General features: G+C 53.2%; 54 protein-coding genes and 3 tRNA genes (2 of these 57 only partly in view). 26 read left to right on the forward strand and 31 right to left on the reverse strand.

Annotated features, from left to right (window positions below; genetic code table 11):
• Together C8D90_RS12290 and C8D90_RS12295 are read left to right on the forward strand one after the other, a co-directional pair.
• Positions 1-448 carry the 3' end of a YjjI family glycine radical enzyme gene (locus tag C8D90_RS12290; RefSeq protein ID WP_115458742.1) on the forward strand. The gene continues 1,100 nt to the left of window position 1, outside the view, so the window shows 448 of its 1,548 coding nt (coding positions 1,101-1,548); the start codon falls outside the window, past its left edge; the stop codon is at positions 446-448.
• A complete protein-coding gene (locus tag C8D90_RS12295) occupies positions 423-1,292 on the forward strand; it encodes a YjjW family glycine radical enzyme activase (protein ID WP_115458743.1) in 870 nt (289 codons plus the stop codon). The genes C8D90_RS12290 and C8D90_RS12295 overlap by 26 nt, the downstream gene beginning before the upstream one ends.
• Before the next feature lie 17 nt (positions 1,293-1,309).
• Here the strand turns inward: C8D90_RS12295 and C8D90_RS12300 are convergent, their stop codons facing one another.
• From C8D90_RS12300 to C8D90_RS12350, 11 genes are all read right to left on the reverse strand, one after another.
• On the reverse strand, positions 1,310-2,587 hold the full coding sequence (locus C8D90_RS12300; RefSeq protein ID WP_115458744.1) for a NupC/NupG family nucleoside CNT transporter: 1,278 nt from the start codon (positions 2,585-2,587) through the stop codon (positions 1,310-1,312).
• A gap of 214 nt (positions 2,588-2,801) precedes the next feature.
• Positions 2,802-3,584, reverse strand: a complete 783-nt coding sequence (locus tag C8D90_RS12305) for a TatD family hydrolase (RefSeq protein ID WP_115458745.1) — start codon at positions 3,582-3,584, stop codon at positions 2,802-2,804.
• Entirely contained in the window at positions 3,581-4,747 is a 1,167-nt protein-coding gene (locus tag C8D90_RS12310; protein ID WP_115458746.1) for a patatin-like phospholipase family protein, read from the reverse strand. Before C8D90_RS12310 ends, C8D90_RS12305 begins: the two co-directional genes overlap by 4 nt.
• Positions 4,748-4,922: 175 nt before the next feature.
• Positions 4,923-5,537, reverse strand: coding sequence for a molecular chaperone OsmY (gene osmY / locus C8D90_RS12315; protein ID WP_115458747.1), 615 nt, complete (start codon positions 5,535-5,537; stop codon positions 4,923-4,925).
• A 333-nt stretch (positions 5,538-5,870) separates the two neighbouring features.
• Positions 5,871-7,460: a peptide chain release factor 3 gene (gene prfC / locus C8D90_RS12320; protein ID WP_115458748.1), complete on the reverse strand. Its 1,590-nt coding sequence runs from the start codon at positions 7,458-7,460 to the stop codon at positions 5,871-5,873.
• Positions 7,461-7,692: 232 nt separating this feature from the next.
• Entirely contained in the window at positions 7,693-8,166 is a 474-nt protein-coding gene (locus tag C8D90_RS12325) for a lysis protein (RefSeq protein WP_115458749.1), read from the reverse strand.
• A complete protein-coding gene (locus tag C8D90_RS12330; protein ID WP_115458750.1) occupies positions 8,163-8,603 on the reverse strand; it encodes a lysozyme in 441 nt (146 codons plus the stop codon). The genes C8D90_RS12325 and C8D90_RS12330 overlap by 4 nt, the downstream gene beginning before the upstream one ends.
• A complete protein-coding gene (locus tag C8D90_RS12335) occupies positions 8,590-8,925 on the reverse strand; it encodes a phage holin, lambda family (RefSeq protein ID WP_115458916.1) in 336 nt (111 codons plus the stop codon). Before C8D90_RS12335 ends, C8D90_RS12330 begins: the two co-directional genes overlap by 14 nt.
• Before the next feature lie 369 nt (positions 8,926-9,294).
• Positions 9,295-10,014 (reverse strand): LexA family transcriptional regulator, encoded by a 720-nt coding sequence (locus tag C8D90_RS12340; RefSeq protein ID WP_221810471.1) that lies wholly within the window; start codon positions 10,012-10,014, stop codon positions 9,295-9,297.
• A 131-nt stretch (positions 10,015-10,145) separates the two neighbouring features.
• On the reverse strand, positions 10,146-10,592 hold the full coding sequence (gene rimI / locus C8D90_RS12345) for a ribosomal protein S18-alanine N-acetyltransferase (protein ID WP_115458751.1): 447 nt from the start codon (positions 10,590-10,592) through the stop codon (positions 10,146-10,148).
• Positions 10,558-10,971 carry a DNA polymerase III subunit psi gene (locus C8D90_RS12350; RefSeq protein WP_115458752.1) on the reverse strand — a complete coding sequence of 138 codons (414 nt, stop codon included), beginning with the start codon at positions 10,969-10,971 and terminating at the stop codon, positions 10,558-10,560. Before C8D90_RS12350 ends, rimI begins: the two co-directional genes overlap by 35 nt.
• Positions 10,972-11,123: 152 nt before the next feature.
• Here C8D90_RS12350 and rsmC point away from each other — a divergent pair, with 152 nt between their 5' ends.
• The 4 genes from rsmC to C8D90_RS12370 all read left to right on the forward strand — a co-directional run bounded on the left by rsmC (position 11,124) and on the right by C8D90_RS12370 (position 12,718).
• Positions 11,124-12,164 carry a 16S rRNA (guanine(1207)-N(2))-methyltransferase RsmC gene (gene rsmC, locus C8D90_RS12355; RefSeq protein WP_115458753.1) on the forward strand — a complete coding sequence of 347 codons (1,041 nt, stop codon included), beginning with the start codon at positions 11,124-11,126 and terminating at the stop codon, positions 12,162-12,164.
• Positions 12,165-12,358: 194 nt separating this feature from the next.
• Positions 12,359-12,444 (forward strand) — tRNA-Leu (locus C8D90_RS12360).
• Positions 12,445-12,477: 33 nt separating this feature from the next.
• Positions 12,478-12,563, forward strand: a tRNA-Leu gene (locus tag C8D90_RS12365).
• A gap of 69 nt (positions 12,564-12,632) precedes the next feature.
• Positions 12,633-12,718: transfer RNA gene (locus C8D90_RS12370), tRNA-Leu, on the forward strand.
• Positions 12,719-12,768: 50 nt separating this feature from the next.
• Here C8D90_RS12370 and C8D90_RS12375 read toward each other — a convergent pair.
• On the reverse strand, positions 12,769-13,050 hold the full coding sequence (locus C8D90_RS12375; RefSeq protein ID WP_230473011.1) for a DUF1435 family protein: 282 nt from the start codon (positions 13,048-13,050) through the stop codon (positions 12,769-12,771).
• A gap of 223 nt (positions 13,051-13,273) precedes the next feature.
• On the opposite strand from C8D90_RS12375, the gene C8D90_RS12380 reads away from it, so the two are divergent.
• The 7 genes from C8D90_RS12380 (at position 13,274) to C8D90_RS12410 (ending at position 22,829) form a co-directional block, all read left to right on the forward strand.
• Positions 13,274-14,320 (forward strand): diguanylate cyclase, encoded by a 1,047-nt coding sequence (locus tag C8D90_RS12380; RefSeq protein WP_115458755.1) that lies wholly within the window; start codon positions 13,274-13,276, stop codon positions 14,318-14,320.
• Positions 14,321-14,392: 72 nt separating this feature from the next.
• Entirely contained in the window at positions 14,393-15,175 is a 783-nt protein-coding gene (gene fhuF / locus C8D90_RS12385; RefSeq protein ID WP_115458756.1) for a siderophore-iron reductase FhuF, read from the forward strand.
• 302 nt (positions 15,176-15,477) lie between these two features.
• Positions 15,478-17,676, forward strand: coding sequence for a TonB-dependent siderophore receptor (locus C8D90_RS12390; protein ID WP_115458757.1), 2,199 nt, complete (start codon positions 15,478-15,480; stop codon positions 17,674-17,676).
• Between the two features lie 147 nt (positions 17,677-17,823).
• Positions 17,824-19,125 carry a lysine N(6)-hydroxylase/L-ornithine N(5)-oxygenase family protein gene (locus C8D90_RS12395; RefSeq protein WP_196238510.1) on the forward strand — a complete coding sequence of 434 codons (1,302 nt, stop codon included), beginning with the start codon at positions 17,824-17,826 and terminating at the stop codon, positions 19,123-19,125.
• Positions 19,122-19,718 (forward strand): GNAT family N-acetyltransferase, encoded by a 597-nt coding sequence (locus C8D90_RS12400; protein WP_115458759.1) that lies wholly within the window; start codon positions 19,122-19,124, stop codon positions 19,716-19,718. Before C8D90_RS12395 ends, C8D90_RS12400 begins: the two co-directional genes overlap by 4 nt.
• Positions 19,715-21,553, forward strand: a complete 1,839-nt coding sequence (locus C8D90_RS12405; protein ID WP_115458760.1) for an IucA/IucC family protein — start codon at positions 19,715-19,717, stop codon at positions 21,551-21,553. Before C8D90_RS12400 ends, C8D90_RS12405 begins: the two co-directional genes overlap by 4 nt.
• Positions 21,554-21,611: 58 nt before the next feature.
• On the forward strand, positions 21,612-22,829 hold the full coding sequence (locus tag C8D90_RS12410) for an MFS transporter (protein ID WP_115458761.1): 1,218 nt from the start codon (positions 21,612-21,614) through the stop codon (positions 22,827-22,829).
• Positions 22,830-22,841: 12 nt separating this feature from the next.
• Here the strand turns inward: C8D90_RS12410 and fos are convergent, their stop codons facing one another.
• The 16 genes from fos to C8D90_RS12490 all read right to left on the reverse strand — a co-directional run bounded on the left by fos (position 22,842) and on the right by C8D90_RS12490 (position 39,132).
• Positions 22,842-23,249: a fosfomycin resistance glutathione transferase gene (fos, locus tag C8D90_RS12415; RefSeq protein ID WP_115458762.1), complete on the reverse strand. Its 408-nt coding sequence runs from the start codon at positions 23,247-23,249 to the stop codon at positions 22,842-22,844.
• A gap of 67 nt (positions 23,250-23,316) precedes the next feature.
• Positions 23,317-24,810: an aldehyde dehydrogenase family protein gene (locus tag C8D90_RS12420; protein ID WP_115458763.1), complete on the reverse strand. Its 1,494-nt coding sequence runs from the start codon at positions 24,808-24,810 to the stop codon at positions 23,317-23,319.
• A gap of 309 nt (positions 24,811-25,119) precedes the next feature.
• Positions 25,120-25,392 carry a DUF4282 domain-containing protein gene (locus tag C8D90_RS12425; protein ID WP_115458764.1) on the reverse strand — a complete coding sequence of 91 codons (273 nt, stop codon included), beginning with the start codon at positions 25,390-25,392 and terminating at the stop codon, positions 25,120-25,122.
• 337 nt (positions 25,393-25,729) lie between these two features.
• A complete protein-coding gene (hpaC, locus tag C8D90_RS12430) occupies positions 25,730-26,242 on the reverse strand; it encodes a 4-hydroxyphenylacetate 3-monooxygenase, reductase component (RefSeq protein ID WP_115458765.1) in 513 nt (170 codons plus the stop codon).
• Positions 26,243-26,261: 19 nt separating this feature from the next.
• Entirely contained in the window at positions 26,262-27,824 is a 1,563-nt protein-coding gene (gene hpaB, locus C8D90_RS12435) for a 4-hydroxyphenylacetate 3-monooxygenase, oxygenase component (protein WP_115458766.1), read from the reverse strand.
• 235 nt (positions 27,825-28,059) lie between these two features.
• Entirely contained in the window at positions 28,060-28,950 is an 891-nt protein-coding gene (gene hpaA, locus C8D90_RS12440; RefSeq protein WP_115458767.1) for a 4-hydroxyphenylacetate catabolism regulatory protein HpaA, read from the reverse strand.
• 104 nt (positions 28,951-29,054) lie between these two features.
• A complete protein-coding gene (hpaX, locus tag C8D90_RS12445) occupies positions 29,055-30,431 on the reverse strand; it encodes a 4-hydroxyphenylacetate permease (protein ID WP_115458768.1) in 1,377 nt (458 codons plus the stop codon).
• Positions 30,432-30,473: 42 nt separating this feature from the next.
• The gene (hpaI, locus tag C8D90_RS12450) at positions 30,474-31,283 is read right to left on the reverse strand and encodes a 4-hydroxy-2-oxoheptanedioate aldolase (RefSeq protein ID WP_170143778.1); all 810 of its coding nucleotides are present in this window, start codon (positions 31,281-31,283) and stop codon (positions 30,474-30,476) included.
• 24 nt (positions 31,284-31,307) lie between these two features.
• Positions 31,308-32,111 carry a 2-oxo-hept-4-ene-1,7-dioate hydratase gene (gene hpaH / locus C8D90_RS12455; RefSeq protein ID WP_115458770.1) on the reverse strand — a complete coding sequence of 268 codons (804 nt, stop codon included), beginning with the start codon at positions 32,109-32,111 and terminating at the stop codon, positions 31,308-31,310.
• Entirely contained in the window at positions 32,111-33,583 is a 1,473-nt protein-coding gene (locus C8D90_RS12460; RefSeq protein WP_196238508.1) for an NAD-dependent succinate-semialdehyde dehydrogenase, read from the reverse strand. The genes hpaH and C8D90_RS12460 overlap by 1 nt, the downstream gene beginning before the upstream one ends.
• Positions 33,576-34,814, reverse strand: coding sequence for a Bcr/CflA family multidrug efflux MFS transporter (locus C8D90_RS12465; RefSeq protein ID WP_115458772.1), 1,239 nt, complete (start codon positions 34,812-34,814; stop codon positions 33,576-33,578). The genes C8D90_RS12460 and C8D90_RS12465 overlap by 8 nt, the downstream gene beginning before the upstream one ends.
• Positions 34,815-34,836: 22 nt before the next feature.
• Positions 34,837-35,223, reverse strand: a complete 387-nt coding sequence (locus C8D90_RS12470) for a 5-carboxymethyl-2-hydroxymuconate Delta-isomerase (protein ID WP_115458773.1) — start codon at positions 35,221-35,223, stop codon at positions 34,837-34,839.
• A gap of 16 nt (positions 35,224-35,239) precedes the next feature.
• Positions 35,240-36,103 carry a 3,4-dihydroxyphenylacetate 2,3-dioxygenase gene (hpaD, locus tag C8D90_RS12475; RefSeq protein ID WP_115458774.1) on the reverse strand — a complete coding sequence of 288 codons (864 nt, stop codon included), beginning with the start codon at positions 36,101-36,103 and terminating at the stop codon, positions 35,240-35,242.
• A 169-nt stretch (positions 36,104-36,272) separates the two neighbouring features.
• Positions 36,273-37,739 carry a 5-carboxymethyl-2-hydroxymuconate semialdehyde dehydrogenase gene (gene hpaE / locus C8D90_RS12480; RefSeq protein WP_115458775.1) on the reverse strand — a complete coding sequence of 489 codons (1,467 nt, stop codon included), beginning with the start codon at positions 37,737-37,739 and terminating at the stop codon, positions 36,273-36,275.
• Positions 37,736-38,503 (reverse strand): fumarylacetoacetate hydrolase family protein, encoded by a 768-nt coding sequence (locus C8D90_RS12485; RefSeq protein ID WP_115458776.1) that lies wholly within the window; start codon positions 38,501-38,503, stop codon positions 37,736-37,738. Before C8D90_RS12485 ends, hpaE begins: the two co-directional genes overlap by 4 nt.
• Positions 38,500-39,132, reverse strand: a complete 633-nt coding sequence (locus C8D90_RS12490; RefSeq protein WP_115458777.1) for a fumarylacetoacetate hydrolase family protein — start codon at positions 39,130-39,132, stop codon at positions 38,500-38,502. The genes C8D90_RS12485 and C8D90_RS12490 overlap by 4 nt, the downstream gene beginning before the upstream one ends.
• A 382-nt stretch (positions 39,133-39,514) precedes the next feature.
• Between C8D90_RS12490 and hpaR the strand changes: the two genes are divergently transcribed.
• The 4 genes from hpaR (at position 39,515) to C8D90_RS12510 (ending at position 43,608) form a co-directional block, all read left to right on the forward strand.
• Positions 39,515-39,970, forward strand: a complete 456-nt coding sequence (gene hpaR, locus C8D90_RS12495; protein ID WP_115458778.1) for a homoprotocatechuate degradation operon regulator HpaR — start codon at positions 39,515-39,517, stop codon at positions 39,968-39,970.
• Between the two features lie 473 nt (positions 39,971-40,443).
• A complete protein-coding gene (locus C8D90_RS12500; protein ID WP_115458779.1) occupies positions 40,444-40,911 on the forward strand; it encodes a GNAT family N-acetyltransferase in 468 nt (155 codons plus the stop codon).
• A gap of 515 nt (positions 40,912-41,426) precedes the next feature.
• The gene (locus C8D90_RS12505; protein ID WP_147291358.1) at positions 41,427-41,615 is read left to right on the forward strand and encodes a DUF4762 family protein; all 189 of its coding nucleotides are present in this window, start codon (positions 41,427-41,429) and stop codon (positions 41,613-41,615) included.
• 508 nt (positions 41,616-42,123) lie between these two features.
• A complete protein-coding gene (locus tag C8D90_RS12510) occupies positions 42,124-43,608 on the forward strand; it encodes an EAL domain-containing protein (protein WP_115458781.1) in 1,485 nt (494 codons plus the stop codon).
• Positions 43,609-43,739: 131 nt separating this feature from the next.
• Here C8D90_RS12510 and C8D90_RS12515 read toward each other — a convergent pair whose 3' ends face one another.
• Positions 43,740-44,294, reverse strand: a complete 555-nt coding sequence (locus tag C8D90_RS12515) for a LuxR C-terminal-related transcriptional regulator (RefSeq protein ID WP_115458782.1) — start codon at positions 44,292-44,294, stop codon at positions 43,740-43,742.
• Positions 44,295-44,845: 551 nt separating this feature from the next.
• On the opposite strand from C8D90_RS12515, the gene C8D90_RS12520 reads away from it, so the two are divergent.
• The 4 genes from C8D90_RS12520 (at position 44,846) to C8D90_RS12540 (ending at position 49,656) form a co-directional block, all read left to right on the forward strand.
• On the forward strand, positions 44,846-45,676 hold the full coding sequence (locus C8D90_RS12520; protein WP_115458783.1) for a winged helix-turn-helix domain-containing protein: 831 nt from the start codon (positions 44,846-44,848) through the stop codon (positions 45,674-45,676).
• Positions 45,673-46,155 carry a hypothetical protein gene (locus tag C8D90_RS12525; protein ID WP_115458784.1) on the forward strand — a complete coding sequence of 161 codons (483 nt, stop codon included), beginning with the start codon at positions 45,673-45,675 and terminating at the stop codon, positions 46,153-46,155. The genes C8D90_RS12520 and C8D90_RS12525 overlap by 4 nt, the downstream gene beginning before the upstream one ends.
• Before the next feature lie 786 nt (positions 46,156-46,941).
• Entirely contained in the window at positions 46,942-47,445 is a 504-nt protein-coding gene (locus tag C8D90_RS12530) for a helix-turn-helix transcriptional regulator (RefSeq protein WP_115458785.1), read from the forward strand.
• A gap of 1,230 nt (positions 47,446-48,675) precedes the next feature.
• A complete protein-coding gene (locus tag C8D90_RS12540) occupies positions 48,676-49,656 on the forward strand; it encodes a FaeA/PapI family transcriptional regulator (RefSeq protein ID WP_115458787.1) in 981 nt (326 codons plus the stop codon).
• 156 nt (positions 49,657-49,812) lie between these two features.
• Here C8D90_RS12540 and C8D90_RS12545 read toward each other — a convergent pair whose 3' ends face one another.
• Positions 49,813-50,472 (reverse strand): helix-turn-helix transcriptional regulator, encoded by a 660-nt coding sequence (locus C8D90_RS12545; protein WP_115458788.1) that lies wholly within the window; start codon positions 50,470-50,472, stop codon positions 49,813-49,815.
• A 15-nt stretch (positions 50,473-50,487) separates the two neighbouring features.
• The gene (locus C8D90_RS12550; protein ID WP_162844396.1) at positions 50,488-51,135 is read right to left on the reverse strand and encodes a helix-turn-helix domain-containing protein; all 648 of its coding nucleotides are present in this window, start codon (positions 51,133-51,135) and stop codon (positions 50,488-50,490) included.
• An 815-nt stretch (positions 51,136-51,950) separates the two neighbouring features.
• Here C8D90_RS12550 and C8D90_RS12555 point away from each other — a divergent pair.
• The 5 genes from C8D90_RS12555 to C8D90_RS12575 form a co-directional block, all read left to right on the forward strand.
• Positions 51,951-52,493, forward strand: a complete 543-nt coding sequence (locus tag C8D90_RS12555; protein WP_115458790.1) for a fimbrial protein — start codon at positions 51,951-51,953, stop codon at positions 52,491-52,493.
• A gap of 67 nt (positions 52,494-52,560) precedes the next feature.
• On the forward strand, positions 52,561-53,094 hold the full coding sequence (locus C8D90_RS12560) for a fimbrial protein (RefSeq protein ID WP_115458791.1): 534 nt from the start codon (positions 52,561-52,563) through the stop codon (positions 53,092-53,094).
• 116 nt (positions 53,095-53,210) lie between these two features.
• The gene (locus tag C8D90_RS12565; RefSeq protein ID WP_115458792.1) at positions 53,211-55,715 is read left to right on the forward strand and encodes a fimbria/pilus outer membrane usher protein; all 2,505 of its coding nucleotides are present in this window, start codon (positions 53,211-53,213) and stop codon (positions 55,713-55,715) included.
• Positions 55,716-55,734: 19 nt separating this feature from the next.
• Complete coding sequence (locus C8D90_RS12570; RefSeq protein ID WP_115458793.1) at positions 55,735-56,469, forward strand: fimbrial biogenesis chaperone; 735 nt, start codon at positions 55,735-55,737, stop codon at positions 56,467-56,469.
• Between the two features lie 30 nt (positions 56,470-56,499).
• Positions 56,500-57,069, forward strand: partial view of a fimbrial protein gene (locus tag C8D90_RS12575; protein WP_115458794.1) — the 5' portion only. The gene runs 27 nt beyond the window's last position; 570 of the gene's 597 nt are visible here — the first part of the coding sequence; its start codon is at positions 56,500-56,502; its stop codon lies beyond the right edge, outside the window.

The raw sequence follows: 57,069 nt of genomic DNA on the forward strand, positions 1-57,069 counted from the left end.
TGCCTGGCGTCAGCGGGCCGTATTGCACTCCCAGGCCGGATGCAGCAGCGACATCGGCGCTACGCCGGGCGCCCGCATCCCTCACGGCGAAGAACCGGACCCGGTCACGCACCTGATTGCCGTAGCGCCGCACCACCAGTATTACAACGGCGGCATCAGCGATATTCTGACGCTTGACGCCACGGTGAAACACAACCCGCAGGCGCTGCAACAGCTGTGCCTCGGCGCCTTCGCCAGCGGCATGCGTGAATTCACCGCCAACGTCAGCGGCAACGACTTGGTGCGCGTCGCCGGCTATATGGTCAGGCTGTCGGATCTGGAGAAATTCCGCCGGGAGGGCTCGCGCCTGAACACCACCGCACCGGGCGTCGAAGCGACCCGTAATACCAAGTTTATGCAACGCAGACCCCGAGTCGCCTGTAATGAGCAGTCAAAGCGCGCTTATTAACACCATCTTCCCTTTTTCCTGCGTTGATGGGCCAGGCAATCGCCTGGCCTTGTTTCTTCAGGGATGCAACATGCAATGCAAGGGATGCCACAACCCCTACACCATCGGGTTGTGCAATCAATGCGGCGACTGTCTCGACGTCTGCCCCAACCGGGCGCTCAGCATCGAGGAAGGCACGGTCATCTGGAATGAGCAACGTTGTCAGCGCTGTGATACCTGCCTGAACATCTGCCCACGCCACGCCAGCCCGCAGGTACGCCGCTACAGCATTGAGCAAATTCTGGATATGGCCCGGCGCTACGCGCCGTTTATCAACGGCCTGACGGTCAGCGGCGGCGAAGCCACGCTCCAACTGCCCTTCCTGACGGAATTATTCAGGGCGATCAAGCAGGAAGATGCGTTACGCCACCTCACCTGCATGGTCGACAGTAACGGCACGCTGGCGGAAAACGGCTGGCAGCAACTGCTGCCGTGGATGGACGGCGCCATGATTGACCTGAAGGCCTGGGATGAGCAGTGCCACATCTACCTCACCGGCCGCGGCAACGCACGTATCCGGCAAACCACTCTTTGGCTGGCCGAGCAGGGAAAACTCAACGAATTGCGTCTGCTGCTGATCCCGGAACAAACGGATTACCTGCAGCATATTGATGCGCTGAGCGAGTTTATCCTCACGCTCGGCAGTGACGTAAACGTCCGGCTGAACGCCTTCCACCATCACGGCGTCCGCGGAGAAGCACGCGCCTGGCCAAACGCTACCCAGGAACACGTCGAAACACTCGCCGCCGAGCTGGAAGCCCGGGGCGTGGAGCGGATTATCCGCCCGGCGCTCTACTTGCCCTGAGCGCCGGGCGTCATCACTTACAATGCCAGGAAGAAACCGGCGATGCTCGCACTCATCAGGTTCGACAAAGTGCCCGCGGCTACGGCTTTCAGCCCCAGCCGCGCAATATCCGAACGACGTTTGGGCGCCATACTGCCCAGACCGCCCAGCAAAATCGCAACCGACGACAGGTTGGCGAAGCCGCACAGGGCAAACGAAATGATGGCTTTGGTATGCCCGGAAAGCACCTGCAATCCGGCGGCGGTCACTTCCGCATCCGCCTTCAGGTATTCGCCGAAATTCATGAAGGCCACGAATTCGTTCACAATCAGTTTCTGACCGATGAAAGACCCCGCCACCTGCGCTTCATGCCAGGGCACACCGATCAGGAAAGCGATAGGCGAGAAAACCCATCCCAACAGCAGTTCCAGCGACAGTTGCGGGTAATCGAACCAACCGCCGATACCGCCCAGCATGCCGTTGATCAACGCGATCAGGGCAATAAAGGCCAACAGCATCGCACCGACATTGAGCGCCAGTTGCATGCCTGAAGCGGCGCCGGAAGCCGCGGCATCGATCACGTTAGCCGGGCGATCTTCCTCCGCCGTCATCGCATCGGCATCTTCTTTATCGTGCGTTTTTTCCGTTTCCGGCACGATCAGCTTGGCAAACAGCAGCCCGCCGGGCGCCGCCATGAATGACGCAGCGATCAGGTACTCCAGCGGCACGCCCATCTGGGCATAGCCCGCCAGCACCGATCCGGCAACCGACGCCAACCCGCCGCACATCACGGCAAACAGCTCAGAGCGGGTCATCGTGGCGATATACGGACGCACCACCAGCGGCGCTTCCGTTTGCCCGACGAAAATATTCGCCGTAGCGGAAAGTGATTCGGTACGCGAAGTACCCAGTATTTTTTGCAGGCCGCCGCCCAGCACACGGATCACGATCTGCATGATGCCCAGGTAGTAGAGCACCGCGATCAGGGAAGAGAAGAAAACAATGACCGGCAACACACGCAGAGCGAACACAAACCCGCCGCCGCCGAACACTTCAAACATTTTATCCGACACCAGCCCGCCGAAAATGAATGAAATCCCCTGGTTGCCGTAAGCAATAACGTTGGCAACGCCGTTGGACATCGCGCCAAGAATATCGCGTCCGGCAGGAACATAGAGTACAAAGGCGCCGATGATCACCTGAATGGCGAATGCGCCGCCCACGGTGCGCAGGCGTATCGCCCGGCGGTTGTCGGACAGCAGTATGGCGATAAGCACCAACACGGCCATCCCTATCACACTCATGATTATCTGCATGCAGTAGACCCCTGAAAAATTGAAAAAAGGAAGAAGAAACCGGGAGACCGGCCTAAGAAACCCTAGGGAATGATGGGGGGATTATACCGGCAGGGGCGTGACGAAAGTTCGGCACTGTCACAATTTTATACAACTTGAAGCAAACTTTTCTCTCATTAAGTGATTTATATCACATTAATTTATCTGCCTGGCGGCGTGCCAAAAACTGTCCAGATCAAAGCGGCAGCGAAAACAGCCTCTTACTGTTGGCGAAGATGACGCCGGCAATCTCATCCGCCGGTTCCGGGCGCAGTTCACACAATGTCCGGAAAACCTGCGCGACACGTTCCGGCCGGTTGGGCTGCCCCTGATAACCGGCCAGCGGCATATCCGGCGCATCCGTTTCCAGCAGCAAACTGGAAAGCGGCAACTGCGCCATCACGTTGCGGGTTTTCTGCGCCCGTTCATAAGTGATGGTACCCCCCACGCCGATGAAATACCCCAGGCGCACAAACGCCTGCGCCTGCGCCAGGCTGCCGGAAAAACCGTGCACGACGCCACGCCGCGGCAAATCCGCGCGGCGCAGTTCCCTGGCTAACGGGTCATGGCTGCGGCGGGAATGCAGAATAACCGGTAAGTCATGCTGCTTAGCCAGGTGCAGCTGAGACTGAAGGAGCGCAATCTGCTGCGGCAGACGCGGTTCCTCCATAAACAGATCCAGCCCAATCTCCCCGACCGCCGTCACTTCCTGCGCCTGGTCATTCAGAATATCCGCCAGTCGTTCAACGTCTTCCGGCTGATGCCTGGCGATATACAGCGGGTGCAGGCCCAGCGCAGCCGACAACATGTCGTAGCGCCGCGCCAGATCAAGCACGACGTCAAAACGCTCCGCCCAGACGGCGGGCACGATGATATGGCGCACGCCCTGCTCCGCGGCGCGGGCCAGGCTCGCGCTTTCTTCGCCGCTGAAGGGAGGGAAATCAAAATGGCAGTGGGTATCGATGAACCCGTACGTCATGACGCCTCTTCTCCCGGCGTCTCCCCGGCGACATCCCCCAGGGGCAGCTGAATGTCGTCCGGTAAAATGAGGGGAGTATCCATCCCGGTACTAACCGCCGCCTCCGGCAAAATAATATCCGGCGGGTTCACCGCATCGATGGGCGATGCCGGCATCTCCGGCGGTAAATGGACGGAGGGTTGCAGCAGGCGGCGGGAAACGCGCCGGTGCCCGCGGCCGGCCAGCGGCTCCAGCTTCTCGCGCGGCAACAGCCAGTGCCCGACCGTCGCCAGAAAATAGCGGCCACAGCGACGCCCGAGGTGATAGTCGGCGTTCAGCGTCTTAATCCGGCTGCCCAGCGCATGGCTCAGCAACGGTTTGGGCGGATAAATCTCAAATACCCGTACTTTTCCCGGCGGCTTTTCGATAAAACGCTGGATCCGGCGATAGCTTTTCTCATGCTGTTGCATCATCTTCACCATCTGCTGCAGGCTGCTCTCTCCCAGCAGCGCCTCCATCCGATGGATCCACTTCGGGGTATAAAACATCTGCGAAGGCACGGTACGGATCACCACAATGGTATCGGCGCCGCGCCGGTGAGCCTCCTGCACCGGAATGGCGTCGCTGATGCCGCCGTCCTGATAGCTGATGCCATCCAGATCCACGCCCCAGCGATAAAACCCCGGAATGGCGCTGCTGGCCTTAATAACATCCAGCCAGTTATGGCGTTCGGCGGTGAAATAGGTCGGGCTGAAATCATCGCTGCGGCAGGCGCACATCAGAAATTCGCGGCCTTCGGTCAGATGCTTTTCGGCATATTCGATCGCCAGCGGCTGGTTGCGGGAGGTGGTGTCAATCAGCCAGTCGAGATCGATAAGATGCCCGCCGCGCACGAAGCGCAGCGGGTTGAAGAACTCTGCGGAGGTGGTATAGCTGGTAATGACCCGCCGGGCATAGCCTAATTGCCCGCAAACGAACGCCGACAGGTTTTGCGCCCCGGCGGACGTCCCCAGGTAGAGATCAAACGGATTAAACCGCGCGCGCAGGAATTCATCCAGCACGCCGGCGGTAAAAATCCCGCGCTGGCCGCCGCCTTCACACACCAGCGCCATTTTTCCCGGCTGGTAGGGCTTATACGCCAACGGTTCAATATTGCCCAGGGTTATGGGTATCCGGTAGCCCACCGTGACTCCTCAGTCTGATGCTAACTTCATTGAGAATACCCTCTCTCGTTCCCTTTCGTCACCCCCCGGAGTAAACACGACGAAAACCAAACACGATCGTTCCCGCAGACGCAAAAAAAGCAGCCCCGCCGGGAAAACCCCGGCGGGGCTGCTCATCAAAAGAGATCAGAGGGGGTTACGGCTTGACGCTCAGATCGTTTTTAACGCTTTTCACTCCCTTCACCGCGCCGGCAATACTTTGAGCGCGTTCGGACTGAGCCTGATTTTCTACCGTACCGGACAACTGAACGATACCGTTACTGGTTTCGACCTTAACATGACGCGACGGAACGATGTCATCAGCCAGCAGCTTGGTTTTTACTTCACCAGTGATTTTGCTGTCATCGACATATCCACCGACACTCTGCTTCGTGCCGTCTTTCACATGCAGCTTATCGTTCACAGACTTCACGCCGTCCACGCCTTTCGTCAGCGTCACGGCCTGCTCAGCCTGTTCCTGGGAAGAAACAAACCCGTTCAGCGTTACCGCGCCTTTTTCCGTCACGACGGAAATATCATTACTCTGGATTGCTTTGGCGTCGACCAATGCGCTTTTCACCCTTGCGGTAATGGCGCTGTCGCTCATGTAACCATCAACCTTCTTCATGGAACTATCGATTTTGGCACCCGCATCGTTAGCAACGTTTTTTGCTTTATCCATCAGGGACTCCTCCGCAAAAACGCTGGTGCTTACCAGTACGGAACCCAGAACAATCGCCATCATCGAACGTGCAAACTTGGAATTTTTCATCGATTTTTTCCTTTATGTCGTTTTTTAAGGCTGTAAAACAGTGATAACTCAGCAAATCGCATGCCAATTATAAAAATAGCTGTAGAATCAACAAAAAACAAACAAGTGAGCAATAAAAACGCAAAATCATGTCACCTTTTGGCGACAAATCATCAATGAGTTAAAACACGACAAACTAATTAATTGATTATTAAGTGCTTTTTATGTCTCTAAATAGCAACAGTCGGGAATAATTTGCCATAGAGATCACATAATTGAGCGTGAGACAGGCAAGCTGAAAGACGGGAAAGGAGAGAGAAGGAAGGCCGCCACGGCGGGCGGCCAACAGAATAATTAATGTTCGCGGGTTTTACGGAAAACGACGTCCGGATAACGCTCCTGAGTCAGGTTCAGGTTAACCATCGTCGGGGCGATATAGGACAGGTTATCACCGCCGTCCAACGCCAGGTTAAGCTCGTTTTTACGCTTAAACTCTTCGAATTTCTTAACGTCGTTGCACTCTACCCAGCGGGCGGTAGAAACGTTGACGGACTCGTAAATCGCTTCCACGTTGTACTCGGTTTTCAGGCGTGCGACCACCACGTCAAACTGCAGCACCCCGACCGCGCCCACGATCAAATCGTTATTAGCCAGCGGGCGGAACACCTGTACCGCGCCCTCTTCCGACAACTGCACCAGCCCTTTCAGCAGCTGTTTCTGCTTCAGCGGGTCGCGCAGGCGGATACGGCGGAACAGTTCCGGCGCAAAGTTCGGGATACCGGTGAACTTTAACTCTTCACCCTGCGTGAAGGTATCGCCGATCTGGATCGTACCGTGGTTGTGCAACCCGATAATATCGCCGGCAAAAGCCTCTTCCACATGGGAACGGTCGCCCGCCATAAAGGTCAGCGCATCGGAGATCACCACATCCTTGCCGGTACGGACCTGACGCAGCTTCATTCCTTTTTCATAGGTACCGGACACCACGCGCATGAACGCCACGCGGTCACGGTGTTTCGGGTCCATATTGGCCTGAATTTTAAACACAAAGCCGCTGAACTTCTCTTCCGTCGCGCTGACTTCACGCGCGTCGGCCTTACGCGGCATCGGCGCCGGCGCCCACTCCACCAGCCCGTCCAGCATGTGATCCACCCCGAAGTTGCCCAGCGCGGTGCCGAAAAACACCGGCGTCAGTTCGCCATTGAGGAAGAACTCTTTATCAAACTCATTGGAAGCGCCCTTCACCAGCTCCAGTTCTTCACGCAGTTGGGCAGCCAGATCTTCGCCTACCGCCGCGTCGAGCTCCGGGTTATTCAGCCCCTTAACGATACGGACTTCCTGGATGGTATGGCCCTTGCCACTCTGATACAGGTACGTTTCATCTTTATAGAGATGGTACACGCCCTTGAACAGCTTACCGCAGCCGATCGGCCAGGTGATGGGCGCACAGGCGATCTTCAGCTCGTTCTCCACCTCGTCCAGCAGCTCCATCGGATCACGGATATCGCGGTCCAGCTTGTTCATAAAGGTCAGGATCGGCGTATCACGCAGGCGGGTGACTTCCATCAGCTTACGGGTACGATCCTCAACGCCTTTCGCGGCGTCGATCACCATCAGGCAGCAGTCCACCGCAGTCAGGGTGCGGTAAGTATCTTCGGAGAAGTCTTCGTGACCGGGGGTATCCAGCAGATTCACCAGACAGTCGTGATACGGAAACTGCATCACCGACGTGGTAATCGAGATGCCGCGCTGCTTCTCCATTTCCATCCAGTCTGACTTCGCGTGCTGGCTGGAGCCGCGGCCTTTTACCGTACCGGCGGTCTGAATGGCCTGTCCGAACAACAGCACCTTTTCAGTAATCGTGGTCTTACCGGCGTCGGGGTGCGAAATGATGGCGAAGGTGCGACGCTTCTTCACCTGCTCAAGATACGGATTCGGAGTCATTCAGTTACCTTGCTGTGTACGGCTGCGGCATTAAACAAAAAAAACGTGGCGCGGATTATACACGATGAGGGGAGCGGGCAGTAGGAATATTAGGCGGGAGAAGCCGTAACGGACCGGCGTTCTGCGTCGGGGGAAAGGGGGGAGCAAAAAAACGGCAGGCCGGGGAAACTTGCGGATCCGGGCTGCCGTCACGTAAAAGGGTTTACCGCCGTGCGCTCTCCTGCGCGTTACTTCAGCGACATTGTGTCCTGATGTATTCCTGCAATCCTTTTATCTGGATAGTTGCGGCATCTATTCGCTCTCTGAGAGTAAAATAATCCCGTTGAGCGGCGTCATTAAGTCGGGGGCTGCCGTCATCAGCCACGCCGGCGGCGGCGGCGCCTGCGGGCATGGGCCGCTGAACGCAGGCGGCGTTGAGCTGCAGCCTGCGCTTGCCAGCAAGCACGTCACGCTCAAGGCTTTCGATAGTCGTTTTCGCATCCGCGAGTTCTCCCGTGTAGCGGGCATCCAGTTCCCGCAGTTTGTTCTGCAGCGCCTGTTGGGTCTGCAACGCCGCATAGGCGTTGTCCAGCTCTGACTTCAGCGTCGTAATTTCCCGTTGCGCCGCGTCGTTCAGTTTCCGGTAATGGTTCAGGGAACTCCCCAGCACCACCAGCCCAAGCATCAGCGTTGCCCCCGCAGCCATCTTCCAGGTCAGGCCGCTCATGACAGAAACAGCGCACGTTCCGCCGTCCTGCGCATAAAAAGGCCGGCAAGCTGCATACCGCCAACCTTGGTCCACTTCATAAATTCTTCGGCAGCGCCCTGGGTATCGCCATCGTTGAGTTTCTTCAGCAACGTCGAAGTTCCCAACGCCCGCACGCCGAGGTTATAGGCGAAGCTGACCAGCGCGTCGTACTGTCCCTGCGTAACGCCGACTTTCAGCAACTTATTCACGCCCTGCTCGTACTGCACTACACCGCAACGCAACAGCCGCTCCGCCGTCCGCTGGGTAATCGTCATGTCTTCCCTGATTTTTTTGCCATCAACCAGTTGCGTCCAGCCGTACCCGATGGTCCATACCCCCGCGGCGTCCTGATAGGCTTTCAGTTCGCATCCTTCAAACTGTTTTATGAGGGCAATTCCTGCATCACTTATCTGCATCTGAAGATCCCGTATTCGTTTTATTGCCAATCAGACGACGCAACAATGTGCCGAAATAATCCGTTCCCAGATAACCAACCATAATGCTGCCGATATAGGCCAGGTTGGTTTTCAGCCCGATCAGGTCGAGCAAGTCCCGGATAAACCAGGCCAACATGGCGCACATCAATGCATCAATCAGCACACGCCAAAATTTACCGCCGTTATAACGTCCTCTGAGGTACGCCATCGTTGCCGCTAACATCGCGCCTACCCCCTGCTCTTTTACCGATACCAGCCATGCCAACACGGCAGACCAGACTTCCGGTGTTTTATCCGTCATGCCAAATACCACCTCCGCTGCCATCATTACTGGACAATTGTTCGGATATGCCGCCGTTGCCGGCCGCACGCTCAATATTCATTTGCATCCCAAAGAACTCATTACCAGTCGATCCCTTCCGGGGCTGGGGGATCTCATTGCGCGATCCCAAACGCGGTTTCTTGTGTGCATCCCTGCTAATACATGTTGACTTAATACACCAATATTTTAGCAAACAGCTAAATCATGGCAAGCGTTAGGGCGGATTATATTTAGCATAAATGCAAATATTTTGAGCAACAAGGCGATATGTTTGCGCTAAAAATTAGCGTAAGGACATAAAAAAACCCGCAACCGCGGGTTTTAGCAGGGAAATAAAAAAGTGGGAAATCAGTAAGTAACGGATGACCAGAACACCCGGCCGACAATACGGATCTCAGACAGATCGCGCACCTCTTCCTGGTGCTCTTCGCTGTTGTAACTGCGGATTTTAACTCTGCCGCCGGGAATGGCGTACAGCACTTTGACGCGCAACAGATCGCCGTAATCAATGGCGTACATTTTGCCGTCCTTGATCTCCCGGCTTCCGGTGTCGACTCCCACCGTCGCGCCATCGGGCAGCACCGGCTCCATGCTGTTGCCGATCACCTCAACGCACACGGCGTTGCTGAACTGAACGCCCAGGCGTCTTAACGTCGATTTAGCAAAGCGCAATTTAAATCCATTGTGATCTTCTCTGAACACACTCCCGCTTCCCGCGGCCAACTGCACCTCTTTCAGGAACGGGACCTCCACTTCATCATCGTCCAGCGGCGTGCTGGCGTCCCACGGCTCGATGTCGCCGATAATCTTTGCCTGCTCCGCCGCCGCAACCGGATGCGTTTCGGGGTGTACTATATCAAGCCAACCGTGAGGAAGCCCAAGATTCAGCTCAACTTTGCGGGCAAGATCGTCCCCCAGGTTGCGGACAGCCTTCCCCCCCAGAATCTGGCTGAGCGTAGAAGGCGAAGTGCCGCACTTCTCGGCGAATTCCGCTTTGCTGATGCCCTCTCTCAGGGCTTGTGCTTGTTGATAGCGCAGGTTTTCGCGCCGGATATCTTTTATGTCCATAGCGGAGTGCTCTCATTATTTAGCGAGAACGCAAACTGGTGTTGCTAAATTTAAAGCCAATTAGCGGAAGATCTTCATGCTAACGTCTTGTGCAAAATTTAGCAAACAGAACAAGCCGACTTTCGTGACAATTACCCCAACGGCAACGCCATAATAATGGCATCTTCCCGGCCTTCTGCCGTGGGATAGTAGTTCCGCCGCACGGAAACCTCGTTAAATCCCAACGCGTCATACAACGCAATCGCCCCCTGATTGGAGCTGCGGACTTCCAGCCACAGGGTCAGTATGTCACGCTGCATCAGATCCTCAATCAATGATTCCAGCAACGCCCGCCCGAGGCCGCGCCGTTGGCAGGCGGGAGAAACCGCGATATTGAACAGGGTCGCTTCGTCCAGCACTATCTGCGTAATGGCGAAGGCCGCCAGTACGCCGTCATGTTCGAGCTTCAGGTTGTGATAGCGTTCGCCCTGATTGCTGAGGAACGTTTTTTCCGTCCAGGGGAAAGCGTGGCTGGCGCACTCAATCTGAAATGCCTGAGGCAAATCAGCCAGCGTCAGCAAAGAAATAGTGTTCGTCATGACAAATCTGCCGCCACAGGGCGCGTTTGGCGCCCGGATTATCATACAGCGCCTGAAGCGCCGGTGTTTGCAGGATACCTTTGCCGGCGCCGGGCGTAATCTCTTCCCCCAGCAGCCAGGCATCATGCGCCGCTTCCGGCGGCAGCATGGCATATTGTTCAGGGGTCAGCAGCATCGCGGCGGCACGTTCCAGCCTCAGCGCGCTCAATACGTCGCCGACCATCACGTCATCCGCACTGACCGGCTGGGCAGACACGATCAACAAGCGTACATGCGCCGGCACGCTGATGGCGACCTCCCCCTGCAGAACCGCAGGGCGGCCGAGCACCCATTGGGTGATCCCCATTTGCTGCAATAAAATGTCACGTCGGGAAGCCATAATTCATCCGCCATTGCGCGCCTGAAATCCGCCGGAGACCGTCTCCGGAGCGGCTATGCTAACAAACCCGCCGGGAATGCGCCAACAACGCTGCATCCCCGGCGCCGAAGAGTATATAATCCCCGCTCTGTTTGTTAAGGAGCCAGGAATTCATGTCAGCACTCACCCCCGCCAGCGAAGTCATCCTGCGTCACGAAGACGAATTCGCCGACCGCCGCGTCGTGTTCGCCGGCGATTTGCAGGACACCCTGCCCGCGCAGTTGTCCGCAGCCGACGTCCGCGTACACACCAGCCAATACCATCAATGGCAGGCGCTGAGCCCGGCGTTGGGCGATCGCTGCCGTTTCGGGCTGCTGGCGGAAGAAGATCTGCTCGCCGGATGCGATACGCTGGTGTACTACTGGCCGAAAAACAAGCCGGAAGCCCAGTTCCAGCTTATGCAGCTGTTTTCCCTGCTCCCGGTGGGCTGTGAACTGTTCATCGTCGGCGAAAACCGCGCCGGCGTACGCAGCGCGGAAGCCATCGTTGAAGAATATGCATCGCTGGCGAAAATCGACAGCGCGCGCCGCTGCGGCCTGTACCACGGCCTGTTGGAAAAACGTCCTGACTTCTCACCTGAAGCATGGTGGCAACACTACACCACCGGCAGCCTGACCATCGCGGCCCTGCCCGGCGTGTTCAGCCGCGACGGGCTGGACATCGGCAGCCACCTGCTGCTCTCTTCGCTTGAACCGCATCTGAAGGGCAAAGTGCTTGACGTCGGCTGCGGCGCCGGCGTCCTGGCCGCAGCGATAGCCAAAATGTCGCCCAAAGCGAAGCTGACCCTGAGCGACGTCAGCGCCGCCGCGCTGGATTCCAGCCGCGAGACGCTGCGCATCAACAATATCGAGGGAGACGTCATCGCCAGCAACGTCTATTCCGACATCCAGGGGCGCTTCGATCTCATCATCTCTAACCCGCCGTTCCACGACGGCCTGCAAACCAGCCTGCAAGCGGCGGAAACGCTGATTCGCGGCGCCGTCCGCCATCTGCCGATCGGCGGGGAGCTGCGCATCGTCGCCAACGCATTTTTGCCCTACCCCAACGTGCTTGACGCCATTTTCGGCGGCCACGACGTGGTGGCGCAGACCGGTCGCTTCAAGGTCTACCGCGCCATTTTGGGCCGTTCATCTCCCGGTCTGAAAGCCCACTAATCCGGCAATGCCATCCGCGCCCGCCCTCCGGGGCGCGGGAAACCGGCAATCACGCCTCAGGCGCCTGTATTTTCAGAACAACCGCCCATTTTTGCAGCAAACACACGCTGGACGGGAAATAACTGTTGACCTTGCCGGCAAAACCTCTAGAATTCGCCTCCGTGGTTGTATTGCTGCAAGGCAATATACGGTACGCGAAGGTGGCGGAATTGGTAGACGCGCTAGCTTCAGGTGTTAGTGTCCTTCGGACGTGAGGGTTCAAGTCCCTCTCTTCGCACCAAAAACCACGCTGATTTATGCTGAATGACATCCTGCGAAGGTGGCGGAATTGGTAGACGCGCTAGCTTCAGGTGTTAGTGTCCTCCGGACGTGAGGGTTCAAGTCCCTCTCTTCGCACCAATGTTGTGAAGGCATAACTCAGGCTGCTTTGTTAAAGCAGCCGTTATCTGCAGTATTGTTATCTGGTGTGCGAAGGTGGCGGAATTGGTAGACGCGCTAGCTTCAGGTGTTAGTGTCCTTCGGACGTGAGGGTTCAAGTCCCTCTCTTCGCACCAACAGATACCCCCGGCTGTTTCTTCATCCCCCTGACACTTACCCAGCGCTATCACAGAATTCCCAGATTCAGCGTCATCGTCGCCAGTCCGCCGGCCAGCGCCAAACCGGAAGGCAACAAAACATAGTCACGCCAGCGGCGGTTAAACAGCATCAGCACCGTCACGCACATCGCCAGCGCCACCCACATCCGCAGCGAGAACATATCCGGTTTCGCCGCGTCAATCAGCGGCAGGCACAATAACGGAATCCCCATACCCCACAGGCTTCCCGGAGAGCGAATCAACATAATGACAACAATCAGCAACGCCGTGACACATAACCAGGCCATCATCACGCCCCACAAAATGATAATGATTATTATTATACATTATTTTTTACCCGCTATCATCCCCACAACCATTAGGACAATTCTTCACTTCGGTGACTTTTTCCAGCAATACTGATATTTTTAATCCAGTATTAAGAAAAATCCCTCTCTCGCTGGTTATTTCTGATTAGCGGGAACGCATTTTTACAGGCACAACATCCTTCATCTTGCGGCAGGTTATTTCGTTATGAACGCGAACAGCTATGACAATTTATTAAAAAGTAAATCGCGTTTGGTATTACTGCTTTTTCTGTTACTTAACGGCTCGCTGGCATTTTATGCCCTGCTGAATCCCTTACAGACCAACCCGCCCTATACGCTGCCCGGCATCGCCGTGCTGTGCCTGAGCGTACTTTGCGGCGGTATCTTCTTCTTTCAGAAAAACGGCTATATTTTAAAGCTCAATATCTCCGCCTTAATACTGGGGATATTATGGGCTGCGCATATTTCAATTAAATTCGCGCACGTACAAAGCAACGAACACACTTTTTTATTACTGAATTTATTCAGTATTTTTTTCATTGGCATGATCGCGCTTTCCGATCATTTTCTGGCATTTTGCCTGTATGCCCTGCCCTCGTCGCTGGCTGCTCTTTACCTGAACGATCTGCATAATATTTCACGCATCATATTTATCGTGGTGCTTCCGCTGGTCGCTTTTTCGGTGAATCTGATGATGGGCCGCCGCCTTGAGCACTTCACCCGGCGGCTGGTCACGCGTTTGGAACAGGATCGGGAACGCTACAACGATCTCAGCATGCAGGATCCCCTGACCGGCCTGCTGAACCGGCGCGGGCTGGAGGAGAAATTCAGCGAATTCAAAACAACCGATACCGATCACTCCCCTCATTTCGTCGTCATGATCGACATCGATCATTTCAAATCCTTCAATGACCGCTACGGGCACCAGCTGGGCGATCGCACGCTGGTTGTGATCTCCTCGGTTATCCGCGATGCGCTCCGCGGGCGCGATCTGGCCGTGCGCTACGGCGGGGAAGAGTTTTTGCTGGTCCTGCGCGACGCCTCGGAAACGCTGGCCGTACAGTTGTGCGAGCACATCCGCCAGCACGTTGAAAAAATGACGACCGATAACGACATTCCCTGCCGGATAACGCTTTCCGCCGGGCTGGCTCCCCTGCGCCGCCACAATCTGGAAGAAGCCATCACCCGCGCAGATGAGGCGCTTTATTTGTCGAAACAGCGCGGACGCAATATCGTTTCCCTGGCGACCTGAATCAGACTGTTGATAATAATTATCAGTTTTATTATCATCACCATTCATTGAACTATCGCCGGATCATGCATCGTGAACATTACCGCGTTGTCCGCACTAAACGCATCCCCCTCAGCGGTTTTATCTCCCCAACCGCCTGACGCTCAAACGCTGAATGCCTTGTTCACGCAGCACTCCCCGCATTTCCTGACGACGTTCCGGTTCAATGAAACCGACGGGATGCCGTATTCCCATTGGGCGCAGCCGGAAGCGTTCACCGCGCTGTTACAGCAATACCAGCAAGATCAATACGCCGGTTTTCCTGACAAAAAGCCGGAGCCGCGGGCACTGCACTCGCTGTGGGCACAATGGTATTTCGGGCTGCTGGTGCCGCCGGTCATGCTGCTGCTGCTGCTCGCTCCGTCGCCGATAGATACGCGCCCGCAAAACTTCAGGGTCTGCTTTCACGCCAGCGGCCGCCCGGAATCCTTTGTTTGCTTCCCTGCGCTTCCCGGCGCTGCGGACTATCCGCAAACGTCGCTGCAACGCCTGATCGGCTTTGTCGAACATCATTTACAGCCCGTAGTTACCCGGCTTGAGCAACTCAGCGGCCTGAGCGGTAAGCTGAACTGGAGCAACATCGGCTATGTCATGCACTGGTATCTGGGGGAATTGAAGCCGCTAATCGGCGCCTCCCTGTATCAGCAGTTGCAGCACGCCCTGTTCTTCACCCCGCATTTTCCCGACGGCGGGGTGAACCCGCTTTACCGCACCGTATTGCTGCGCAACGGCGCCGTACAACGGCGGACCTGCTGCCAGCGCTACAAGCTGCCGAAGGTTAAATCCTGTCCGGATTGCCCATTGAACTTAACCTGATAAAAAAACCGGCTTAATAAAGCCGGTTTTTTTATTCCTGCGTTCTGCCCTGGATTCTATATAAAGGAAAATAATTAAAAAAGGCGCTATTAATAACCGCAGATACAAATAACTACATGATTAGTATGTCTATTTTAACATTCCTTATATGATTTTTGTGATGTAAATCACAATATCCACTCCATGTATTATTAAGCAAAAATAATTACTGACAAGTGATAATAATAATAACTATCATTCAGACTCTCATTTTGCACCAGAACGCATAACGCAGGTCTATTTGATTTTTGCAGGGATAACCAATGAACAGCCTTTCACGCCTCACCCTATCGCTGAGGATGGCGCTTCCCGCCGGTCTTCTGCTTTTACCGCTGGTTTCCAGCGCGGATGATGCGGCTACCGCCGCCCCCGTCGACACGAATGGTAAAAAAAACGACACCATCGTCGTCACTGCGCAGGATGAAAATAACCTGCCGCCGTTGGGGCGCTACCAGAACACCGGAACCAAGTCGACGCTCACCGCACAGGAGACGCCGCAAACCATCAACACCGTAGAAGCGCAGGAGCTGGATGAACGCGGCATCAATGCCCTGAATGAAGCGCTGCGCTACGTGGCCGGCGTCACCACTGAAAACCGCGGCGGTGCCATTACCCGCTTTGACGAGTTCACGATCCGCGGCTTTAAGAACAGCGAAAACTATCTCGACGGCCTGCAACTGCCTTATAACGAATGGAATATTCAGGGGCAGGTCGACACCTACATGCTCAACCGCATCGAAATCATGAAGGGTCCGGCGTCCGTGCTGTACGGCAACGCATCGCCGGGCGGCATCGTGAACCTGATCAGCAAAAAGCCGGAGGAAAGCCAGAACACCGACCTGGAATTCAACACCGGCAACCAGAACCGCCGGGAAGGAAAAATCGACTCCACCGGCCGCATCGGCGACAGCGACGTGACATACCGTTTCGTCGGCCTGGCCAGCGCCCGCGATGGGCAGGCCAAAACCACCCACGAGGAACGTTACCTGCTGGCGCCGTCCCTGCGCTGGGACATCAACGAAAACAACTCGCTGCTGGTGCAGGCTTTCCTACAAAACGATCCGAACGCAGGCGCTTACAGTTCGCTGCCCGCTTCCGGCACCCTGTGGGGCAACCCCAACGGTCAGCTTCCCAGCAACGCTTACGTCGGCGACATCAACTGGGAATCTTACAAACGCAAGCAGGAGTCCGTCGGCTATCAGTTCGACCACCGGTTTAACGACGACTGGAGCTTCACCCAGAAAGCACGTTTCATGCACATCACCGCCTATCAGGAGAATACTTACAGCTCCAACGGCGGGCTGGACGCCGACCAGCGCACCCTGCAACGTCACCTCTACCTGACCGACGAAAGCATGGACTCGTTCACCATCGACAACCAGGTGGCCGGCAAATTCAACACCTGGATGCTGGAGCACAACGTGTTGGCCGGGATGGACTACCAGTGGCAGCACAACCGCACCATTTATCAGGACGGGCTGGCGCCGAGCATCGATATCTTCAACCCCGACAACAACCAAATCGACCGCAGCCAGGTCACCTTCCTGCCCGGATACGCCACCGATGCGCGCTATAAAATGCATCAAACCGGCTACTACCTGCAGGATCAAATCAACATCGACAGGCTGACGCTGTTGGCAGGCGGGCGCTACGATACTTACGAAAAACGCACCTATGGCCTGCAATACGGCGCCGACGTGAATGAAACCTTCTCACAGGACAAATTCACCAAGCGCTTCGGCGCGATGTACCACTTCGACAACGGCATTTCCCCCTACGTCGCGTATTCGGAAGGGTTTGAGCCGGTTGCCGGGCGCAACAAAAGCGGCGGTTCCTACAAACCGGAAACCAGCAAAATGTGGGAAGGCGGCGTGAAATTCGCTACGCCCAGCCAGGATACCCAGTTCACCGCATCGGTGTTCGACATCAAGAAGAAAAACGCCCTGACATCCAACCCGGCGGGCGCCGATCCCTACGAGAAATACCAGACCGGCGAAGTGGAATCCAAAGGCTATGAACTTGAGCTGCGTACCTCGCCGCTGGAAAACCTGCTGCTGACCATGAACTACGCCTATACCGACGTGAAGGTCACCGAAGATGCCAACGCATCGCTGATCGGCAAACGTCCGGTACAAACGGCGAAAGACAACGCCAGCGCCTGGGCCAACTACACCATCGACACCACCTTCCTGCGCGGCCTGACCGTCGGCGCCGGTATCCGCTACATCGGCCGGATGGAAGTGGATCAGCAAAACAGCGCGCAGGTTCCCGCCGTCACGCTGTACGACATGGCAGCCAGCTATGAGCTGGGCAACCTGACGCCGGTGCTGGACGACGCCACGCTGAAAGTCGCGGTAAACAACCTGACCGACAAACGCTACATCGCCAGCTGTTACGACAGCAACAACTGCTGGTTCGGCGCGGAGCGCTCCGTGGTGGTCGGCGTGAAATACAGCTTCTGAGTACCCTGTTCCGCCCCTTCTGCTGAAGGGGCGTATTTACCCGCCGGCCTTGCCGGTATCTGCTGGAACTTGCTGAGTAACCCCGTTTAATAACCGAAGGTCAGACTTATGACTCAGTACTCCCCTGCGCCGCAAAACGGCGTTTCCGTGGCGCCTTATGACTTTATCGCCATTGGCATCGGCCCTTTCAACCTCGGCCTGGCCTGCCTGACGCAGCCGCTGAAAGGCGTCAACGCCCTGTTTATCGATCAGAATACGGAATTCAACTGGCACCCCGGCATGATGCTGGAAAGCGCTCACCTGCAAACGCCGTTTATGGCCGATCTGGTAACGCTGGCCGACCCTACACACCCGTTGAGTTTTCTCAACTATATCAAGCAGCAGGGACGCATTTACTCATTCTATATCCGGGAAAATTTCTTCCTGATGCGCAAGGAGTACAACCAGTATTGCCAGTGGGCCGCGTCGCGGCTGAACAACCTGCGCTTTAACACCCGCGCGGAACGCATCGACTTTGACGCGCAGCAACAATGCTACCGCGTGACGTGCAGCGACACCCGCACCGGTCAGCCGTTGCATTTTCTGGCGCGCCGTCTGGTGCTGGGCACCGGTCCGCACCCCGCGATCCCCGACTGCTGCCTCGCGCATGCCGGCCGCATGACGCATGCCGCCGACTACCTGTCGCACAAAGAAACGCTGCAAACCCGGCGCAGCATTACCGTGGTCGGCAGCGGCCAAAGCGCAGCGGAGATTTTTTACGACCTGCTGGGCGACATTGATGAAAAGGGGTATCAGCTGAACTGGCTGACCCGCGCGCCGCGCTTCTTCCCGATGGAATACACCAAGCTGACGCTGGAAATGACGTCCCCGGAATACGTGGACTATTTCCATGCTCTGCCGGCAGCAAAACGGGACGAACTGAACCGGCTCCATCAGCCCTTGTACAAAGGCATCAACGGCAGCCTGATTAACGCCATTTTCGATCTGCTTTACATCAAACGCCTGAACGGCGAACTCAACGTCAATATGTTCACCAACACCGCGCTGGTGGGCGTGGCTCCGCAGGCGAACGGGAAAGCCCTGACGCTCTCCCTGCACCAGCACGAACAGGACAGCCGTTTCACCCTCAACAGCGAAGGCGTCGTGCTGTGTACCGGCTATCGCCATTCGATCCCCGCTTTCCTGGAAGGTATCCGCGATCGCATCGTCTGGGACGAACAGGGGCGCTACGATGTCGCCCGCAACTACAGCATCGACCACTCGCGTTCAGGCATCTTCGTGCAAAACGTCGGGCCGCATACCCACAGCTTCGTCACCCCGGACCTCGGCATGGCATGCTACCGCAACGCCTGGCTGCTGCGCGAAATGACCGGCACGGAACATTACCCGATAGAAGAACGCATCGCCTTCCAGCAATTTTCCGCCCCGCCAACAGGAGTCGTGTCATGACCCCGCTGATCTATGAAAAATACGTTCCGCCGCTGGGCAGCTTCGGCCTGCGCCTGTTGGATCCGGTACGCGATGCCTCGTTGCTGCACCGCTGGGTCACTCAGCCCTATGCGCAATACTGGGGCATGCAGTCCCAGAGCCGGCAGGAGGTCTACACCTTTTACCGCGACCTGATGGCGCAGCACCCGCAGGGCGCCTATCTGGGCCTGTTCCGCGGCCGGCCCGCATTTCTGCTGGAACGTTATCAGGCCATACACGATCCCGTGGGCCAATGCTATCCGGCACGGCAGGATGATTACGGCATGCATATTCTGGTCGCGCCGGCCCAGGAGCCGCTCTCCGGCTTTACCTGGGCCATCTTCCGCACCATCGTGGAATTTATGTTCAGCGATCAGAAAGTGGCACGCATCGTGGTAGAACCGGATATCCGCAACGAAAAAATCCACCGCCTGAATAAACGCGCCGGTTTCGCCTACCAGCATCCGATTACCCTGCCCAACAAAACCGCCTGGCTGGCGTTTTGTACCCGCGAACAGTACGCCGACGCCCTGCGCCGCGACATGCAACCCCACACTCAGGAGGCTTCCCTATGATCGCCCGTCAAACCCCGTTCGCCGCCCTGACGCCGGCGGCGCAAAACGCTGCGGCCATCAGCCACCTTCAGCCTGCAATCTGGGCGCAGGCCAACCGCTTGCTGGTACGTAAAGCCATCACCGAGTTCGCCCATGAGCGGCTGATTTCCCCGCAGTGCATCGTTGAGCCGTCGCACGCGGGAGAACCCGGCGAATACCGGCTCGACGCGCCGCAGGGCGAGCTGAGCTATACCTTCCGCGCCCGCCGGTTAGCCCTGGAACACTGGGCGATCGACGCCAGCTCGTTGCAGGCGTTTCACGCCGGAGAAGCCGTCGCGCCGGACGCCATCCGCTTCATCATCGCGTTCAGCGGGGCGCTGCATATCCCGCAGGAGATGCTGCCGGTCTACCTGGAAGAGATTACCAGCACGCTCTACAGCAGCGCCTTCAAGCTCAGCTACCGGGCAACGCCCGTGGCGGCGCTGCTCAACGCCGACTTCCAGACGCTGGAAAGCGCCATGACCGAAGGCCACCCGGCTTTCGTCGCCAACAACGGGCGCATCGGTTTCGATGCCTTCGACTATCAGGCCTATGCCCCTGAGGCGGCAGCGCCCGTGCATTTCGTCTGGCTGGCCGCCCACCGCAGCAAAGCGCACTTTGCCTGCACCGACGACCTGGATTACGAACAACTGATGCTTGACGAACTGACGCCGGAAACGGTGGCGGAATGGCGTCAGCGCCTGCGCGATCAGGATCTCAACCCGGCTGACTACCTGTTCATGCCGGTGCACCCCTGGCAGTGGCAAAACAAGCTGACCGGCATCTTCGCCCCGGACATCGCCGCCCGTCACCTGATTTACCTCGGCACCGGCAGCGACACGTACCAGGCGCAGCAGTCGATCCGTACCTTCTTCAACACCCGTCACCCGCATAAGCATTACGTCAAAACCGCGCTGTCGATCCTGAACATGGGGTTCATGCGCGGCCTGTCGCCGTATTACATGGCGACGACGCCGGGCATCAACGAATGGCTGGCGGCGCTGATCGACAACGATGCCTGCCTGCGCGATTACGGCTTCCGCATGCTGCGCGAAGTGGCGACCCTCGGCTATCACAACCGTTATTACGAAGAAGCCTTCAGCGGCGACACGCCATACAAAAAGATGATGGCGGCGCTGTGGCGCGAAAGCCCGCTGGCGCTGATCAAGCCCGGACAGCGGGTGATGACTATGGCGGCCCTGCTGCATCAGGACAGCGCCGGCAACGCGCTGCTGCCGGCGATGATCGCCGCCTCCGGCCTTGAGACCTCCGCCTGGCTGCAGCGCTACCTGCGCAGCTACCTCAGCCCGCTGCTGCACTGCCTGTACACCTATGACCTGGCGTTTATGCCGCACGGCGAGAACCTGATTCTGGTGCTGGAAAACCACACGCCGGTGCAGGTGTTCATGAAGGACATCGCTGAAGAGATCGTGGTAATGGATCCGAATGCGGAGTTGCCGGAGAAGGCCAGGCGCGTTGCGGTATCCGTGCCGGAAGAACTGAAAATCCTGTCGATCTTTACTGACGTCTTCGACGGCTTTTTCCGCTTTATGGCGGCGATCCTGCACGAACAGGGCAACTATCCGCAGGATCGTTTCTGGCAATCCGTGGCGGCCTGCATTCATGAATACCGCGCTGCGCATCCGGAACTGGCGGAGAAATTCGTTCGTTACGACCTGTTCTGCCCGGTCTTCGCCCACTCTTGCCTGAACCGTCTCCAGTTAGCCAATAACCGGCAGATGATTAACCTCAGCGATCCGGCGCAAAACCTCAAGTTTGCCGGCGAACTGGATAACCCGGTGGCGCCTTTCGCCTGAGCCGGACGGCGGCAGGGAGGCCGCGTTTACTCTGAAACCTTTTACGGATCGCCTCACCATGACAGAAAGCGTACGTTCTCCCATCAGCCGCCTCGACCGCCGCGCCGTGGTGTTTCCGCTGGCGCTGGTCCTGTTTGAATTCGCCACCTACATCGCCCACGACATGATCCAGCCTGCCATGCTGAACGTCGTGCATGACTTCCATGCCGATCCCGCCTGGGTGCCGGTTTCGCTGACGGCTTATCTGGCCGGCGGCATGACGCTGCAATGGCTGCTCGGTCCGCTTTCGGATCGCACCGGGCGCCGCCCGGTAATGCTTTGCGGCGTGCTGGTGTTCATCTTCGCCTGCGTGGCGGTGCTGTTCGCCCAAAACATCGAACAGTTCATCCTGCTGCGCTTCGTACAGGGAGTCAGCCTGTGTTTTATCGGCTCGGTCGGATACGCCGCGGTGCAGGAAGCGTTCGACGAAACGCTGAGCATACGGGTCACCGCACTGATGGCGAACGTCGCGCTGATTGCCCCGCTGCTCGGGCCGCTGGCCGGCGCGGCCTTCATTCACGTCGCGCCCTGGAAAGCAATGTTCGCGCTGTTCGCCCTCGTCGCGCTGGTGGCCTGGCTGGGGCTGTGGAAAGCCATGCCGGAAACCGCGCAGTCGCGCGGGGAGCGGCTGCGCCTGAGCGAACTGCTGCGCGACTACCGCCGGGTTTTCGCCAACCGCCGCTTCGTCTGCGGCGCGGCGGCCATCGGATTTTCCGCCCTGCCGCTGCTGGCCTGGGTGGCGATTTCCCCGCTGATCCTGATGGACGGCGCCGGCGTCACGCCCGCCGTTTACGGCTGGCTTCAGGTGCCGATTTTCGTTTCCCTGATCGCGGGCAATCTGGTGCTGGCGAAGATCGCCGGGCGTATGAGCATTGAAAAACCACTGTGGCTCGGCGCTCCGCCCATCATTGCCGGGCTGACGCTCGCCGCCGCAGGGACGCTGTTTTCCCCCCACGCCTACGGCTGGACGATTACCGGGCTGAGCCTTTACGCGTTCGGCACCGGGCTTATCAACGCCGGTCTGTATCGCCTGACCCTGTTCGCCAGCGAGATGCGCAAAGGCACGGTTGCCGCCGCGCTGGGGATGACCACGATCGCCATTTACGCCATCGGCATTGAACTGGCGCGGCGGGTATATCTGTGGGGGGATGGCGGGGTCTTTAACCTGTACGGACTGGCGAGCGGCCTGTTGTGGCTGATGCTGATGAGCCTGTTTTTGCGCAAGAAAGCGGGCTGACAGGTACGACCGTTAGTCGAAAAACACCATATCCTGATAAGGCCGCGCCCGGCAGGCCGCCAGGCGGGAATCCAGGTCGCCGCTGTGAATTTCCAGCCGGTGGCCGTCCGGATCGAGGAAGTAGAGCGAATCGCCTTCGCTGCGGTTTTCCTTCCATTCCGTGACGCCCGCGGCACGCAGTTGCCGGGCGGTCAGCGCAAATGCCTGCGGGGCAACGCTGAAAGCATAGTGGGTATAGTCCGGCGTGTCTTTTCGCCGCAGCGGATCGACGGACAGGCAAAGCCACAGCTCGCCACAGGAGAAGTAGGCACCGCCGCGCCAGCGGGCGCGGGGACGAAAGCCCGGCAATTGTGAGTAAAAGGCAAAACTGACCGCCAGATCGGTCACCGCCAGCGTTAAATGATTCAGCCCGTGCAACATATTCCCTCCTGAACGAAAACGGCCGCTCCCCCCAACGGAAAACGGCCGTTTCACCCTACCATTGCGCTCAGTAACGTACCATCACCGACTTCAGCTCCGTGTAGTGCTCGATGAAAGCACTGCCGAATTCACGCCCGATACCGGATGCCTTAATGCCGCCGAACGGCAGCGCGGGGTCCAGGAAGTTATGCATGTTGATCCACAACGTGCCGGACTCAATGCGATCGACCATTCTCAGCGCCTTGCTCAGGTCGTTGGTCCACAGGCTGGCGGCCAGCCCGTAGGGCGAGTCATTCATCATCGCGATCAGTTCTTCTTCTTCCTCATAGGCCAGGAAGGTACATACCGGGCCGAACGTTTCTTCCCGCATCAGCAGATCCTGCGCGCTTTTGGCGCGAATGATCGTCGGTTCAACAAAGAATCCCGGCCCCTGCAATGCATTACCGCCATACACGATCTCATTCCCCTCCTGACGCGCCTTATCAAACAGCGCCAGGATCTTTTCATAATGCGCCCGGTTAGCCAGCGGGCCGAACTCGGTGGATTCGTCCAGGGAAGCGCCGATGTGCAGTTGGCTTAAGCGCTGCGCCAGCTTTTGCAGCACCTCGTCAATATGGCTTTTCGGCAGGTAAAAACGCTCGGCGGCGGCACAGATTTGCCCCTGATTCATGTAGCCGGCTTCGAGAATGCCATTCACCATCGCATCCGGAGTGACGTCGGCAAGGAAAGCCGCGCCGTTTTTACCGCCCAGCTCCAGGGTGACGCGCTTGAGATTGTCGGCCATCGCCTCTTTACCCACGGCGATCCCGGTCGGCACGGAGCCGGTAAACGACACCTTGGCGCAGTGCGGATGGCCGATCAACAACGGTCCCAGCGTTCTGCCAGAGCCATTCACCACGTTGATCACGCCGTCCGGAATGCCCGCCTCTTTCGCCAGCTCGGCCACGCGCAGCAGCGTCAGCGGCGTGAACTCGCTCGGTTTAAGCACGATGGTGCAGCCGCAGGCCAGCGCCGCCGCCATTTTCCACACGGCGATCATGATAGAGAAGTTCCACGGCACGATGCCCACCACCACGCCGACAGGCTCGCGGCGGGTAAAAGCGGTGTACTTTTCTCCCTGCATCGACGGCAGGGAAAGGCTCATGGTTTCGCCGCTGATTTTGCTCGCCCAGCCGGCGAAATAACGCATAAAGTGGCTCGACTGATCCAGCTCGAACAGGCGCGAAAGCTGGATGATTTTCCCTGAACACAGGCTTTCCAACTGAGCCAGTTCCTCACGATGCTGCTGCAACAGCTCCGCCAGCCGGTTCAGGCAGTTACCGCGCTCCATCGGCGACGTTTGCGCCCAACTGCCGGTAAACGCGGCACGGGCCGCGTCCATCGCCGCATTCACTTCTTCGGCCGTTCCCTCATTCACTTCGGCAATGACTTCACCGCTGGAGGGATTCACCACGGGAAAACGCTCGCTACCGCTGCCATTCACCGCCCGGCCATTAATATAGTGGCCGTTGTTACGGGTCAGAAATGACGACACCTGCTCGAGCAGCCTGATCTCACTCATTTTCAACTAACCTCTGTCAAAGGGGCGCTCCCCCGAAAAAACCAACAAGTCCCATATGCATTCTTCGTTCACCGCCGCTCCGGCGCAGTGACCCTGACTAAAACTGTAGCCCTTAAATGGGCAAGTTCAGCCGGGAAAGCTGACATTAGGTTAATAACAACGATTGGATCACAATTATTTTACAAACAGAACACAGATACCGCAGGAAGCGGCAAGAGAAGCCATTACGGCCAGGGAGACGGGGTAATAGAAAACGGGCCGCCTGCTGCCGCAGGCGACCCGTTCAGCATCCGGTGATGTCAACGCATCTTACTGGTTTTTATTCTCCAGTACCTCGGTCATACGGCGCAGGTACTCGTTATTTTTGAAAGCGATAATGATGATTTCAAAAAATACCCTGATAAAAATCAGAGAGACGATCAGAGAAACGATGCTCATGATCAATTTTAAAAAGGTAAAACCTTCCCCGGCAAACAGGCTGATAAATACGCCCAGCACCGTGAAAACGATACTCAGCCAGTAGATGAATACCATGATTTTCGGCGTAATCAATTTATCAAAACTTAACATACCATTCAGCATAACAACCTCCATATGATTATACAGGGGAGAGAGCATAGACTAATTTAATATCTGGTTACAATAATTTTATTCATCAAACCAATAAATTATGAAAATGCATTAATAATCAACAGATTAAAAAAAATAAATTTGTATACTTTTGTCAGTAAGATATAACTCACAGGCGCTGATAAAGAACTGATTATATTATGGCTGAGAATCATGAAAATAAAAAAGCGCCCTGCAGTTAGCTCAAAAAGCAAACATAATCGGAATTCTCTCTCTCATCCATCCCATAAAAAGAATAAAACCCGGAAGATCGTTCCGGGTTTTATTCATCGCACAACGGCATCATCTATCAGGCCATGACCATTTCACTTACCACCGGGTGAAAGTTCCGCCGGAAGTAAATCAGCCCATGCCCTTCCTGATTGAGCGTAATGTGTTTTATCTGCACCAGATACACCAGATGCGTGCCGATTTCCTGCACCTGATCGATCACGCCTTCCAGATTCGCCAATGCGCCTTTCAGCTGCGGCTGCCCCAGCGCGCCCTCATTCCAGACGTCCCAGCTGAAGCGCTCCTCCATGGAAATTCCGGTCATTCCGGCAAAGTGGCGCGCCATCGGCTCTTGCTCGTGATTAAGCACGTTGATGCACAGGCGGCCATTCTCCCGGAACACCGGGTTCATTGCGCTGTTGCTGTTAATGCATACCATCACCGAGGGCGGCGTGTCGGTCACTGAGCAGACCGCGGTGGCGGTAATGCCGCACCGCCCCGCCGGGCCTTCGGTTGTGATGATATTCACCGCCGCCGACAGACTGGCCATCGCATCACGAAAACGCAGACGATGTTCGTTTTCCACAGACATAACCTCCCCCTTTGCCGGTTTATTTCAGCAGGTTATCCAATTGATTGATATCGCCGTTGTTATGCAGCCACGGCACGGTCCAGCCATTCTGGTCGTATTCGGACAGGCAACGGTCGACCATCGCCATCATTTTGTCCATGTTGCCGGAGCCTTGCGCCTGACGCAGACACTGCAGACGGATTTCATCCTGGCTGCCGGAGTAGTTGATTTCATACAGCTCATGGCGACCGCCGAATTCGCTGCCGATCGCATCCCACATCAGTTTCAGGATCTTGATACGTTCGACATGATCCATCCCGTTGGAGCCGCGTACGTACTTCGCCAGGTATTTATCGATCTGCGGATTATTCAGATCGCGCGCGCTGGACGGCAGGTAAATCAGCCCGCTGGTCACGTTGCGCTCAATGATGTTTTTGATTTTGGCATAGGCCATCGGCGCCATAACGCGGTACGTCTGCAATGCGGCATGATCCGGCAGGTAAGCGCCGTTGACCCACGGCGTAGCCTCGCTGCACATGGAGTCGCTGAGCGCCCAGAACGTGTTGCGCCAGGCCACCACTTCACCCAGATCCGCCTGTACGCCGCGGAACTCAGACACCCCGGTGCACTCCAGGCTGCGCTTGAGCAGCGCAGTGATGAAGTCCAGCTTCACCGCCAAACGCACGCAGGCCTGCAGCGGGTACATGCGGGCAAATCCGCCTTCCATCGTCCAGCGACGGCAGCGGTCGAAGTCGCGGTAAATCAACACGTTTTCCCAGGGGATCAGCACGTTGTCCATCACCAGGATCGCATCGTTTTCATCGAAGCGGCTGGAAAGCGGATAGTCGAACGGAGAACCGGTCGCACCGGCCACCAATTCGTAAGAGGCACGGGAAATCAGCTTCACGCCGTCGGCGTCCATCGGCGCGACGAACATCAGGGCGAAGTCGGGGTCCTCCCCCATCACCTGCGCGGAACCAAAGCCAATCATGTTGTAGTGGGTCAGTGCGGAGTTCGTGGCGACCACTTTCGCGCCGCTGACCACAATACCGGCGTCAGTCTCTTTCTCCAGCTTGATGTAAACGTCCTTCACCTCATCAGCCGGCTTATGGCGATCGATCGGCGGGTTGACGATAGCGTGGTTGAAGTACAACCCGGATTCCTGAATACGCTGATACCAGTTACGCGCGTTGTCGGCGAACTGACCGTAAAAGTCCGGATTCGCGCCCAGCGCACAGCCGAACGCGGCTTTGTAATCCGGGGTACGCCCCATCCAGCCGTAGCTCAGGCGCGACCACTCGGCGATGGCGTCACGCTGCTGACGCAGTTCCTGCGGGCTGCGGGCAAAACGGAAGAACTTGTGGGTGTAGCCGCCGTTACCGGTGTCGGTGTTCCAGCACAGGGCGTCATGGGACTGCGGCTGATGCAGAGCGTCGTACAGTTGCCCTACCGATGCGGCCGCATTACGGAACGCCGGGTGGGTGGTAACGTCCTTGACCCGCTCGCCGTAAATGTAGATCTCACGACCATCCTGCAAACTTTTCAGGTACTCCTGGCTGTTAAAAGGACGCTTGCTTTCAGAACGAAAATCTTCAGGTTTCATGTTTGTCTACCTCACAATCGGAATCCGCTCCGGCGCGCTTCATCAACGCTGCCGATTCGCTTTTGTTAATTATTTGTTTGTTTTTTGTTTACTAATTGAAGCGCTTGATCGCAATTGCGGGAAGATATTTTTGAGTCAATCGCGGGTACTTTTCAGGACGTGGCGGAGGTTTTCCGTGAAAGTGTGATCTGAGGCGGATTTAACACTGTTTCCCCGCGCCGGCGGGGAAACGGCATCATGACACCGGAATCTGGCTGGCCCGAAACGCGCTGGGCGAGCAGCCGGTCTGGCGGTTAAAAAAGCGGGCGAAATAGGCTGGATCTTTGAAGCCCAGCTGGTAGGCGATTTCATGCACCGCACTGTCGCTGAACAACAGCAGGCGTTTTGCCTCGCGCAGTTGGCGATCGAAAATCAGCCGCTTGGGCGAACGGTTGGCAAAACGGCGGCACATATCCGTCAGCCGCGATTCGGTGATTCCCAACCGCTGGGCATACTCGGGTACAGACCAGTGCTCCGAATAATTTTCGTCGATCATCTGGTTAAAGCGCTGAAACTGCTTGAGTTCGCCGCGAACGCCGCAGGTGGGGTGATCGTTGAGCGGAACGTTGCGCAGCAGCAGGTTAAAAACCGCCTGCGCCAACAGGGTCAGAGTATGTTCATGACCGGGCAGCTTGGCGGTGGATTCCCGCTGGATCAGCGCCCAATAATGCCCCAACGCCTCCAGCTCCTCCGGCTTATCCGCCATCGACAGGCAGATCCCCGGCACTCCCAGGGCATCGCGGGTTCCCGGGTAGAGAATCTCCAGCAGCGGCCAGATCAGCTCCTGACGGACGGTCAGCACGTGCCCGTCACTGTCCGGTTCGGTGAAAAAGGCGTGAGGCATGGACGGCGGCGTCAGCACAAACAGCGGCGCCTGCACGGAAAAACGTTGATCGTCGAGCTGAAGCTCGATCTGCCCTGTGTTGAGAAAATGCATCTGGAAAAAGCGATCGTGACGATGCGCCTGCATGTCGCGCCCAAAAAAGGCCGCCATGCGGGAAAAGGATTGGTAATGAACGTCGTCCGTTCCCTGAGTTTCGTCGTAGTCTTTACTGATGTCGATGTTAGTAATGGATTTTTCGGACACCGGAACCTCCAGGGGGAAGAAATCGGTTGGATCTTTTATGGCAGAAGATGGCCCGTCGGGCCACCTTCTGCGTCTTACACTTATCCCGTTTTACATTTATCCCGTTAAGGCGTCGCCCTCGGTCTGGATGCGTTCATCGGAATCATCCATACCAGGAAGGCGCCGAGCACCAGCAACCCCGCCACAAAATAGAGGCCGGAGTTAAAGCTGCCGGTCTGATCCTTCAGCCACCCGATCAACAGCGGGCTGATGCCGGAACCGATGTTGCCCACGGCGTTGATCACCGCGATCCCCACCGCCCTGGCCCGCAGGCTGATCGATTGGTCCGGCGTGGTCCAGAAGATCGCCATCGCGGTGAAGGAGCCGACCGACGCCATGATAATCCCCAGCAGTTGGATCATGCTGTGGCTGGTCGCCGAAGCCAGCAGCCACCCCACCGCACCAAACAGGTAGGGCAGAACCGTGTGCATCTTACGTTCCTGCAGGCGGTCGGAGCGCCGGCTCCACCACACCATGCCGGCAATGGTACACACCTGCGGAATCGCCGCCAGCAGCCCGATCACAATGTTGCTGCTGCCCTGGTTGAAACTTTGCAGAATCTGCGGCGTCCAGATGTTCACCGCGCTCAGCGTGTTGGTCAGGCAAAAATACGCCAGCGTGTACAGAATGATCACCGGGGTGAAAATTTCACGCCACATGCTGGTTTTCTGCAGGGCGGAGTGGCTCAGGCCGCCTTCCGGCTGCACCAGATCCAGCTTGTCCGCGTCCATCATCTCTTTGAGGGTTTTCTTGTCCTCATCCGTCAGCCACTTGGCTTTCGCCGGCGTATCGTCCAGATAAATCCAGACGATGATCCCCAGCAGCACCGACGGGAAGCCTTCCAGCAGGAACAGCCACTGCCAGCCTTTCAGGTCCAGAATGCCGTCCATCGACATGATGTAGCCGGACGCCGCCGACCCCAGCGCCATCGTTACCGGCATCGCCACCATGAACAGCGCGTTGGCGCGGGCACGGAAGTAGGCCGGGAACCAGTAGGTCAGATACACCAGCACGCCCGGCAGGAAACCCGCCTCGGTGATGCCGACGATCATACGCAGGATGTACAGGCTGGTGGGGCCGGTCGCGAACATCGTCGCCGTTGAAGCCAGGCCCCAGCACACCATGATGGTGGCGATCCAGCGCCGCGCGCCCACGATCCCCAGCATGATGTTGCTGGGAATGCCGAAGATCACGTAGGTCACGTAAAACAGCGTCGTAGCCAGGCCGAACATGGTGGCGTTAAGCCCCAGGTCTTTCCCCATGGTCAGGCCGGCAAACCCGATGTTGATGCGGTCAAGAAATGAAAAAACAAACAAGACAAACAGGAAAATAATGACACGGCGAAACAGCTTATTAATTACCGATTGTTGCTGCGCGCTGAGTTGCCTGTGTTGGTCGGCCGGATTTGCCGCACCTTTCGCTATGGTCGGTGAATCGCTCATCGTGCTTCCCTCTTATTATGGCCGGCTTGCTCCCGCAAGCGATTAATAAACGCCCGATGAAGCCTGCGCGTCGTTGTTGTTGTCAGCCTGGTTACCGGCTCCGAAACGGGCAGCCAGCGCTTCAGCGGCGCGCGCCAGCAGCGTGGTATCAACGCCCACCGCCACGAACAGCGCCCCCAGTTTCAGGTAATGCTCAGCCGCTTCCGGCGCGGCCATCAAAATGCCCGGCGCTTTGCCCGCGGCTTTGATCATGGCGATCGCCTGCTCAATGGCGGCTTTCACCTCCGGATGCTGCGGATTACCGGCATACCCCATATCCGCGCTCAGATCCGCCGGTCCGATGAACACGCCGTCTACCCCTTCAACATCCAGGATTTGCGGCAGGTTTTTCATCGCTTCGCGGGTTTCGATTTGCACCAGCACACACATTTCGGCGTCAGCGTTTTGCAGATAGCCCGGCACCCGGTTCCAGCGCGAAGCCCGCGCCAGCGCGCTGCCGACGCCGCGGATACCGTTCGGCGGGTAGCGCGTGGCGCGCACCGCTTCGCGCGCCTGTTCGGCGTTTTGCACCATCGGCACCAGCAGCGTTTGCGCGCCGACGTCCAGCAACTGCTTGATCTGCACCGCGTCGTTCCAGGAAGGACGCACCACCGGATGGCTGGGGTACGGCGCAATCGCCTGCAACTGGCCCAGTACGGTCTGGACGTTATTCGGCGCATGCTCGCCGTCGATCAGCAACCAGTCGAAACCGGCGCCGGCCAGCAGCTCAGCGCTGTAGCTGCTGCACAAGCCGAGCCACAGACCGATTTGCGGTTTGCCCTCTTTCAGGGCCTGTTTGAATGCGTTATGCAAAATTGGCGTTGTCATCGGGCCTCCTCAGACGAAATGACAGCTGATGGCGCCCATCGGGCCGTAATCAACATGGAAAGAATCCCCCTTGCGCGCCGGCACAGGGCGGGTGAACGAGCCGCCGAGGATGATCTGCCCGGCTTCCAGCTGCACGTCGTAAGGCGCGAGTTTGTTCGCCAGCCAGGCCACGCCGTTAGCGGGATGGTTCAGCACCGCCGCCGCGACGCCGGACTCTTCGATCACCCCGTTGCGGTACAGCAGGGCGCTGATCCAACGCAGATCCAGCGCGTCCGGCTTGATCGGGCGCCCGCCCATGATCACGCCGGCGTTGGCGGCATTATCGGAAATGGTGTCGAACACTTTGCGCGGCCGGCCGGTTTCCGGATCGACGTTGTGGCAACGCGCGTCGATCAGCTCCAGCGCGGGAATCACATAATCGGTGGCGTTATACACGTCAAAAATGGTGCAGTTCGGCCCGCGCAGCGGCTTCGCCAGGATAAAGGCCAGCTCGACTTCAATACGCGGCACGATAAAGCGATCGGTCGGGATTTCGCAGCCTTCGCCGAACAGCATGTCGTCCAGCAATGCGCCGTAATCCGGCTCGGTAATTTGCGAGCTGATCTGCATCGCGCGCGACGTCAGGCCGATTTTATGACCGACCAGCTTACGCCCCTCATTGATCTTCATCTCCACCCACTTACGCTGCACGGCGTAGGCGTCTTCGATGGTGATCTCCGGATGATCGAGCGAAATGGCGCGGATCTGCTCCCGGTTCTTTTCCGCCTGATTGAGACGTTGCGCAATGCGGTGAATGACGTCGTTGTCTAACATTATTTTGCTCCCGGGGCTTCAAGACCGCCAAAACAGAGATATTTCACTTCCAGATAATCTTCGATGCCGTAACGGGAACCTTCGCGCCCCAGTCCGGACTGCTTGATACCGCCGAACGGCGCGACTTCGTTGGAAATCAGCCCCTCGTTGATGCCGACCATGCCGCTTTCCAGCGCCTCCGCCACCCGGTAAATACGGCCGATGTCGCGGGAGTAGAAATACGCCGCCAGCCCGGATTCGGTTTGGTTCGCCAGCCTGATCGCGCCGGTTTCATCGTGGAACTTAATCAGCGGCGCCACCGGCCCGAAGGTTTCCTCATGGGCGATGCGCATCGACTCATCCACGTCGCGCAGAATGGTAGGCTGGAAAAACAGGCCGCCCAGCGAATGGGAATCACCGCCGGTCACCAGGCTGGCGCCGTGCGACAGGGCATCGGCGATATGGGCTTTGGCTTTATCCACCGCGGCCTGATTGATCAGCGGCCCCTGCTGGGAAGCGGGATCGGTCGCCGGCCCTACCTTCAGCGCCTGCACGGCCTGCGACAGGCGTTTGGCGAATTCGTCATAGACGCCGGCCTGCACCAGGATACGGTTGGCGCATACGCAGGTCTGACCGCTGTTGCGGAACTTGGCCGCCAGCGCCCCCTGCACCGCGGCGTCCAGATCGGCGTCGTCGAACACGATGAACGGCGCGTTGCCGCCCAGCTCCAGCGACAGTTTTTTCACCGTCTCCGCGCTTTGCGCCATCAGCAGCTTGCCGATGCGGGTGGAGCCGGTGAAGGAGAGTTTGCGCACCACCGGGCTTTGCGTCAGCACGCCGCCGATCGCCGCGGCATCCAGGCCCGGTACGATGTTCAGCACGCCCGCCGGCACGCCGGCCTCTTCCGCCAGCACGGCCAGCGCCAGAGCGGAAAGCGGGGTTTCCGCTGCGGGCTTGAGTACCACGGTACAGCCCGCCGCCAGTGCCGGCCCGACCTTGCGGGTAATCATGGCGTTAGGGAAGTTCCACGGCGTGATCGCGGCTACCACGCCCACCGGTTGTTTGATGGTGCTGATGCGGCGGCCCGGCAGCGGGCACGGAATGGTTTCACCGTAAACGCGCTTGCCTTCTTCGGCAAACCACTCAATAAAGCTGGCGCCGTAAGCGATTTCTCCCATCGCTTCGGCCTGCGGTTTCCCCTGCTCCAGGCTGAGCAGCTCCGCCAGCGCCTGCTGGTTGTCCATCATCAGACGGAACCAGCGTTGCAGAATCTGGCTGCGCTGCTTGGCGGTTTGCGCGCGCCAGGCCGGCAGCGCCTGCTGCGCCGCGCTGATGGCGCGCTTGGTTTCTGCCGCGCCGGCGTCGCTCACTTTGGCGATCACCTCGCCGTTGGCGGGGTTAGTCACCTCGAACACGGCCCCGTCTTCGGCGGAAACCCACTGCCCGTTGATGTAGGCCTGCTGACGCAACAATGACGAACTCACATTACTCATTATTCTTTTCTCCGGATGACACCCGATGAATTTCGGAACTCAGACGCACGGCAGCCACTCTCTGGCTCAGCCAGCTCAACAACGCGCATACCGCCATAACCAGCGTCATGGCGAACGGCGTTTCATCCTGCAACCAGGACACCGCCAGACTGGCCAGGGCGCCCATGCCAAACTGCAGTGAAATCGCCAGGGCGCTGGCGCTGCCCGCCTGTTTTCCCCGCTGTTGCAACAGCAACGACAAACTGTTGGCGCCAATGGCGTTGACCAGCGAGATGAACAACACCACCAATATGACAATCACCGCCAGCCCGGCCTGGTGGAAGCCAAGCAGCAACGCGCCAAAAATCAGTTGGGCGCTGCTTTGAATCATCAGTAAACGGGGCAGGCTATAGACTTTCAGCATGCGCACGTTCAGCAGCAGGACCAGAATCATGCCCACTACGTTGCAGCCGAACAGCAGTCCGTAATACTGCGCCGGCACCTGAAAATAGGAGATATAAACAAACGGCGATCCGCTGATGAAGGCGAACATCCCGGCAAACGAAAACGCCAGCGTGCCGATGATGCCCATCGCCTGCCGATCGCGTGCCAGCAGGCAATAATTATGAAACGCCGCCAGCACCTTACCTTTCTCTTCGCCGCCATCGCCCTGCTGCGGCAGCGTCTCCGGCAATACCAGCAACACCAGAATTCCGCTGACGCAGCCGACAATCGTCAGCAGCCAGAAAATGGCCTGCCAGTTGAATATCGTCAGCAACGCACCGCCCAGTAAAGGCGCCAGCAAAGGGGCGACCATCGTGACCAGCGTCATCAGCGACAACACCCGCGGCAAGGCGTCCGCCGGGTAAACATCGCGGGCGATTGCCCGCGCCATCACTACCGCGGCGCCGCTGCCAAACGCCTGCAACGCACGCAGCACCACCAGATGCTGTACGTCGGTAACCTGGGTGCACAACACGCTGGCGCCGACGAACATCAACATGCCGCTCAACAGTAATTTGCGCCGCCCGAGGCGGTCGCTGAGCGGCCCGTATAACAGCATGCCGATACAAAAACCGGCGAAAAAAGCACCCAGTGAGTGTTGCATCTGCCCCTGCGTCGCCTGCAGTTGCTCGCCCATGGCGGGCAGCGCGGGCAGGTACATATCAATCGACAGCGGACCGAAAGCCACCAGCGACCCCAGCAACGGGATCAGCCAGCGCGGCGGACGATTGGTAAAGGGCGACGGCATGCAACACACTCCTGGCTAACAATTATTCCTTGCTGAACAGTGCATGAACGTTGTTTTGCTTGTAATTCAACACCGGATGCAGTTCTTCAATCTCAAACGACAGCGCCAGGTAGCGCTGCGCCATCAGGCCGGCGAAATGCTGTTTGATCAGGCCAAACAGCAACTCCCCCACCTGCTGCCGGCTTTCCAGGCTGCGCCCGGTGCCGATCTTGAGCGTCATATGGACGAAGGCGTAATCGTTCTTGCCGTCGGCCATTTGCCAGGTATCCAGCCAGATGGCGCGGCTGCGGATCCCCCCGATGGGGAAGATGCCGGTGCCGGCCAGCGTTTCATTTACTTTGGCGAACAATCCCGGAAGATCTGCTTCTGCACGGATATTCTCGGTACATTCAGCATAGAAATGCGGCATATCAACTCCTCAGATATCAGGCTGCAAGGCGGGCAGGAAGCGGGAACACCGCATTCACCTGGCCGGTGCCGGAGCTGGCGAACAGGTCGGTGATGAACTCCACCTCGCCGTCATATTTATCCCAGCCCAGCATGCCGAGCAGCATCACGGTGTCGTGCATGTTGCCTTCGCCGAAGCAGTACTGCGCGTATTCCGGCAGCATTTCGCAGAACTCTTTGAAACGCCCTTCTTTCCACAGCTTGACCACGCGCTCGTCCATCTGATGGTCGAACTCACGGGTGTAGCTGTGCATGCCCTGCTCGGCGCGCTGATCGTCGATAAAGCGGTGCGACAGGGAGCCGCTGGCCAGTACGGCCACGGTGCCGTTGTATTTCTCGATGGCGCGCAGGATGGCTTCGCCCATTTTGCGGCTGTCTTCAAAGGCGTGAACGGTACAAAACGCAGAGATGGAGATCACTTTGAAGTGGCGGTCTTCGTTCATGTAGCGCATCGGAACCAAAGTGCCGTATTCCAGGTCCAGGCTGGGGATATTGTGCGCCTGAGCACGAACGCCCGCGGTGCAGGCTTCTTCCGCGATCATATTGCCCAGTTCCGGGTTGCCGTCGTATTCATAGCGCATGTCACGGATGAAGTGCGGCAGCTCGTGGCTGGTATAGACGCCGGCAAAATGATCGGTGCAGTTGATGTGATAGGCGCTGTTGACCAGCCAGTGGGTATCGAACACGATAATGGTGTCGACGCCCAGCTCGCGGCAACGGCGGCCAATCTCTTTATGACCGTCGATAGCGGCCTGACGGCAACCGAAATGTTTCCCCGGCATTTCCGACAGGTACATAGACGGTACGTGTGTGATCTTGGCAGCTAATGCTAATTTACCCATACATCCTCACTTGAAAACTCGGTTGGTTTTCTTTGGTTAGTGGGGAGATGCCTTCTCCCGGATGACTAAAGCCCGCGCAAAACCGTAACGGTAGGGTTTTCCTCCGCCCGCGACAGGCGGCGGAGGAAGGGTAAGGAATGTCCGGTTTCGTCAACGGATATCGTGTCTGTCACACACCCCAGCGCGGAATCGGATGACTCCCCATGGAGATACAGACGTTCTTCATTTCGGCGAACACCTCGAAGCTGTATTCACCGCCTTCGCGCCCGGTACCGGAAGCTTTTACACCACCGAACGGCTGACGCAGGTCACGTACGTTTTGCGTATTAACGAACACCATGCCGGCTTCAATGCTGCGCGCCAGGCGATGCACCTTGCCGACGTCCTGCGTCCAGATATAGGAAGCCAGGCCGTATTCCACATCGTTCGCCAGGCGCAGGCCGTCCGCTTCGTCTTTGAACGGGATCAGGCAGGCCACCGGCCCGAAGATCTCTTCCTGTGCCACACGCATGCGGTTGTCTACGTCGGCCAGTACGGTCGGGCGCAGGAAGTTGCCGTTTTGCAGGTGAGCCGGCAGATCGCCCGGCTTGTCCGGGCCGCCGGCCAGCAGTTTGGCGCCCTCTTCAACGCCGAGGCGGATGTAGCCGGACACTTTCTCCCAGTGCTGGCGGCTGATCAGCGCGCCTACCTGCGTGTTCGGGTCCTGCGGATCGCCGACCCGCAGACGGTTGGCGCGTTCGGCAAAGCGCTTAACGAATTCAGGATAAATACTTTCCTGGATGAAGATGCGCGAACCGGCGGTGCAGCGTTCTCCGTTAATGGAGAAGATGGTGAACAGGGAGGCGTCGAGCGCGCGCTCAATGTCGGCGTCTTCAAAAATCAGCACCGGGGACTTGCCGCCCAGCTCCATGGAGTATTTCTTCAGGCCGGCATTTTTCATGATGTTGCGGCCGGTCGCGGTGCCGCCGGTGAAGGAAACGGCCCGCACGTCATGATGACGCACCAGCGCGTCGCCCGCCGTGGCGCCGTAGCCCTGCACCACGTTCAGCACGCCCGCCGGAATGCCGGCTTCCAGCGCCAGTTCGCCGAGGCGATCGGCGGTCAGCGGGGAAAGTTCGGACATCTTCAGCACTGCGGTATTGCCCAGCGCCAGGCACGGCGCCACTTTCCAGGTTGCCGTCATGAACGGAACGTTCCACGGCGAAACCAGCGCGCACACGCCCACCGGCTGTACCAGGGTGTAGTTCAGCATTTTGTCGTCGACCGGGTAGGTGCGGCCGTTCATCTGCTGGCAGATTTCAGAGAAGAACTCAAAGTTGTGCGACGCACGCGGGATCAGCACGTTTTTGGTCTGGTGGATCGGCAAACCGGTATCGCGGGTTTCCATCTCGGCGATTTCCGGCACGTTTTGGTCGATCAGATCGCCCAGACGGCGCATCAGGCGCGCACGCTCTTTCATCGGCAGATTGGCCCACTTGGGAAACGCCTCTTTCGCCGCTGCAACGGCCTGAGAGATCTCTTCTTCACCGCCGGAAGCCACTTCCGCCAGCACCTCGCCGGTTGCCGGGTCGGTCGTTTCGAAATAGTCTTTGCTGACGACGTTTTTACCGTTAATCCAATGATTTACCTTCTTCATCCCAGACTCTCCTCATATTCTGCTTGGCTGACGATGCGGTTGACCAGGCGGGCCACGCCCTCCACTTCCACCACCACTTCGTCGCCGGGTTTCACGTCTGACAGCCCCTTCGGCGTGCCCGTGGCGATCATGTCGCCGGGCTGCAACGTCATAAATTCGCTCAGGTAAGCAATCAGAAACGGAACGTTGAAAATCAGATCGGCGGTGGTGCCGCGCTGACGCAATTCACCGTTAACCCAGGTGCTGAGCGCCAGGTTGTGCGGATCGGCCACGTCATCCCGATCAACCATCCACGGCCCGATCGGCGTCAGCGTGTCACGGCTTTTCACTCTCAGGTTCGGACGGTAGTAGTTTTCAAGATAGTCGCGAATGGCGTAGTCGTTACAGACGGTGTACCCGGCTACGTAGTCCATCGCCTCTTCCGCCGGTACTTTGTGCGCGGTTTTGCCGATGACCACCACCAGTTCGGACTCGTAATGCATATACTCAATGTTGTCCGGGCGTACAGATACCTGGCGGTGACCGGTCAGGCTGTTTGGCGCCTTGATAAAGACCAGCGGTTCTTCCGGCGCTTTGAACTCCAGCTCTGCCGCGTGATCGGCATAGTTCAGCCCCAGAGCGAACAGGGTTCCCCCTTCCACCGGCGGCAACCACTGAACCTGATCGCCGCTGACCTTCATGCCGTCCGGCAGGATGATGTTTTCATTTTCATCAACGGTAACGTTCAGGGTTTTGCCCTGATAGTGAACGCGGGCGTGCTTCATGCCTGACCTCCTGCCAGTACGACGGTGTTTTCTAACGCGGGGAATCCGGCGGCGCGTACGGTCACGCGATCACCGGGTTTGATCGCGACCCGCTGCTGCGGGGTGCCGAGCAGAATGACGTCGCCGGGCTGCAAAGTGGCGAAATCGCTCAGCGCGCTCAGCAACTGCGCGGCGGAGCGCACCAGATCGGCCGTTGACCAGCGATCGACTTCTTTGCCGTTGATCTCGGTGATGATGTCCAGTGTGTCCGCCAGCGGCTGGTTCACCAGCTCGCCCAGCGGGCAGAAGCCGTCCCGGCACTTGGCTTTAATCGCCGGACGATAGAAACTGGATTCCGGCAGGCTGACTTCGTTAGCCAGAGAAAATCCGGCGATGAACGCCTGCGCCTGATCCGCAGCCACTTTGCGCGCCGTTTTTCCGACCACCAACGCCAACGTCGCGCCGCTCATCACTTCTTCACCGACGGGATGCGGAATGGCGTCTCCGCCGTGAATCACGGTGTTACGCGGTTTGATAAACCAAACCGGCGTCTTGGGTGGGGTTTGGTAAGGCGCCTGACGGAACTTATCATCCCAGGCGTCCAGCTGGCTCCGGTGATTGAGCGCAACGGCAAAGACGGTGCCTTTCATTCATAACTCCTTCGTCATAAAACTGCTGGCGATAGCGCGCCACAATTATTAATATGTTAATGATCATGTTTTATCCCTCACATAACATTTAAGCAACCTTGTCGACCAGATCTGTGATCAAAGCAACATATTTTTTACAAACAAGTAATAATTTTACTTAAATACAAAGAGATAGCTGAATTAATAAAAACTACGCATAATTTTTACTTTAACTTTTGATTAACCACGACGCGGGATCAGAAAAAATCATTTCGTTATTAATGATTTTTGGCGGAATTTAACAAAAAGGCGCTGGCTGGCTGGCTTCTGTACAATCGCAGCATATACTGAGAGCATATGTACCGCCGACGTACGGCGGTTATTTGATGAGCTTTGATAACTTATGCATGAATCACTGACAATTGCCCTGTTGCAGGCGCGGGAAACTGCGATGGGCTTTTTTCGCCCGATACTGAAGAGTCACAACCTGACTGAGCAACAGTGGCGTATCATCCGCGTTCTGGCCGACAGCCGCTCCGTTGATTTTCATGAGCTGGCCTGCAAAACCTGTATCCTGCGCCCCAGTCTGACGGGAATTCTGTCGCGCATGGAACGTGACGGGCTGATCTTCCGCCTGAAGCCGGTTAACGATCAGCGCAAGCTGTATGTTTCTCTCACCCAGCAGGGGCAGACACTCTACGAGCGGGCGCGCGTGCAGGTTGAAGAGGGTTACAGCGCTATTGAAGCAGCCTTTTCGCAAGAGAAAATGGCGCAGTTGACGGCATTGCTGGATGAGCTCATCGCACTGGGGGAAACCGCGGATGGGCTGGTGAAGGCGAAAACAGGGCAAAGCGCCTGAGAGATGTTAAAAACCAGGAGCCTGTAAATAAATCGGTGTAACCGCCCCTGTATTAAAGGTGATCGCTCAGACGGTCACCAAACCCGAGAATAAAACGACTCAGTGTCAGCCGCCAGTTACGGTCGGTATGTTCCGTTTTTCTGGGCGGCGTGTATCGCCAGATAAATAACCCTCCATAACCGGGGCACACGTTGCGTTTATTGATAGCGGCCCTGAGCACGCTATTGCGCGATTCGATGGCATTCAGTGATTTCTCCATTAATTTGTTGTTTAGCATAAGCCTTTTTTATTTCTGAAAATGAATGCATATCCATTTAGTATGAATCAGGCGAATTAACCCGCCCACAAATACATTATCAGCGTCAATACATATGTTATTTACCTGATTCTGATACTTTTACACCGGTTTGGCTTCTATCTGGTATACAATTCAAACCGGTAGTTTCAATTCTCCTGTGTAAAAAGGAATTTCTATGCTTATTCGCCCAGTCGAACCTTCTGATGCCGAACCATTACTCGCTATGCTACAGGAAAGTGGTCAGTTTGATGATGAAGGTTTATTACATGTACGGGACACACTCAAAAATTATTTCTCTGGTGAATCAGATGAGCTATGGTTTAGCGCTGAACAACAAGGCCTCGCGGGCATTGCATATTGCGCCCCGGAAGTAATGACCAGTGATGTCTGGAATTTATTGATGCTCTGGATCAGTCCTTCCTCTCAGCGTCAGGGCGTCGGCCAGGCCCTGATTAATCAGGTCGAAAAAGAATTAAGAAATAAACATGCCAGACTATTGTTAGTCGAGACATCAAGCCTTATCGATTTTAGCGCGGCTCGTGCTTTTTATAGCAAGCAAGGCTTCATCAATGAGGCCAGAATACGTAATTACTATGCTATCAATGAAGATAAAGTGATCTTCACAAAAGATATGCAAAAGTAATCACAGCCCTGTTTCTAATCAAATGTGACGGACATCCGTGAGCTTCAGCGCCTGTCAGGGAGAAAATGAAATCCTGAAGGAAGCCGTGGAGTCAGTCTCTGAAGATATCGCGTACGCAGTCAGCCGTTCAGGTTCACCGCCGTCCAGGGATGGCCGAAAACGGCGTTCCCCCGATGACGATGACCTGTTCACCGGCTTATGGCTGTCGTTGCGTCTGAGCGTTGCTACATGTCAAAGGATGAATACGAGGCAATCAGGGGTTACTGGCCCGAAAACCCGCAGAGATATCCTCACAGAATTCTCTGTTATCTGCTCAGGAAAAAAACCTGCTTATATTTAGTATATTAAATATGCATCGTCTCCCCGGAAAGTCATAAAATAAGATTTATCTTTTGTCCTTTTTCTTAATTTATCTGTTCCCCTGGAGTATATACATGAATTTGTTAAAGATGAGTGTTAATGTCCCCATGGCATTCAGCAAGTTAAGATCAAATAAATTAAGCAAGGAGATATCCATGGATTTGTTAACTATTGAGCAAGCAAGTGAAATTATTGGCGGCGCGGCGCAGACTTGTACCGTTGAAATCGTCGAAACTGAAGGGCTTAACTGCGATAGAGTAAAATCATGCACAGATAAGCACGGTAACGTTGCATCTGTTGTAACTGAAACATTCAAATGCAAAGAAGAAGATAAGCCAGCGTAATTCTCTGATAATTTGACATCCTCCTCTTTCTGAAAATCACTCCGCGAGTGAAGACAGGAGGAGGGTGTTAAGACAGCACCAGGGATATTATTGCGCAGAAGCAATTTTCGCACTAAACCCTGTTCGCAGTAAGGTCAGAACGTTACCTTGCCGTTCGTAATGCATTTTATAACTGCCCATAATCGCCTCACGGATCGCCAAATGTTCATACCGCATCTTAGCGCGGGTTCGACGGCTCCGGGCGGGCGGCACATTCCGGCCAGAACGGCCTGCTGAATCTCGTTTACGTGGCACTGGCTCATCAGTAAAGCTCACCTCACTCCAGCACAGGCAACCAAATCACCCGGCTAACATCAACCTCGCTTTGCGTGGCATAGATCACCGCATCATATTCTGTCTTGCGCGCTAAGAATTGGCTGATCGCTACCTTAATGTTTCGCAAAGTGCTTCGATACTAAGTATGTACTATGATTATTCCACTAATGACAGGAGTGATCTGGGGACATAAATGACTCACTACAAAGCCAAAATTATCATTACTGTCATCAGTGCTATTTCTGTGCTCATCTGTGGCATGATTCTGACTTGGTACCAGGTTATTAGCCTAGAGCAGCGAAGGAGTATGCAAACAGCATATAAGACATTAAATAGTGTAGAGACGCTGCTTGATGAGGCTAAAAACACGGCCGATCAGGCTTCTGTTCTGTTATCAGAACCATGTTCTATGCAAGTACGAACAAAATTAGAAAGGATCGTTATCAGTGCCAGACATATCAGGCTTATTGCTTTTTACAAAGGGAGAAAAATATATTGTTCATCATTCAGCGATATGGATGCAATAAATAAAAGCTACGCCGGCTTTATTAATAGTAGTTTAGCTATAGTGAAGAATAATACAGTTTCACCTGGTATTGATGCAATAGTTCTCCAGACACAATACCCGCAAGGCATCATAGTTACCAGCCTGAGTACTGCGTGGATATCTGAAATAATGCATTTTTTTAATGCTCAGCACCATATGGATTTACTGATTGATAATGACATTAAATCATCGGGTGCAAGTTTGTTGGAAACGGGATATGTGATTATTAAATCAAAAAAATACCCTATCGCCGTGTCCTTTTATTCCGCATTCAACATTTTCTCTTACAAATTTATCACTGATGGATGGGTTTCTTTATTACTGTCAGCAATACTTTCTATAATCGTAGGCGTTCTGCTATGGCGATACATTTTACACTCCCCAAGTCTTTATGAAAACCTGTCTAAAGCAATTGACAGAGGAGAAATCATTCCGTGGTATCAACCAATCGTTCATAGTAATTCATATGGTACTTATGGGGTTGAAGTGCTTGCCAGATGGATATCCCCATCTGGAGAAGTTATATCACCGGAAAATTTTATTCCCCTGGCAGAACAGAGTGGTCTCATTATTCCGCTTACAAAAAAATTAATGGCACAAGTGGGTAAGGAGCTGCCTGAAAAGCTTGAAGGCCAGCTACAGCCTTTTCATGTGGGTTTTAACTTCATAACCGCGCATCTTCAGGAGCCAGAATTTCTTGATGAGTGCCGGGCATTTATAAAAAAATTCCCTCCTGGCACAATTAGACTGACAGCAGAAATATTGGAAAGAGAACCCTTTGAAAGGGTATCTCAGCTTAAAGAAACCTTGCGGCAGTTACAAGAAAATCATATAGACATAGCGTTGGATGACTTTGGGACAGGACATTCTAATTTAAACTATCTAAGTGCGCTGCCAATTGACATAATTAAAATTGATAAACTTTTTATTAATGGGCTTAGTCCCGATAGTGGATCACAAAAGATAATTGACTATGTTATAGAAATGGCAAAAACACTTAATATAAAAGTGGTCGTAGAAGGTGTCGAGACACAATTTCAGGTTGAATACCTTAAGAAAAAAAGAGTCGACTATTTTCAGGGATACTATTTCTCTAAGCCAGTACCTATTAATAAACTAACTTTAAGGTAAAAGTACCGAAAACAGACGTGATGAAAAATAGGCCGATTACTCCAGTTCAATCTGGTACGGTTCAGTGGAGGGAGATCACTGTTACAAAAGAGACGTATAAACTTCATAGCGTACTTAATGTAAGAAAAAAATTAATGCGCCTGATGTTTAAAACGCAGGTCTCCTAATCTAACCAGGCCACCAAATTTTTTACACAGAGAATACTGACTGCTGTATATGCTTTTATTGCTGCACTTGAGTGAGCGGGCGATGTCAGCTATCGATTTTCCCTGATATAAATAGCGTAAAACATTTATTTCTCTTTCTGAAATTGTCTTACCTTTAGGGGAGGGAATTGTTTTAAACTGTATGATTTTACGTATTTCACGCGATATATTCTCCATCCCTTCCGTTATATCCAAAACACTAACAATACGCCACTCCTTATTGACCCAATATCTGGCCATTGGCAACATTTCATTATCAGAAAGCAAAACAATACGCATATTGTAATTAGATAAAAAATTAATCCATTCATCATGAATGAAGTAGAGAAGATTCTCTATAGAGAAATCAACAAAAATGATTCCATGATAATGGTCTACATTAACACCATGGCTAAGCATGTTACTAAGTGCCAGTTTGAAAAAATAATTGTCTTCTGGCCAGATAATTATATTTTTTGGGGCGTGTATTTTGCCGGTCATGCGTTAATATCCTTTACTCTGAACCCAGAATTACAGCGGATACAGTTGAACATTAAAAAATACTTAAGCCTCATGCGAGTTCAACCCTGATAATTACAATTAGATTCAGGATTCAATTTAAGAAAATAAATATCCATGGGTACTCTGGTTTCCCCACTTGCTTATTTTTATCATCCTGATGGTCAGACAATATAACTCAATGATAAAAAATCGCGGCCTTCATATCGTGTTCAGATACTCACGGTACAGATCCGGTTGTGATTAACTTATGGGTTATGTTACATGATCAGTAATTTAAGGGATGGTCATTTTTTTTAGAAGATTTATCATCTCAAGCAGCAGGATCAACACATCAACCATTTGATTTTATTAATTTTTAAGATCATCTTTAAGATCATGAGAAATGCATTATCTGCTTGTCAGAAGGTAAAAAGGTTGTGGTTAGCGCCTATTTTTACTAAATATCAATCTGTGGTTGGCTCCGTGATGAGTGCCGGAATTAGATTTATGGAAAGGGTTACTACACTTAAGCATAAAAGAGGACACTCTTTATGAAACACCGATTTTTTATTGATAATAGATACTTATTCTTACCAGAGAAAAATACCGTCAAGGATACGATAACCGGGAAGGAAACCACGCTTAACACTCCGGCAGCTCGTTGCCTGGAAACTTTGTTGCTGAATCGAAGATTGGTTACTCATGATGAGTTATACAAAAGTGGGTGGAGTGATGATGAAAAAGAGCCAGCACCTAATACTCTTTATCAAAATATTCTGTTGATCAGAAAAGCATTTAAAGAAGTCTCTGGTACTAATCAAGACTATATTATTACCGCACCAAGAAAAGGTTTTATTTTTAATAAAAATTCGCAGGTTAATGTAATCAAGGATCAAAGCAACAAGTCAAATACATTAGCTGATATTACAATGGCAACGCCTGTAGCTAGCGATACTTCTGAAGTAAAGAGCAGCAGAGTGTTCTCACGATTTGGCTTTTTAAAATGGAGATATTTTATCCCAAACCTGCTTTTTATTTTGTCATTTCTGTTGCTGATGCTTTTTATTATGAATATGACGTCTAAAAATAAACACGCCATCCTGTCTGATAATTTCACTTATTATAAAGAACTGGAAGGCTGTAAATACTACGTAAATAATAACATGACAAATAATTTTATTGAGAAAAAAACTGAAATATCAGCCATTCAGGCATTATGGGGAAAAGTCACTGAGAACAATATTTCATGCTCAGTATATCCTATTCGTTATGTCACTATATTCGAGCATGAAAATACCGTTCGTGCCTTGGCTTGTTCTCAGACAGGGGATAGCTCGGCAGAGCAGGTTTGTATTACGATATATAAGAGAGGCCATCTATGAATAACAAGCGCCTGATGATTTTCAGTATTGCTCTATTTATTATTACTTTTTGCTTATATGTATCCCAGTATTTTTATAAGGAATGGAAAGAGAGTGATTTTAGTTGTAGAGCGCCATTTAACATTTCTCCGAATGACCAATATTACATTGGCTCTATTCAGTTGGTTAGTGCTAATGGTAAAGGTGCTGCAACGATGTTGGGGGTATATAGAGATAAGCTTGGAAATAAAAAACTGGTTAGAATATACAATGAACTGGCAATAAAAAAGAATGGGAATTTATATTTTTTCCAGTTTTTAAAATCATCTATTGAGCCTCAGGAGGTGCTTGATGATCCCGATTTTACTCAAATGTTGATGCCTTACATTTTGAAGGGTGAGAAAAGACAAGCGATTTACCATATATATACACAACCAAGTGGTAACAAATTCATAGGTATTGGCAAAATCCCTATTGTGATCTGCCAACGCACTGATTAAGTTGCAGGTGCCATTGTGTATAACTGGGTTACCGTAAAACTGTATCGCAGACGACGATCTGTATAGAGAGAATTTGGCTTTGCCTCCAGGGATGGTTCTCCCCTAACCCAGTGTGAGGGAAGTTATCGATTAACAGTCCATACTTCGTTGCTAAGGCGGGCAATGTGCGCAGCCTTCGCTGCTTTTCTATGCTGCGCAGATAACCCTCTTTAGCTGCTATCTAACGTCTTTAACAAAAACGACTTCACCAAGATCCGGACGTATGTCTTTGCCTTACTCTGACGAAGATCTAAGTGCGCGGCAGGGTTTGGGCCGGTGACTTCCCTGAACACAGTATCGGGCCTGCGTCTGTGTATGAGAAGCCTAAATCCTGAGGACTTATCTTGTGACAGGTAATTTACCGAAATTCCATTTTTAGCATTAAGTGCTATTTTCCATTTCTGACAATGTCAATTTGATGGTAAAAATCTCAAATAAATGGTAATTGCTCCTAGATTTTAATTCTTTAAAATCCTATTTTTATGGGACTAATAATTGAAAATAAACCAAACCATCCAAAGGGAAGAATTATTCCTAAAATTAACTATCGGAATTTTCATCAGAATTATGCTGATTGAGGAATGAAAATTCTATTTACTTAAACGGGTATGAATCCTAAAATCCTGAGAGGAAACTGGAAGAATGCTTTCTTACTCATAATTGATTTGGCTGAAATGTATATCCTCTTCTGAATATATAACTCGCTTTATTTAACTTTTTACATATGTCCCCAAGGGTTTAAAGACTATGGAAAGTCATTTTGTTATATGGCCAAACCGAAATCTTTTTTTAAAATCAGGATTAACTGACCTCTTGAAAAGCAAATTCTGCAATCATAAATTTGATGAGCAAATTTTTGTTGATTTTTCAATATATAATATAAAGCTATTCACAAATAACGAATGGATAATTTTCCTTGAAAAAACCGCAATGCATATCATTTTAATATATGACAGATACATGGAAGCACTGGCTAATTATTGGATGAGTGTTTCTGGAAAAATTACGAAAAAAGTTTCAATTAGGGATAGCTACCGATTTTTGAGCCTTAATTATGCCCGGGAATTTAATCACCCGGGCAGGAAAAAGTTAACAGAGGTAGAATTGCAGGTACTCGATCTCTACCTGGCTGGTAACTCCGTGAAAGAGATATCCCATCGACTATATACCAATAAGAAACGAGTCTACGGTTTACTGTACTCATTAGAAAAAAAATTATGTATTCGTATGAAGGCCATTCTTGTATGGTAAGACAGGATCAGGTATATGGCTCTGTTTTTAAGGGAGACTTCTCAATATCACAAGATGTTTTATACTAATATGCGCCAAAATTTACATTTCTGAAACCATCGCGAACCTTCGTTTAGATCATACAATACACTATCCTGTATCCCAGATGTGAATTACTGCTGGTTATTTTGTATAAAAATTATTCTCAGTCACATTTTCATACACCTCTTTATAGGTATTAATCTCTCGATGCAGGTACGCTAAAACAGCATGTTTTCATTCCCTGATATAAGAATTTTCCTTGAAATAAAAAATCCAATGGAATTATCCCATCCAATGTATCGGATTTTTACCTTTCATTGGTTAATCATTTTATATGTTTGCATTTGATTGACTCATCACCCCAGAATTTAACATAGAGACGGAATAAACCACTCTATTTCTTTTGTTTTTAAGTTGTTATCAGTATATTTGTAATTAGATAAATTTAAAAGATTGAAAATGTAATACCACCAGATATTATCTTTCCTAGACGTAAAGCGAATCTATATGTTTTATATATACTATGTTGTAATTAAAAATGAAACTGAATAAATTTGCTGGGGATTACCCGTTCTGCAACGGGGTGGGCAGGAAAATGGCTATACCGCAATGGGGTTGCCCCTCAACGGTGGCATAACCGCTACCCGAAAAGGCGCTGCGATGCACGGCGGCGCTGGCCGGGGTGATACACGCATAATGGTGGAGCTCTGCCTAGAACGAGTGGAATTATTGGTGTTCGTTATCTATGGAGCGTGGCTTTATTTCTATTTCCTGTTTAAGTGTTTTTATATCTTTAGCCACTCTTCAGAGTAGTATTTTTTAGCTGCCCATTGGTTCACTCTTCTTTGCCCCGGCATTCTCCATATAACTCCATGATGAGCCGTTATTGTTTTTTGAAAAACAGAAACATTAATAGTTTTTATAGCCTTAGTGCCTCAATGTTCATCACAATCAAAGATCATCATGGCATCATGAATAATCCTATTTTTTGCATAGAAATAAAAATCGTGCTACAGGCTGTTAACTAAACTAAGCAATTTGTGTATATTAATAGAATAATGCCTAAGGATTCTTTACTACTCTGAGTAGGGGAGATAAAAGCATTTTGTTTGTCAGGAAAATTATCTTGTGTTGTTCAAACATACAGTGACTTTCATTTCCAACATTCATGTAAATTTGAAATGTTTTATTTAGTGCTCAGGGGGATATATGTTGCGCTATGATAAGTCTTTACACCCGAATGTATATATAGCAACAGAAAATAATTTTTTGTTCCAGGGAATGCTCTCATTGCTTCAGGAGTTGTTCATTGAGGTGAGTGCTAATAAGGTTCATTCAATATCTGAAATAAAAGAAGGTATCAATAACATTGATTTAATTATTTATGAAAGCATGCCCGGCGAAAGGGTCTTTGATTGGTTCGATTGCTCAAAATTCAAACTGGATGAAGGGTTTAAAGCTAAGGTTTTAAAAATTAAAACGCTACTCATTTATCCCCGCAGGGAGGATTATGACAGGAATTTTCATTGCCCCGTTATTGATGCCGTAGTTTACCTGAATGATGCCCTGTCATCAATCCGGAGATCGTTATACTGGATGTACCTGGACGATAAAATAAGTGGCGCGAAACACGCGAAAATTAAAGATTGCGGAACTTGCCCTGGCAAATATCTTTTGACCTCGCGGGACGAACAGATTCTGAATTATCTGCAGGCTGGTTTAAGCACGAAAGAAATCGCTGTTCTGACGGGTTGTGAGACTAAATCAATCAGTAATTTTCGCCGGGGCATTATGAAACGATTTCATATCCAGCATAGCTCTGATTTTGTCCAATGGCTCAAGCTTATATATAAATCGCAGAGCGGAACTGCGTATCCGCATGAAATTAAATGTGCGGAATATTCTAATGATACAATGGAAGATATTCCGGCATTTACCCAGGCCGTCGATAAATACGAGCAAAAACGTATTATTGAGATCATGCAATCTCTGACGCTAAAACACACAACAACGGATGCCACAGCAAATGATGTTTGGTTAACAACACGTGAAATTGCGAATGCAATGGACATCAGTATTTACAGTATGAGGTACATGCTTAATCAACTGGCCAATACGGGGAAAGTTCAACGTATCCGTTCCGGGAGAGGTCGTAACAACACATTGTGCTGGCAACTGAACTTACTTTAACCAATCAGAAGGTGCGCAATGAGCAGAAAAAAAGAACCAGATATATACTGCATCCTGGAATCACTCATTGGTTAAGAGTACAACCGTTCTCTCATTGCAGTTATAAAAACTCAGTAGAAGAACCCAATCTTATATATAATTACAATCCGTTATCTATCAGCCATGTTCATCTTTAAATTTTGCAAACATTTCTACTTCGGAAGTGACGCCAAATTTTTGCATTATTTTCCGCTTATGTGAGCTGATTGTTTTTACGCTTCGGCTCAGCTGGTGTGCAATTTGAGTAACGCTGTATCCACTTCGCAACATCACGTATACTTTGCTTTCTGACTTGGTCAGCAATTGTCGGCTGTTCTCCTGAGGCCGTAAAAACAGTTCATTAAATGAAGTACTAAAAACCCTCTCCCCCTTCAATGTCTTCCCCAGGATGTTTGATAACTCGAAGAACGTTGTTTTTGTCGTCGCGACAGATGCTTGCGTATTCTGAACAAGAGTGGCGATAGCATTCTGTTTCTTGCTGTTGGTGAAAACCAATAATGGTTTATTTTTCCTTGTAAACTGCAGCCCAATCAGCCAATGAGCGCCAGCATTTTCTTTCGTTCCGTTGTCACAAAGGTCGCTTACCACAAGATCTGCTGTTATAGTTTCGGGGCATTCACTAAGCGCAGCCAGAGAGTCAAGACTTATGATGTTCGCATTTGGGAAAATTTCCATTAAACAATACTGTAGTCCATACCGAATCTGTATATTTGATTGCATCATAACAATTTGTATATCGGACTTATAGCATTTGGGTTTTTCTGTTCTCATTGGCATTCTGTATTCCCTATATTACGCTGTCTTAGCCCGCATCAGTCGCCCTCCCAAAGTTTGTAACTCACTAGAATATTTCATATTGAGTTTATAAACTAAGGTCTGCTTTTGTGCGCTAATTGTTCTGACATTCCGCCCCGTCATCTGTGCAATTTTAGTGACGCTTTTTCCTTCCAATAAAGCCTGGGCGACGTAACGTTCCTGGCGACTCAAGCGTATTGGTGCATCCTCTGCATCTCCGGCTTGTATCAGGTTGAACATTTCAACCCATCCGGGACTGCCGGCATCAGGCGTCAATACGACACTTACACCGAATCCTTGCAGCAGTCTGGCTAAGTAGGGAATATTTCGCTGCAGACAGACAACTACTTTCATTTGAGGATAGTTAGATGAGACTGAAGCCAATTTTTGTAAAAGGGTAAACAGGCCGGGTTCGGAGTCAGCCGATGTCAACAGGAGTATATCCACAGCGTGCATGGATAACACATTTTCCAGATCGTTAGGGTGATGCAAACGCATCGTCACTGTCTCCGGAACAGCGGTATCACGCAACATTTCTTGAATACCAAACCAGAGAATATCTGTGGACTCATACACGAGTATACGTAGTGCAGAGGGCGAGCCGAAAGCCAGGGAAGACATGTTAGCAGTTTGATTTATAGACATAATTTTCATCTCCTTATGATGTATCTCATATCCGATACGATATACAGGCTCCTTTCTGTAAATGACTGTTTTATGGTCGCATTGTCTGACCTATGCAAGCAATTACTTCATATCTCTACTCTATTATAGTTAATAATAAAAATCCCATGCTTACGGCGCCAAATAATAAAAATCAGGAATGGCATAAGGATAATTCTTACTCTTAACCCGGAGTCAATACGCTTAACTTTTCCCATCGGAAAATTTCAATGAAAACCAGATTCGATAACGGATAAAACTACTGCTTTTACTAACCCTGGGTTATCCCCCCCATTTACATACGCATGTGAACGTCTGTGTTTTTTAGGAATACTAAAAATGAATATTCTTAATTTTGGTAAATATCTTATGATGGCTTATTTTTAAGATTAATCATGAAACGTATTCTTAAGTGTCCCGTTATGTCGCTATGCCAATATCTTTAAGATTTTTAGGCCATTGCCGGGTTTTATTTTTAATGGCTGGATTTTAAATGTATTTCCTGAGCCACCGGTGCTCTGAAAAAAAGTAACTGTATGCAAGTTAATGTCGCCCTGACAACCTGATAAGGTTCTTTGTTCTAAATCTTGGCCATTTTAAGAACTTCTTACTCGTAATTGCTGGTTGTTGAGCGAATTGTATTTTTCTCGTGAGGTTTAATGGTTACTATGTATTTGCTCTCGGGAATTACACTAAATTGCTCCTTTCTTTTTTATGAAAATATAAATGATGATGTATACCGTGAGTTGTGGTTCGAGATAGTTATCCAGTAACTTTTTAATATAATGGAATGTATTATGAAAATTAGCAAAATCGCATCTGTTTTTCTCATTATGGGAGTTGCCTCTTTCGCTGCTCAGGCCGATCAGGGGAGCGGTAAGATCACTTTCTGGGGATCAATTATTGATGCACCCTGCTCAATTAAAAATGGCCATGGAGATCAGCGTATAGAACTGGGACAGATTTCCAATACTCTGCTGGATAACGGTGGAGTTTCAACACCTCGCCCGTTCGAAATTCAGCTGGAAAATTGTTCCTTTGAACTCGACTCCAACGGTAACCCGCTCTACAACACCGTGAAGGTGACCTTCTCTGGTGGTCATGTCCCGGGTGACGATAGCATGCTTGCTATCACTGGTCAGGCAGCGGGTGCGGGTGTTCGTATTCAGGATTTCGCTGGTCAAATGGTGAAAATGCTTAAGCCGACCAGTGGTCGTGGCCTGGGGATTGGTGACAATACCCTGAACTTCTCTGCTTACTTAGAAAAAATCGCCTCTGTGACTAATGTGACTCCCGGTGGCTTTGAAGCAGTGACCAACTTTACTCTGGCTTATGAATAAGCATAGCCCTGTTCTCATGTAGCTTTATTCGGGCTGCGGTTGCAGCCCGATATTCAGGAGCACAGTCATGGCGAAAATTTCGCGTCTCCTCACGTTCTTTTTTTTGCTGGAACTCCCCTTTATGTCTGTAGCATCTACTCAGGGATTGGGGACTGTCACGATGAGCGGTCAGATTCAGGAAGCCGCATGCTCTATTCATACTGAGGATGTATGGCAGGAAATTCCGTTTGGCGTGGTCTCATATAACGATTTGAATCAGGAGGGGGAAGCAGTAACAAAACCTTTTGCAGTGCGCCTGGTTAATTGTTCTCTGGAGCGCAGTAACGGCGATTTATGGCAGAGCGTGAATATTACATTTGGTGGTGAAACAACGGTATTCCATCCTGATATTTTCAGGGTGTACGGGGAGGCACAGGGCTTAGGGTTACGTATTCACAACCAAGCTGGTGATATAGCCCGGGCAGGAGAGCCGATGCCGAAGGTTTATTTACAGGATGATAATAATGAACTGCGTTATCTATTATCGTTAGTACGCAGTGGGAAATCGTTGTCGGAAGGGGAATGGTACGGAATTATTCGTTTTATGGTGACTTATCAGTAACCAAAATGCTAACGATATCAGTGAATAAATAAGTTTGCATAAACGCATTCCATCTCCCCCCGGAATCGATAGTTTTCAACCGGTAAATTCCGGCTGGCAATAAATGGATTTAAAAAATGGAAAAGAATAGACCGCCAGTTTTTTACCTGCGCCGCCTGGGTGTTTATATATTTTTTGCTATATTTGGTTCCCCATCATCGCTCATGGCGGTAGAGTTTAATTTAGATATTCTGGATGCTGAAGATCGCGAGAATATCGACTTATCACGTTTTTCCCAGGCTGGCTACTTTATGCCTGGAACATATACTTTAAATATGCGGCTGAACGAACACGGTATTTCTGACCAGGACGTGTCTTTCGTTGAAAGAATACGTGATGGTAAAGCTACCGTGGAGGCCTGTTTGACGCCGGAACAGGTCGATCTTCTTGGGCTGCGTGAAGATGCGATAAAGAAGATCACGTGGCTTGATAATGGTCGCTGTGCAGATTTTTCCGCCCTTGATGGCATCGTCATGAGGGGCGATTTATCTGAGTCTTCTCTCCATATGGCGGTGCCGCAAGCCTGGCTGGAATACCAGGATGCTTCCTGGCTACCAATTTCTCGCTGGGAAGAGGGTGTTCCCGGGATATTACTCGACTATAACCTGAATACCAACGTTTCCTGGACTCGTCAGGGCAGCCAAAACCAAAGCGCAAGCGTCAGTGGTTCCACCGGTTTTAACCTGGGGGCTTGGCGTATGCGCGCTGACTATCAGGGAAGTTATTACAACACGACCGGACGTGCTAACAGCAGTGTGAATAACTTTGACTGGAGCCGCGTGTATGCCTATCGCTCACTGCCAGCCATCATGTCGAAGCTGAGCGTGGGTGAAGCTTATATTACTTCAGACCTTTTTGATTCCTGGCGCTATACCGGGATTTCATTGGTGAGTGATGAAAGTCAGTTGCCGCCGAAGCTGCGCGGGTATGCGCCCGAGGTATCAGGTATCGCACGTACCAATGCCAAAGTGACGGTCAGCCAGCAGGGACGGGTAATTTATGAAAGTACCGTTGCGGCAGGGCCGTTTCGCATTCAGGAACTGAGCAGTGCGTTGAGTGGGCGCCTGGATGTGCGGGTTGAAGAACAAGACGGCTCGGAGCAAACCTTCTCAGTAGACACTGCGCAGGTTCCCTACCTGACGCGCCCGGGGCAGTTACGTTACAAGCTGGCCACGGGCCGGCCACGGGACTACAACCACCATACCCAGGGCCCCTATTTTATGACGGGAGAGCTCTCCTGGGGCTTGTCTAATGCCTGGTCGTTGTATGGCGGTACGATCCTTTCGCAGGACTACAACAGCGTAGCGCTGGGCGCCGGCCGTGATATGAATGCGTTCGGCACATTGTCTGCGGATGTCACCCACGCGAGTGCGCGTTTCCCGGGGGAGAAGAACCGTCATGGACGCTCATGGCGTCTCAGCTACTCTAAGCGCTTTGATGAAATCAGCAGCGAGCTGACCTTCGCTGGCTACCGCTTCTCAGAGCAGGACTATGTCACGATGGGCGAATACCTGGATATGCGTTATCGCGACGGCTATGTGGGCAACAGTAAAGAACTGTACACCGTACAGGCAACCAAAAATTTTGAAGATCTCAGGCTATCAGCCAACGTCAACTGGTCCCACCAAACATACTGGAACCGCCCTGCGAATGATCGATACAGCGTTTCACTGAACAAATATTTTGATCTCGGTGACTGGCGTCATCTGGCCGTTTCCCTGAATGCGGCACGCAGCGAGTTCAATGGGCGAAAAGATGACACTGCCTACATCTCGCTGAGTATGCCATTGGGATCGGGTACCGCAGGCTACAACAGCAGCATAAGTAACAGCCGCTATATGCAGAATGCCAGCTGGAGCCAGCGTCTGGGCAACAATGATTATTACCGCATCAATGCCGGCAACAGTTTTGGCGGAGGCCTGGGAACCCGCAGCCAGGCGAGTGGTTACTACTCGCACTATGGCAATAATGCCGATATCACGACCAACTTTAACTGGGCACAGAGTCAGTACACCTCTTTTGGGATATCCGTCAGTGGCGGAATGACCGCGACCCCCGGTGGCGCTGCGCTCCATTCCGGAGGGGTACAGGGCGGCACGCGACTGATGGTCAGCACCGATGGCGTGAGCGGGGTTCCGGTGGGTTATCAGGGCTATACCAACGCTTTTGGTATAGCGGTAATTCCTGGTGTGCCTAATTACTTTCGCACCCGCGCGGAGATCGACGTTAACCGCCTGCCTGATGATGTGGAGTCGGCTGGTTCGCCGATTGCTGAATTGGCTCTCACCGAAGGGGCAATCGGATTCCGGCGTTTCGACGTGCTGAAGGGCGCTAAAGTTGTGGCGGTTTTTAGTCAGCAAGATGGCCGGCATCCGCCATTTGGCGCCACGGTACTCAATGCCAAAGCGCGTGAACTGGGGATGATCAGCGACAGCGGGCTGGCCTGGTTGACCGGGGTAAACCCGAATGAACGTTTAACAGTGCACTGGGGAGGATCTGCTCAGTGTGAAGTCGTAATGCCTCAGGTACTTCCTGCACAGCAGCAGTTGTTGCTGCCTTGCACACCGGTAACTGGCGGTTGAGAAGGTAAGTGGTGATGTTATGAAAGGACAAAATACAGCACTTGCAGTATTGCTGGGGAGCTTGTCAGCAGGTCTGGCAAGCGAAGCGGGAGCGGCGATTGCGCTGGACAGGACGAGGGCTATTTTCCCTGGTTCGGAAAAGAGTATTTCCATGACCATTACAAATGACAGTGACTCTATGCCATACCTGGCTCAGGGATGGATAGAGGATGCACAAGGTAAAAAAATCAACGGGCCTCTGGTCGTCGTCCCTCCGCTGCAACGCCTTGAAGCAAAGGGTAAGAGCATGATGCGCATTAACGCGCTGCCTGATGTGGCATCGCTGCCACAGGATCGGGAGAGCCTCTTCTATTTTAATGTGCGTGAGGTACCACCAAAAAGCGAACGTCCCAATGTTATGCAGTTAGCTTTACACACCAAGATCAAGTTGTTCTACCGGCCAAAGGCGATCCTGCCACAGAAATACAGTCGCTGGGATAACCAGTTGGTGCTGCATAAGGTGAGCGGCGGTTATCGGGTGGAAAATCCGACGCCTTATTACATGACAGTGATTGGCATTACAGCTGCACCGAAAACGGCGGTTCCACAGGGATTCGAGACCGTGATGGTGGCGCCTAAATCCAGTGCGGTGGTGAACAGTGCTCAGTTCGCTACGCCGCACGTTACCACTATCAACGACTTCGGCGGCAAACCGACGCTTCCGTTCAACTGCCGCGGTGATATTTGTCGGGCGGGTGAATCACCGGCAACGTGACCGCCCTGAGGCCACGCACAGGAGAATGTGATGAAACAACAATTTGGTCGTACCACTCTACTGCTGTGGCTGCTGACGGCTGGAATGGCGTCTGTGGCAGGGGCTGCAAACTGGGATACCGATGGGCTGAACGGTGGAATTCGCGCCACCGGGACGCTGGTGGCCTCTCCTTGTGTGCTGTTACCGGAGTCGGCAGAACAAGAGCTCGATCTGGGCAGTACCGTTGCCTGGGGGCTGGCTCAGCCCGGAAATGTCACTTCACCCGTGTTGGTATACATCAAACTTGATGGATGTCCCGGAGAATTCCAGTTTATGCGTGATGGCCAGTTGATGCGGGGCTCCACCGTGTTGACCGGGCAGTCGGCCGTGAAAATGACGATGTACGGAGAAGTGGAACCGACGGACGGACGCTTCTTCCGGATTCACGGTGGGGCTGCCGGGGTCGCGCTGCGCCTCAGTGATGCACAGGGGGAACTCCTGCGCCCGGGTATACAGAGTCGTCCGCAGGTTCTTAATCCGGGGCGTAATGATCTGGTATTTCAGGCACAACTGTGGCGCACATCGGCACCGGAACTGATAGCCGGAGAGTGGCGCAGCGTG

The organism is Enterobacillus tribolii, from assembly GCF_003363015.1.
GTDB classification, from domain to species: Bacteria; Pseudomonadota; Gammaproteobacteria; order Enterobacterales; family Enterobacteriaceae; genus Enterobacillus; species Enterobacillus tribolii.

What these genes read in the sequence shown, in the direction of transcription:
- C8D90_RS12295 (WP_115458743.1), top strand. Translation starts at nt 423, where the DNA reads ATGAGCAGTCAAAGCGCGCTTATTAACACCATCTTCCCTTTTTCCTGC.
- C8D90_RS12300 (WP_115458744.1), bottom strand. Translation starts at nt 2,587, where the DNA reads ATGCAGATAATCATGAGTGTGATAGGGATGGCCGTGTTGGTGCTTATC.
- C8D90_RS12305 (WP_115458745.1), bottom strand. Translation starts at nt 3,584, where the DNA reads ATGACGTACGGGTTCATCGATACCCACTGCCATTTTGATTTCCCTCCC.
- osmY (WP_115458747.1), bottom strand. Translation starts at nt 5,537, where the DNA reads ATGAAAAATTCCAAGTTTGCACGTTCGATGATGGCGATTGTTCTGGGT.
- prfC (WP_115458748.1), bottom strand. Translation starts at nt 7,460, where the DNA reads ATGACTCCGAATCCGTATCTTGAGCAGGTGAAGAAGCGTCGCACCTTC.
- C8D90_RS12325 (WP_115458749.1), bottom strand. Translation starts at nt 8,166, where the DNA reads ATGAGCGGCCTGACCTGGAAGATGGCTGCGGGGGCAACGCTGATGCTT.
- C8D90_RS12330 (WP_115458750.1), bottom strand. Translation starts at nt 8,603, where the DNA reads ATGCAGATAAGTGATGCAGGAATTGCCCTCATAAAACAGTTTGAAGGA.
- C8D90_RS12335 (WP_115458916.1), bottom strand. Translation starts at nt 8,925, where the DNA reads ATGACGGATAAAACACCGGAAGTCTGGTCTGCCGTGTTGGCATGGCTG.
- C8D90_RS12340 (WP_221810471.1), bottom strand. Translation starts at nt 10,014, where the DNA reads ATGGACATAAAAGATATCCGGCGCGAAAACCTGCGCTATCAACAAGCA.
- rimI (WP_115458751.1), bottom strand. Translation starts at nt 10,592, where the DNA reads ATGACGAACACTATTTCTTTGCTGACGCTGGCTGATTTGCCTCAGGCA.
- C8D90_RS12350 (WP_115458752.1), bottom strand. Translation starts at nt 10,971, where the DNA reads ATGGCTTCCCGACGTGACATTTTATTGCAGCAAATGGGGATCACCCAA.
- rsmC (WP_115458753.1), top strand. Translation starts at nt 11,124, where the DNA reads ATGTCAGCACTCACCCCCGCCAGCGAAGTCATCCTGCGTCACGAAGAC.
- C8D90_RS12375 (WP_230473011.1), bottom strand. Translation starts at nt 13,050, where the DNA reads ATGATGGCCTGGTTATGTGTCACGGCGTTGCTGATTGTTGTCATTATG.
- C8D90_RS12380 (WP_115458755.1), top strand. Translation starts at nt 13,274, where the DNA reads ATGAACGCGAACAGCTATGACAATTTATTAAAAAGTAAATCGCGTTTG.
- C8D90_RS12390 (WP_115458757.1), top strand. Translation starts at nt 15,478, where the DNA reads ATGAACAGCCTTTCACGCCTCACCCTATCGCTGAGGATGGCGCTTCCC.
- C8D90_RS12400 (WP_115458759.1), top strand. Translation starts at nt 19,122, where the DNA reads ATGACCCCGCTGATCTATGAAAAATACGTTCCGCCGCTGGGCAGCTTC.
- C8D90_RS12405 (WP_115458760.1), top strand. Translation starts at nt 19,715, where the DNA reads ATGATCGCCCGTCAAACCCCGTTCGCCGCCCTGACGCCGGCGGCGCAA.
- C8D90_RS12410 (WP_115458761.1), top strand. Translation starts at nt 21,612, where the DNA reads ATGACAGAAAGCGTACGTTCTCCCATCAGCCGCCTCGACCGCCGCGCC.
- fos (WP_115458762.1), bottom strand. Translation starts at nt 23,249, where the DNA reads ATGTTGCACGGGCTGAATCATTTAACGCTGGCGGTGACCGATCTGGCG.
- C8D90_RS12420 (WP_115458763.1), bottom strand. Translation starts at nt 24,810, where the DNA reads ATGAGTGAGATCAGGCTGCTCGAGCAGGTGTCGTCATTTCTGACCCGT.
- C8D90_RS12425 (WP_115458764.1), bottom strand. Translation starts at nt 25,392, where the DNA reads ATGCTGAATGGTATGTTAAGTTTTGATAAATTGATTACGCCGAAAATC.
- hpaC (WP_115458765.1), bottom strand. Translation starts at nt 26,242, where the DNA reads ATGTCTGTGGAAAACGAACATCGTCTGCGTTTTCGTGATGCGATGGCC.
- hpaB (WP_115458766.1), bottom strand. Translation starts at nt 27,824, where the DNA reads ATGAAACCTGAAGATTTTCGTTCTGAAAGCAAGCGTCCTTTTAACAGC.
- hpaX (WP_115458768.1), bottom strand. Translation starts at nt 30,431, where the DNA reads ATGAGCGATTCACCGACCATAGCGAAAGGTGCGGCAAATCCGGCCGAC.
- hpaH (WP_115458770.1), bottom strand. Translation starts at nt 32,111, where the DNA reads ATGTTAGACAACGACGTCATTCACCGCATTGCGCAACGTCTCAATCAG.
- C8D90_RS12460 (WP_196238508.1), bottom strand. Translation starts at nt 33,583, where the DNA reads ATGAGTAATGTGAGTTCGTCATTGTTGCGTCAGCAGGCCTACATCAAC.
- C8D90_RS12465 (WP_115458772.1), bottom strand. Translation starts at nt 34,814, where the DNA reads ATGCCGTCGCCCTTTACCAATCGTCCGCCGCGCTGGCTGATCCCGTTG.
- C8D90_RS12470 (WP_115458773.1), bottom strand. Translation starts at nt 35,223, where the DNA reads ATGCCGCATTTCTATGCTGAATGTACCGAGAATATCCGTGCAGAAGCA.
- hpaD (WP_115458774.1), bottom strand. Translation starts at nt 36,103, where the DNA reads ATGGGTAAATTAGCATTAGCTGCCAAGATCACACACGTACCGTCTATG.
- hpaE (WP_115458775.1), bottom strand. Translation starts at nt 37,739, where the DNA reads ATGAAGAAGGTAAATCATTGGATTAACGGTAAAAACGTCGTCAGCAAA.
- C8D90_RS12485 (WP_115458776.1), bottom strand. Translation starts at nt 38,503, where the DNA reads ATGAAGCACGCCCGCGTTCACTATCAGGGCAAAACCCTGAACGTTACC.
- C8D90_RS12490 (WP_115458777.1), bottom strand. Translation starts at nt 39,132, where the DNA reads ATGAAAGGCACCGTCTTTGCCGTTGCGCTCAATCACCGGAGCCAGCTG.
- hpaR (WP_115458778.1), top strand. Translation starts at nt 39,515, where the DNA reads ATGCATGAATCACTGACAATTGCCCTGTTGCAGGCGCGGGAAACTGCG.
- C8D90_RS12500 (WP_115458779.1), top strand. Translation starts at nt 40,444, where the DNA reads ATGCTTATTCGCCCAGTCGAACCTTCTGATGCCGAACCATTACTCGCT.
- C8D90_RS12505 (WP_147291358.1), top strand. Translation starts at nt 41,427, where the DNA reads ATGGATTTGTTAACTATTGAGCAAGCAAGTGAAATTATTGGCGGCGCG.
- C8D90_RS12510 (WP_115458781.1), top strand. Translation starts at nt 42,124, where the DNA reads ATGACTCACTACAAAGCCAAAATTATCATTACTGTCATCAGTGCTATT.
- C8D90_RS12515 (WP_115458782.1), bottom strand. Translation starts at nt 44,294, where the DNA reads ATGACCGGCAAAATACACGCCCCAAAAAATATAATTATCTGGCCAGAA.
- C8D90_RS12520 (WP_115458783.1), top strand. Translation starts at nt 44,846, where the DNA reads ATGAAACACCGATTTTTTATTGATAATAGATACTTATTCTTACCAGAG.
- C8D90_RS12525 (WP_115458784.1), top strand. Translation starts at nt 45,673, where the DNA reads ATGAATAACAAGCGCCTGATGATTTTCAGTATTGCTCTATTTATTATT.
- C8D90_RS12530 (WP_115458785.1), top strand. Translation starts at nt 46,942, where the DNA reads ATGGAAAGTCATTTTGTTATATGGCCAAACCGAAATCTTTTTTTAAAA.
- C8D90_RS12540 (WP_115458787.1), top strand. Translation starts at nt 48,676, where the DNA reads ATGTTGCGCTATGATAAGTCTTTACACCCGAATGTATATATAGCAACA.
- C8D90_RS12545 (WP_115458788.1), bottom strand. Translation starts at nt 50,472, where the DNA reads ATGCCAATGAGAACAGAAAAACCCAAATGCTATAAGTCCGATATACAA.
- C8D90_RS12550 (WP_162844396.1), bottom strand. Translation starts at nt 51,135, where the DNA reads ATGTCTATAAATCAAACTGCTAACATGTCTTCCCTGGCTTTCGGCTCG.
- C8D90_RS12555 (WP_115458790.1), top strand. Translation starts at nt 51,951, where the DNA reads ATGAAAATTAGCAAAATCGCATCTGTTTTTCTCATTATGGGAGTTGCC.
- C8D90_RS12560 (WP_115458791.1), top strand. Translation starts at nt 52,561, where the DNA reads ATGGCGAAAATTTCGCGTCTCCTCACGTTCTTTTTTTTGCTGGAACTC.
- C8D90_RS12565 (WP_115458792.1), top strand. Translation starts at nt 53,211, where the DNA reads ATGGAAAAGAATAGACCGCCAGTTTTTTACCTGCGCCGCCTGGGTGTT.
- C8D90_RS12570 (WP_115458793.1), top strand. Translation starts at nt 55,735, where the DNA reads ATGAAAGGACAAAATACAGCACTTGCAGTATTGCTGGGGAGCTTGTCA.